At 29.9% G+C, this 57671-nt stretch carries 54 protein-coding genes and 6 tRNA genes (1 of these 60 running past the window's edge); 49 read left to right on the forward strand and 11 right to left on the reverse strand.

Going from position 1 to position 57671, the window contains the following annotated elements:
* Positions 1-37 precede the first annotated feature (37 nt).
* From G324_RS0106025 to G324_RS0106085, 13 genes are all read left to right on the forward strand, one after another.
* A tRNA-Ser gene (locus G324_RS0106025) sits at positions 38-128 on the forward strand.
* A gap of 2 nt (positions 129-130) precedes the next feature.
* Positions 131-206 (forward strand) — tRNA-Glu (locus G324_RS0106030).
* A gap of 472 nt (positions 207-678) precedes the next feature.
* Positions 679-1671, forward strand: a complete 993-nt coding sequence (locus G324_RS0106035) for a calcium/sodium antiporter (protein ID WP_025725490.1) — start codon at positions 679-681, stop codon at positions 1669-1671.
* A gap of 157 nt (positions 1672-1828) precedes the next feature.
* Positions 1829-2809 carry a tocopherol cyclase family protein gene (locus tag G324_RS0106040; RefSeq protein ID WP_025725491.1) on the forward strand — a complete coding sequence of 327 codons (981 nt, stop codon included), beginning with the start codon at positions 1829-1831 and terminating at the stop codon, positions 2807-2809.
* Positions 2810-2894: 85 nt separating this feature from the next.
* Positions 2895-3665, forward strand: coding sequence for an alpha/beta hydrolase (locus G324_RS07425; protein ID WP_025725492.1), 771 nt, complete (start codon positions 2895-2897; stop codon positions 3663-3665).
* 125 nt (positions 3666-3790) lie between these two features.
* A complete protein-coding gene (gene ribA, locus G324_RS0106050) occupies positions 3791-4984 on the forward strand; it encodes a GTP cyclohydrolase II (RefSeq protein ID WP_035357600.1) in 1194 nt (397 codons plus the stop codon).
* 164 nt (positions 4985-5148) lie between these two features.
* On the forward strand, positions 5149-6858 hold the full coding sequence (locus G324_RS0106055) for an InlB B-repeat-containing protein (protein WP_025725494.1): 1710 nt from the start codon (positions 5149-5151) through the stop codon (positions 6856-6858).
* Between the two features lie 219 nt (positions 6859-7077).
* Positions 7078-7746: an MIP/aquaporin family protein gene (locus G324_RS0106060; protein WP_025725495.1), complete on the forward strand. Its 669-nt coding sequence runs from the start codon at positions 7078-7080 to the stop codon at positions 7744-7746.
* The gene (locus G324_RS07430) at positions 7730-8044 is read left to right on the forward strand and encodes an ArsR/SmtB family transcription factor (protein WP_025725496.1); all 315 of its coding nucleotides are present in this window, start codon (positions 7730-7732) and stop codon (positions 8042-8044) included. The genes G324_RS0106060 and G324_RS07430 overlap by 17 nt, the downstream gene beginning before the upstream one ends.
* Positions 8045-8060: 16 nt before the next feature.
* Positions 8061-9707, forward strand: a complete 1647-nt coding sequence (locus tag G324_RS0106070) for an FAD-dependent oxidoreductase (RefSeq protein ID WP_025725497.1) — start codon at positions 8061-8063, stop codon at positions 9705-9707.
* 160 nt (positions 9708-9867) lie between these two features.
* Positions 9868-10218, forward strand: a complete 351-nt coding sequence (locus G324_RS0106075; RefSeq protein WP_025725498.1) for an ArsR/SmtB family transcription factor — start codon at positions 9868-9870, stop codon at positions 10216-10218.
* A gap of 19 nt (positions 10219-10237) precedes the next feature.
* Positions 10238-11257, forward strand: coding sequence for a permease (locus tag G324_RS0106080; protein ID WP_025725499.1), 1020 nt, complete (start codon positions 10238-10240; stop codon positions 11255-11257).
* A 15-nt stretch (positions 11258-11272) separates the two neighbouring features.
* Positions 11273-11512, forward strand: coding sequence for a thioredoxin family protein (locus G324_RS0106085; RefSeq protein WP_025725500.1), 240 nt, complete (start codon positions 11273-11275; stop codon positions 11510-11512).
* A 47-nt stretch (positions 11513-11559) separates the two neighbouring features.
* On the opposite strand, the gene G324_RS0106090 is transcribed toward G324_RS0106085, so the two are convergent.
* From G324_RS0106090 to G324_RS0106100, 3 genes are all read right to left on the reverse strand, one after another.
* Complete coding sequence (locus tag G324_RS0106090; RefSeq protein ID WP_035357603.1) at positions 11560-12159, reverse strand: uracil-DNA glycosylase family protein; 600 nt, start codon at positions 12157-12159, stop codon at positions 11560-11562.
* 6 nt (positions 12160-12165) lie between these two features.
* A complete protein-coding gene (locus G324_RS0106095; protein WP_025725502.1) occupies positions 12166-13017 on the reverse strand; it encodes a hypothetical protein in 852 nt (283 codons plus the stop codon).
* 66 nt (positions 13018-13083) lie between these two features.
* A complete protein-coding gene (locus G324_RS0106100; RefSeq protein WP_025725503.1) occupies positions 13084-13980 on the reverse strand; it encodes a DUF1361 domain-containing protein in 897 nt (298 codons plus the stop codon).
* Between the two features lie 168 nt (positions 13981-14148).
* Here G324_RS0106100 and G324_RS0106105 point away from each other — a divergent pair, with 168 nt between their 5' ends.
* From G324_RS0106105 to G324_RS0106145, 9 genes are all read left to right on the forward strand, one after another.
* On the forward strand, positions 14149-15624 hold the full coding sequence (locus tag G324_RS0106105; RefSeq protein ID WP_162146957.1) for an aminotransferase class I/II-fold pyridoxal phosphate-dependent enzyme: 1476 nt from the start codon (positions 14149-14151) through the stop codon (positions 15622-15624).
* Entirely contained in the window at positions 15621-16493 is an 873-nt protein-coding gene (gene speB / locus G324_RS0106110) for an agmatinase (protein WP_025725505.1), read from the forward strand. Before G324_RS0106105 ends, speB begins: the two co-directional genes overlap by 4 nt.
* A 166-nt stretch (positions 16494-16659) precedes the next feature.
* The gene (locus G324_RS07760; protein WP_162146958.1) at positions 16660-16983 is read left to right on the forward strand and encodes a type II toxin-antitoxin system RelB/DinJ family antitoxin; all 324 of its coding nucleotides are present in this window, start codon (positions 16660-16662) and stop codon (positions 16981-16983) included.
* Positions 16980-17579 (forward strand): Fic/DOC family protein, encoded by a 600-nt coding sequence (locus G324_RS07765; RefSeq protein ID WP_025725507.1) that lies wholly within the window; start codon positions 16980-16982, stop codon positions 17577-17579. The genes G324_RS07760 and G324_RS07765 overlap by 4 nt, the downstream gene beginning before the upstream one ends.
* 143 nt (positions 17580-17722) lie before the next feature.
* Entirely contained in the window at positions 17723-18808 is a 1086-nt protein-coding gene (gene pdhA / locus G324_RS0106125) for a pyruvate dehydrogenase (acetyl-transferring) E1 component subunit alpha (protein ID WP_025725508.1), read from the forward strand.
* Between the two features lies 1 nt (position 18809).
* Positions 18810-19793, forward strand: coding sequence for an alpha-ketoacid dehydrogenase subunit beta (locus G324_RS0106130; protein WP_025725509.1), 984 nt, complete (start codon positions 18810-18812; stop codon positions 19791-19793).
* A 15-nt stretch (positions 19794-19808) separates the two neighbouring features.
* Complete coding sequence (locus tag G324_RS07445) at positions 19809-21437, forward strand: 2-oxo acid dehydrogenase subunit E2 (protein WP_025725510.1); 1629 nt, start codon at positions 19809-19811, stop codon at positions 21435-21437.
* 15 nt (positions 21438-21452) lie between these two features.
* Positions 21453-22829, forward strand: coding sequence for a dihydrolipoyl dehydrogenase (gene lpdA / locus G324_RS0106140; RefSeq protein WP_025725511.1), 1377 nt, complete (start codon positions 21453-21455; stop codon positions 22827-22829).
* Positions 22830-22946: 117 nt separating this feature from the next.
* Positions 22947-23582, forward strand: coding sequence for a DUF6198 family protein (locus G324_RS0106145; RefSeq protein WP_162146959.1), 636 nt, complete (start codon positions 22947-22949; stop codon positions 23580-23582).
* 6 nt (positions 23583-23588) lie between these two features.
* Here G324_RS0106145 and lplA read toward each other — a convergent pair whose 3' ends face one another.
* Positions 23589-24503, reverse strand: a complete 915-nt coding sequence (lplA, locus tag G324_RS0106150; RefSeq protein WP_025725513.1) for a lipoate--protein ligase — start codon at positions 24501-24503, stop codon at positions 23589-23591.
* Positions 24504-24576: 73 nt separating this feature from the next.
* On the opposite strand from lplA, the gene G324_RS0106155 reads away from it, so the two are divergent.
* The 18 genes from G324_RS0106155 to G324_RS0106245 all read left to right on the forward strand — a co-directional run bounded on the left by G324_RS0106155 (position 24577) and on the right by G324_RS0106245 (position 42347).
* Positions 24577-25485: a diacylglycerol/lipid kinase family protein gene (locus tag G324_RS0106155; protein WP_025725514.1), complete on the forward strand. Its 909-nt coding sequence runs from the start codon at positions 24577-24579 to the stop codon at positions 25483-25485.
* Positions 25486-25504: 19 nt separating this feature from the next.
* Positions 25505-26407 (forward strand): ABC transporter ATP-binding protein, encoded by a 903-nt coding sequence (locus G324_RS0106160; RefSeq protein WP_025725515.1) that lies wholly within the window; start codon positions 25505-25507, stop codon positions 26405-26407.
* Positions 26400-27299 carry an ABC transporter permease gene (locus G324_RS0106165; RefSeq protein ID WP_025725516.1) on the forward strand — a complete coding sequence of 300 codons (900 nt, stop codon included), beginning with the start codon at positions 26400-26402 and terminating at the stop codon, positions 27297-27299. Before G324_RS0106160 ends, G324_RS0106165 begins: the two co-directional genes overlap by 8 nt.
* A gap of 101 nt (positions 27300-27400) precedes the next feature.
* Positions 27401-28345, forward strand: coding sequence for a substrate-binding domain-containing protein (locus G324_RS0106170; RefSeq protein ID WP_025725517.1), 945 nt, complete (start codon positions 27401-27403; stop codon positions 28343-28345).
* Between the two features lie 40 nt (positions 28346-28385).
* Positions 28386-29366 (forward strand): phosphate ABC transporter permease subunit PstC, encoded by a 981-nt coding sequence (gene pstC / locus G324_RS0106175; RefSeq protein ID WP_025725518.1) that lies wholly within the window; start codon positions 28386-28388, stop codon positions 29364-29366.
* Positions 29356-30609 carry a phosphate ABC transporter permease PstA gene (gene pstA / locus G324_RS0106180; RefSeq protein ID WP_025725519.1) on the forward strand — a complete coding sequence of 418 codons (1254 nt, stop codon included), beginning with the start codon at positions 29356-29358 and terminating at the stop codon, positions 30607-30609. The genes pstC and pstA overlap by 11 nt, the downstream gene beginning before the upstream one ends.
* A gap of 11 nt (positions 30610-30620) precedes the next feature.
* Positions 30621-31376 (forward strand): phosphate ABC transporter ATP-binding protein PstB, encoded by a 756-nt coding sequence (gene pstB, locus G324_RS0106185; protein WP_025725520.1) that lies wholly within the window; start codon positions 30621-30623, stop codon positions 31374-31376.
* A gap of 20 nt (positions 31377-31396) precedes the next feature.
* On the forward strand, positions 31397-32062 hold the full coding sequence (gene phoU / locus G324_RS0106190) for a phosphate signaling complex protein PhoU (RefSeq protein ID WP_025725521.1): 666 nt from the start codon (positions 31397-31399) through the stop codon (positions 32060-32062).
* A 12-nt stretch (positions 32063-32074) separates the two neighbouring features.
* Positions 32075-32725, forward strand: a complete 651-nt coding sequence (locus tag G324_RS0106195) for a response regulator transcription factor (RefSeq protein WP_035357605.1) — start codon at positions 32075-32077, stop codon at positions 32723-32725.
* Between the two features lie 17 nt (positions 32726-32742).
* Positions 32743-33990 carry a sensor histidine kinase gene (locus tag G324_RS0106200; RefSeq protein ID WP_025725523.1) on the forward strand — a complete coding sequence of 416 codons (1248 nt, stop codon included), beginning with the start codon at positions 32743-32745 and terminating at the stop codon, positions 33988-33990.
* Positions 33991-34014: 24 nt separating this feature from the next.
* Positions 34015-34614, forward strand: a complete 600-nt coding sequence (locus tag G324_RS07450; RefSeq protein ID WP_025725524.1) for a DUF975 family protein — start codon at positions 34015-34017, stop codon at positions 34612-34614.
* Between the two features lie 582 nt (positions 34615-35196).
* Positions 35197-37485, forward strand: a complete 2289-nt coding sequence (locus tag G324_RS0106210) for an anaerobic ribonucleoside triphosphate reductase (RefSeq protein WP_025725525.1) — start codon at positions 35197-35199, stop codon at positions 37483-37485.
* Positions 37463-37981: a 4Fe-4S single cluster domain-containing protein gene (locus G324_RS0106215; RefSeq protein ID WP_025725526.1), complete on the forward strand. Its 519-nt coding sequence runs from the start codon at positions 37463-37465 to the stop codon at positions 37979-37981. The genes G324_RS0106210 and G324_RS0106215 overlap by 23 nt, the downstream gene beginning before the upstream one ends.
* Positions 37982-37996: 15 nt before the next feature.
* Entirely contained in the window at positions 37997-38368 is a 372-nt protein-coding gene (gene nrdI, locus G324_RS08115; protein ID WP_025725527.1) for a class Ib ribonucleoside-diphosphate reductase assembly flavoprotein NrdI, read from the forward strand.
* Between the two features lie 4 nt (positions 38369-38372).
* Entirely contained in the window at positions 38373-40475 is a 2103-nt protein-coding gene (gene nrdE / locus G324_RS07455; protein WP_035357607.1) for a class 1b ribonucleoside-diphosphate reductase subunit alpha, read from the forward strand.
* A 10-nt stretch (positions 40476-40485) separates the two neighbouring features.
* A complete protein-coding gene (gene nrdF, locus G324_RS0106235; protein ID WP_162146960.1) occupies positions 40486-41598 on the forward strand; it encodes a class 1b ribonucleoside-diphosphate reductase subunit beta in 1113 nt (370 codons plus the stop codon).
* On the forward strand, positions 41595-41855 hold the full coding sequence (locus G324_RS0106240; RefSeq protein ID WP_025725529.1) for a glutaredoxin family protein: 261 nt from the start codon (positions 41595-41597) through the stop codon (positions 41853-41855). Before nrdF ends, G324_RS0106240 begins: the two co-directional genes overlap by 4 nt.
* A gap of 123 nt (positions 41856-41978) precedes the next feature.
* On the forward strand, positions 41979-42347 hold the full coding sequence (locus G324_RS0106245; protein ID WP_025725530.1) for an iron chaperone: 369 nt from the start codon (positions 41979-41981) through the stop codon (positions 42345-42347).
* Positions 42348-42388: 41 nt separating this feature from the next.
* Here G324_RS0106245 and G324_RS0106250 read toward each other — a convergent pair whose 3' ends face one another.
* From G324_RS0106250 to G324_RS0106275, 6 genes are all read right to left on the reverse strand, one after another.
* Entirely contained in the window at positions 42389-43528 is a 1140-nt protein-coding gene (locus G324_RS0106250) for an ABC transporter substrate-binding protein (protein ID WP_025725531.1), read from the reverse strand.
* Positions 43525-44379, reverse strand: coding sequence for an ABC transporter permease (locus G324_RS0106255; RefSeq protein WP_162146961.1), 855 nt, complete (start codon positions 44377-44379; stop codon positions 43525-43527). Before G324_RS0106255 ends, G324_RS0106250 begins: the two co-directional genes overlap by 4 nt.
* Entirely contained in the window at positions 44376-45215 is an 840-nt protein-coding gene (locus G324_RS0106260; protein ID WP_162146962.1) for an ABC transporter permease, read from the reverse strand. Before G324_RS0106260 ends, G324_RS0106255 begins: the two co-directional genes overlap by 4 nt.
* Positions 45199-46320, reverse strand: coding sequence for an ABC transporter ATP-binding protein (locus tag G324_RS0106265; RefSeq protein ID WP_025725534.1), 1122 nt, complete (start codon positions 46318-46320; stop codon positions 45199-45201). Before G324_RS0106265 ends, G324_RS0106260 begins: the two co-directional genes overlap by 17 nt.
* A 377-nt stretch (positions 46321-46697) precedes the next feature.
* Positions 46698-46772, reverse strand: a tRNA-Trp gene (locus G324_RS0106270).
* Positions 46773-46833: 61 nt separating this feature from the next.
* Complete coding sequence (locus G324_RS0106275) at positions 46834-47913, reverse strand: hypothetical protein (protein ID WP_025725535.1); 1080 nt, start codon at positions 47911-47913, stop codon at positions 46834-46836.
* Positions 47914-48044: 131 nt separating this feature from the next.
* On the opposite strand from G324_RS0106275, the gene G324_RS0106280 reads away from it, so the two are divergent.
* The 7 genes from G324_RS0106280 to G324_RS08055 all read left to right on the forward strand — a co-directional run bounded on the left by G324_RS0106280 (position 48045) and on the right by G324_RS08055 (position 54786).
* A tRNA-His gene (locus G324_RS0106280) sits at positions 48045-48120 on the forward strand.
* 23 nt (positions 48121-48143) lie between these two features.
* Positions 48144-48218, forward strand: a tRNA-Gln gene (locus tag G324_RS0106285).
* Positions 48219-48245: 27 nt separating this feature from the next.
* Positions 48246-48330 (forward strand) — tRNA-Leu (locus G324_RS0106290).
* Positions 48331-48615: 285 nt separating this feature from the next.
* Complete coding sequence (locus tag G324_RS0106295; protein ID WP_025725536.1) at positions 48616-48813, forward strand: helix-turn-helix transcriptional regulator; 198 nt, start codon at positions 48616-48618, stop codon at positions 48811-48813.
* Positions 48813-51917: a type I restriction endonuclease gene (locus tag G324_RS0106300; RefSeq protein WP_025725537.1), complete on the forward strand. Its 3105-nt coding sequence runs from the start codon at positions 48813-48815 to the stop codon at positions 51915-51917. The genes G324_RS0106295 and G324_RS0106300 overlap by 1 nt, the downstream gene beginning before the upstream one ends.
* Positions 51918-51929: 12 nt before the next feature.
* Positions 51930-53591 carry an N-6 DNA methylase gene (locus tag G324_RS0106305; RefSeq protein ID WP_025725538.1) on the forward strand — a complete coding sequence of 554 codons (1662 nt, stop codon included), beginning with the start codon at positions 51930-51932 and terminating at the stop codon, positions 53589-53591.
* The gene (locus tag G324_RS08055) at positions 53581-54786 is read left to right on the forward strand and encodes a restriction endonuclease subunit S (RefSeq protein ID WP_025725539.1); all 1206 of its coding nucleotides are present in this window, start codon (positions 53581-53583) and stop codon (positions 54784-54786) included. Before G324_RS0106305 ends, G324_RS08055 begins: the two co-directional genes overlap by 11 nt.
* A 459-nt stretch (positions 54787-55245) precedes the next feature.
* On the opposite strand, the gene G324_RS08060 is transcribed toward G324_RS08055, so the two are convergent.
* Positions 55246-55425 (reverse strand): hypothetical protein, encoded by a 180-nt coding sequence (locus tag G324_RS08060; protein WP_162146963.1) that lies wholly within the window; start codon positions 55423-55425, stop codon positions 55246-55248.
* A 435-nt stretch (positions 55426-55860) separates the two neighbouring features.
* Here G324_RS08060 and G324_RS0106315 point away from each other — a divergent pair, with 435 nt between their 5' ends.
* Together G324_RS0106315 and G324_RS07900 are read left to right on the forward strand one after the other, a co-directional pair.
* Positions 55861-56361, forward strand: a complete 501-nt coding sequence (locus tag G324_RS0106315; RefSeq protein ID WP_025725540.1) for a hypothetical protein — start codon at positions 55861-55863, stop codon at positions 56359-56361.
* 349 nt (positions 56362-56710) lie between these two features.
* Positions 56711-57671: the 5' portion of a DNA cytosine methyltransferase gene (locus G324_RS07900; protein WP_025725541.1), read on the forward strand. Its footprint extends 818 nt past the window's final position; 961 of the gene's 1779 nt are visible here — the first part of the coding sequence; it begins with the start codon at positions 56711-56713; the stop codon falls past the right edge of the window.

The following is a 57671-nucleotide window of genomic DNA, read 5'->3' on the forward strand; positions in this document are numbered from 1 at the left end:
AATATAATAAGGCATGATTTTATATCATGCCTATGATGGAGCGATACTCAAGAGGCCGAAGAGGGCGCACTGCTAACGCGTTAGACGGTTAACCCCGTGCGAGGGTTCAAATCCCTCTCGCTCCGCCATTGGCCCGTTGGAGAAACGGTTAACTCGCATGCCTTTCACGCATGCATTCACGGGTTCGAATTCCGTACGGGTTACCAACAAGTAATCAATTAACCTACCATATTTTGTGGTAGGTTTTTTAGTCTTTGGTGAAAAAAATTAAAAGGGTTTATAAGATATTCAAAAAGTCCTCGAAACTGGAACTTATGTAATTGATTTCATGTGGTATGATAAGGAATCAAAATAAATTGAGATTTAGTGAAAATATTTTGTTATATAGAAAACGTAAATTCAGCATCTGTTTTAAGTTATCTCTTGTGCCTAATTTAGAGGCGTCAATTCAAATAGAAGAAATTTTACATACAATTCATTAAAGTATATTTTATATACTTGTTTAAACCATTACGCTTGATTTCATAAATGAGGCATGTTAAAATGCTTCTCGAATGTAAAAGTATCTTTTAAAAAACTTAGAGTTTATCCATTTTATTTAGATAACTATTTGTTAGAACTTCTACAAAAAAGAAGATAAAAAAGTCTGTTAAGGTCTTTTTATGAAGGGAACATCTCATGGATTACGTCATAAACATTGGTTTACTTATCATAGGATTCATATTTTTAGTTAAAGGTGCAGATTTCTTTGTTGCATCATCTTCATCCATTGCAAGAAAGTTTAGAGTATCACCTTTAGTGATTGGTTTAACATTAGTTGCTTTTGGTACGTCTCTACCGGAACTTGCAGTAAGTTTTATTGCATCACTCACTGTTGCACCAGGTGCAACAGCAGATATTGCAATGGGTAATGTCATAGGGTCAAGTATTGTTAATATCACACTTATTTTAGGATTAACAGCATTGGTAAGACCAGTTAAAGTATCTAATACCATGTATAGAAAAGAGTTTCCTTATTTATTATTTTCCACTGCATTAATTTTGGTGTTAGCACTGTTTTTCCAAAGTGATACAAGAATTGTTTGGTATGAAGCACTTATATTACTTATATCCTTTATTGTTTACATCTATATCATGATAAAATCTGGTAAGAGTGAAAATGAAGATACTGAGTTTAAAATACTTAATATGAAAAAGTCTGTTTTGCTACTTATTGTTGGTCTAGCGGGTGTTACTTTGGGTGGTTATATGGTGACAGAGGGCGCAAGTAATTTAGCAACAACCGTATTAGTTGGACTATTTGGTATGTCTACAACAAAAGCAATCACACTAGTTGGTTTATCAGTTGTTGCTGTAGGTACTTCACTACCTGAGATGGTAACATCAGTAGTTGCCGCTAAAAAAGGTGAAAATGAAATTGCATTTGGTAACCTTGTGGGATCTAATATCTTTAATATCTTATTCATTTTAGGTTTATCTGGTTTATTTACACCACTTGGTATCAATGGTGATGTTGTAATCGATACATTCATTATGTTAGGTATTACAATCATTGCAGTGGTATTTGCAATCACAAAAGATATGGTATCTAAAAAAGAAGGATTTATCTTAGTATTAATCTATACAGCTTATGTAACTTACATCGTTTTACGTGCACTAGCTATCGTGTAAATAATAATTAATATGTTTTAACCCCATCTTGATGAGCTTATTTATTTTTATAATAGCTATTTAAATCATTACATGAATATATTAGAGTTTCATTCATAAAATAATTTAAATATAAGTTAAAATAAGACAAACATAAATAATAAAAAGGACACCATCAATGAAGAATGTATTTAAAGATGATAGATTTCAAGGTTTTAAGAATATAAACAAATATTTTGAAGGTTGGTATTTTAAAGTTGTTTCAAAAAATCAGAAACAATCTTTAGCACTTATACCCGGTATATCTAAAGCATTAGACGATGCGCATGCCTTTATCCAAGTATTTGTATATAGTAATGATAAAGTTAAACAAGAAATAAGTAATCATTACTTTAGATTTGATATCAATGATTTTTATGCATCTAAAAATACTTTTTCTATAAAAATAAAAGATAATTATTTTTCATTGGAAGGTGTTAGTGTTAATCTAATATCTGATGATGTAATACTTAAAGGATCTTATAAAATAAGTAATCCGGTTACACTACCTAAATCACTTTATCAACCCTCCATTATGGGACCATTTGCATATTTGCCTAAAATGGAGTGTTATCATGGCATTTTATCAATGAATCATGATGTAAGTGGTGTAATTACCTATAATCATTTAATTCTTGATTTTAATGATTGTAAAGGTTATGTTGAAAAAGATTATGGCAGATCATTTCCAAGCCAATATGTTTGGATACAGGCCAATCATTTTGATGATTCCAACACTTCATTTTTTCTATCGGTTGCAACTATTCCATATTTAAAATTACAATTTGATGGCTTTATTGTAAATTTATATCACAATAGAAAACATTATAGATTTGCAACTTATAATTTATCTAAAATAAAGTTTGAAAAGATTAAAGAAAAAGAAGTGACATATCAATTTAAGAAGGGTAAATATATATTAGATGTTAAAGCAACCATTAATGAGTTTGGAACACTAGCCGCCCCAAAATTTGGTAAAATGGATCATAAAATTAAAGAAGGACTATCAGGTAATGTTATTATTAAGCTATCTAAGGGAGAAAATATTATTTTTCATGGTAAGTCTCTTAATGCTGGTATAGAAATTATGAAAAAAAAGACTCTATCAAACATCCTATAAAACAAAGCACTTTATAGGATGTTTTTATGATATGAAAAAATTGAAGTATAATAGATGTAACAATATAAATAATGAGGGTTACAAAATGATTAAATTACAACTAGCTACAGATAATTATGTAGAACTATATTTCATGGATGATAAAAAAAGACCATTTGTATTAATTGCTCCAGGAGGTGGTTATAACCATACATCACCAAGAGAAGCACTACCAATTGTTGAGGCATTTCATGAAAATGGGTTTCATGCAGGTATTATTTATTATAGACAAACACATCTTAAACATCCAGATACTACAGATGAGCTTGCTCAATTTGTAGATTTAATTAAAAGTAATTTAGAATATCCAATATTAAAAGATCAATTCGTTTTATGTGGGTTTTCATCGGGTGGGCATTATATGGCAAGTTTAGGTGTGATGCACCAAAACTATAAAATAAATGCAAAACCAGATGCTTTAGTTTTAGCATATCCTGTAATTACTGGAAAAGAGAATTTTGCACATGAAGGATCTATTACGAGGTTATATAGCACAATCAATGATGATACAAGAAAAGATTTTTCTTTAGAGTTAAAAGTTACAGAAAAAATGCCGCCAACATTTTTATTTCATACAGTAGACGACCAGTCAGTTAAGGTAGAAAATAGTTTATTTCTATTTAATGCCTTAAGAAAATATAATTGTACAGTTGATGCGCACTTTTATCATAGTGGACAGCACGGTCTTTCTTTAGGAACAAAAGCTGTTTTGCGTGATGAGTTTAAGTCAAACCCTGAAGGCTATGAAAAACTACATAGCCATAATCAAACATGGTTTAAATTAGCAATTTCTTTTTTTAATAAGATCTTTGAGTAAAAAATATAATGTGTTAAAATGATTTTAAGTAATCAAAGTGTCATAATCCCTAATTTAGTTAATTAGGTGTAAGATATATTTAATCTTTTTAAAAATTTACTTTAAGATAAGGAGTTGGTTTTATTATGGAATTTAACACAATCATAGAAACTTTAGAGGCAATCAAACATGGTAGTCCAGTCATTGTCGTTGATGATCATGATTTAGATAATACAGGAAGTATTATATATGCAGCTAATAAGGTTACATTAGAAAGTATAAAATTTATTAAACAACACTGTGATAAGTTTATTTATTTTACTGGAGATAAACTTGCATTTTCTAAAACCAATTTAAGTCCAGTTTATGAACCATATGGTTCTGATGCTGTATTAAAAAATATGACTGTAACAACAAACATTAAAAAAGCTAGTGAACCCGATACAATATATGAAACAATTAACAGTATACTGAAACAAGATGAAACCAAGACCTTTTATCCAGACGGTGTTATATATCCTGTAATTTCTAGATTAGGTGGCGTATTAAAACGTGTTGGGCATAAAGAGGCAATTGTTGATCTTGTAAAGTTAGCTAAACTTGGTGAATTTGGAGTTTTATCTTTATTAGTTGATAAAGATAAAAACCCAATGAGATTAAATGAAATCATTGAATTTTCAAAACAACATCATATAAAAATTATAAGTGTGTCTTCCTTAATTGAGTATAGAAGAAACAATGAAAGTTTAATTAAAAAAGCTGCTGAAGCTAAATTACCTACTAAATTTGGTGACTTTAAAATGGTTGGCTTTGAAAATGCAATTAATGGCGAACATCATGTTGCATTAGTAAAAGGTGATATTAAACCTGGTGAAGAAATCTTAGTGCGTGTACACTCAGAATGCTTAACAGGTGATGCATTTGGCTCATTAAAGTGTGATTGTGGTGAACAACTCCAAGAAGCCTTAAAAAAGATTGAAAAAGCTGGTAAAGGCGTACTTCTTTATATGCGTCAAGAAGGTCGCGGTATTGGATTAATTAATAAAATTAAAGCATACCACCTACAAGATTTAGGTATGGATACAGTAGAAGCAAATATTGCATTAGGTTTTGAAGAAGACCTAAGGGATTATGGTATTGGTGCACTAATATTAAAAGATTTAGGAATATCTAAGATGAGACTTATTACAAATAATCCATTAAAAATATCAGGGCTATCTGGCTACGGATTAGAAGTAACATCACGTGAACCGATTATGCTAAATCATAATGAAAAAAATTTAGAATATTTAAAAACAAAACAAAAAAAGATGGGACATCTTCTAAAGTTTAAAGAATAATTATTTAATAATATAGGTATACATTAGGTCTTTTTTAAAGTGAGAGTAAAAATAAACACTCATTAATAGAAAGACCTTTTATTTATAAAATAATGTATGGCTTTAAAAGTATAATTATAAATGTTATAATGGCACTACATAAAAATCTATAAGGAGTTATAACTATGCATAAAAAAATAAAAAAAAGTATCTTTTTTATTTTTATGATGACAATGATGCTTTTTTTGTATGCGTGTGACAATGAATTAAAAAATGAAGATTTACTAGAATATAAAGTAAATTTTCTAACTGAAGGTGGTAGTGATATAAATTCTTTAACATTTAATGCAGGAGATGAAATAATACTACCTAATCCACCAACAAAATTAGGACATGAATTTATAGGGTGGGGACAAGTACCTAAATTAATGCCTAAACATGATATATATTTATATGCTTCATGGAAAGTATTGACATATGAAATAATTATTGACACAGATGGTGGTAATATAATTGATAATATATTAGTAGACTATAATAGTGTAATTGATCTTAATATAATCCCTCAAAAATTAGGATATGAATTTTTAGGTTGGGATCAAGAAATACCTAATAAAATGCCTGCTAATAATTTAAATATTAAAGCATTATGGGGTGATATCACCTATACAATAATATTTGATACAGATGGTGGAAGTATTATTGAAGATTTAACTTATCATAAAGATGCTGATATTATTAAACCACAAGATCCAATTAAACCAGGATATAAATTTATAGGTTGGGATCAACAAATACCTCATAAAATGCCTGGAAATGATTTAAATATTAAAGCACTTTGGCAATTAATTGAAAATCAAACAGAAACAATTTATACAGAAAATTTTGAAGGACTACAAGCACTTAAAGACAATGGTGAAAACTTTAGTTCTTATGAAGATTTTTTCTATCATGGTACTAATGAAGTTGTTTGGGATGTAACTAATGGACGTATCGATATAGGTATGAAATTGGGTGGTAACGCCATTACAATCGGCGGATATGGTAATGAAATTACCCAAGCTGGAATGGGTAGAATATATGTACCATTACTAAGTGATGGGATTAAATATTTATCATTTGATGCAAGGCTACCATTTTCTCCAAAATCAACATATCCTCAAGTAAATGGCAATGATAAAGCAATTAATGTAAAAATAAAAGTATTTATTAATAATGAATTAATTACTACACTACAGTTTAAAGATGATACAGAAGCAAATAAAGGAAAAACATTTATTTTAGAAAACTTAAATATAGAGGGAGATTTTTCTTTATCAATAGAAATTAGTTCGGGTCATAGACTAACACTTGATAATATTACATGGCAAACCAATAAGTATCCAAATCAAGAAGAAATAATTGAACCAATTAAACTGGATTTTGAAAGTGACAGGTTTGATTATGATACAGACGAAGTCTTTCAATTATACGGAAATATTGAATATATTGTAAAAGAAGTTCATACTTTAATAATGCATCAACAAAAGGAATTAAATTATATGAATTCTGATGTTAATGGAAATGTTGTAGCAAGATTTAGAGGAAATAAAACGGATTATCCAAGTACACCAACTGCATATATTTATAATGTTGATCCTTTTGATTATGTAGGTAAATTAGTGTTTGATGCAAGATTATTCGGATCAGAAACTTTCTTTAATTATGATAGTAAAATTAATATTTACTATAAAACAAATAATTTAGACGATTGGACACTTGTTGAAACAAACTTTAACCTAAAAACTGAGTTTAATACTTTTGAAACAGAAATTAATAAAGAAAATTTACATATTAAAATTGAAGTAGTCAATGGTACTGTGAATATTGATAATATCATATATCATCAATTATAAAGTGAAATAAGAACTTACATACTTTCGGCAGCCACTTTTAAGCTAGATGCGGTAAATAATATAAAATTAGATAGCCATATACCTTTATTCTAAAGGTGTGTGGCTTTTTTACAAATACTTTACATGAAAATTATGCAAACTTCATTAGAATTATTTCGAAGAATGATAATATATCGATAGTTATCTATATTATTAATATTTATTTTAAAGGACTATTATATGAAAACATTTGAAACATATATATATGAGATGATTGGCACATTTTTACTAGTTTTTTTCGGTATTTTATCTGCAGTTTATTCAAATGAGAATATATATATTGTTGCTTTAACATTTGGTTTTGTTGTATTTATCACAATTTTACTAATAGGTGATAAAACAGGTGCACATATTAATCCTGCAGTTACAATTAATTTTTATTTAAGGAAAAAAATATCGTTTAGGACATCTGTTTTCTATATTGCATTTCAATTATTAGGAAGTTTATTTGCATCATTATTACTCTTTGTTATTTTAAAAGATAAAAATACATTAGGAGCAAATAAGGTTATAATTTTTGATAATTCACTTTGGGGCATCATATTATTTGGAATAATTGTTGAAGCATTCCTTGTTTGTATATTAATTTGGACTATTCATTTAATCTCACTTAAGAGTCTATATTTTAAGGCTATTAGTATCGGAATAACTATTACTATATTGATTCTAATAGGATTTTATTTAACTGGAGCATCCTTAAATCCGGCACGTTCAATATTTCCTGCAATTATTGAAAAAGGAAATGCACTTAATCATTTATCTATTTATATTATTGGTCCAATTTTAGGTGCGATGATAAGTGCATTTATTATTCGTAAAAAAGAGGTTAAAAATGAAAGAAAATATTAATAAAATCGCAAACTTTTATAAAGTGTTATCTGATCCAGTAAGAGTTGAAATACTAAAAACTTTAGCACATGGCCCCTTATGTGTATGTCAATTACTAGAGTATTTTACAATTACTCAACCCACTTTAAGCTATCACTTAAAACTAATGGAAAAACAAAACATATTAAAGTCTAAAAAAGAAGGTACATGGGTATATTATGAAATGAATCATGAAATGATAGAAGTGGTATTTAATGATTTTAAAGATTTAATTTATAAGAAAGAAAATCAATTGATAACAACCGCATGTACAAATTAAAAAAGGAGAAAAAACAATGAAATTAGTTGTAATAGGTGCTGTTGCAGCAGGAACTTCAGCTGCTGCAAAGGCTAGAAGAAATGATGAGGATGCAAATATTGTAATCTATGAAAAGGATTTTGATATATCTTATTCTGGTTGTGGTATGCCTTATTTTTTAGGCGGCATGATAGATGATGCGAATCTACTAACACCTAGAGATCCAAAATATTTTAAAGATAAATATAATATTGATATATATGTAGGACATGAAGTTTTAGAAGTTTATACAAAAGATAAGACACTAAAGGTAAAAAACTTAAATACAGGAGATGAATTTTTAGATACTTACGATAAACTTATTTTTGCAACCGGTGCATCAGCATTTTTACCTAAAATTGAAGGTAATAATTTACCGCATGTATTCTCATTAAGAAATATAAAAAATATGCACCAAATACATAACTACATTCAATCAAACAATGTTAAAAGTGTATCTGTTGTTGGTAGTGGATTTATTGGATTAGAGCTTACTGAAAATTTCCGTGAAATTGGATTAGATGTTGTAGTTATTGAAAAAAATAGTCAAGTATCACCAGGATTAGATAGTGATATGGCATCGCACGTAGAAAAAGAATTATTAAAAAATGGTGTGCGTGTTTTAAAAAACTCTGAAGTTACAAAAATAAATGAAAATGAAATCATTGTAAATAATCATTCAAAAATAGAATCTCAAATGGTCATACTAGCAACTGGTGTTAAACCTAATGTCAATCTAGCTTTAAAAGCTGGCGTAAAAACAGGTGATTTAGGTGGTATATTGGTTGATGAAAAAATGCAGACAAATTTAGATGATATTTATGCTTGTGGAGATTGTATTGAACATTACCATCTATTATTAAATAAAAATGTTTACAGACCTCTTGGTTCAACTGCTAATAAAACCGGAAGAATTGCAGGACATAATGCCTCAGGTGGAAACATGACCTTTAAAGGTGTATTAGGTACCTCTATTTATAAAATATTTGATTTAAGTGTTGCACAAACCGGTCTTACTGAAAAAGATGCTATAAATGAAAAATATGATTTCATAGTAAGTCACAATATAAAACCAAATAAACCAGAATACTTTGGTGGCAAAGAAATGGTTATTAAGGCGATTGCAGATAAAAATACAGGTCGTATTTTAGGTGCACAAATTATTGGCTATGAAGGTGTAGATAAGAGAATTGATGTTTTTGTAACAGCAATTACATTAGGGGCAACAGCAGAAAACCTAGTCGATCTAGATTTAGCTTATGCACCGCCTTTTGCTACAACTAAAGATCCTGTAATGTATACCGGTATGATATTAACCAATGCACTTAAACACGAAAGAAAACAATTAACACCATCTGAAGTATTAAAAATAATTGAATCAAATAATAACTATACAATCATAGATACAAGAGTACCTAAACAATATGAAGCAGGACATATTAAAAATGCAATTAATATTCCACACCAAGAATTAAGAGATAAACTTCATACTCTAGATAAAGAAAGCATCATTATTACATACTGTAACAAAGGTGTTACAGGTAATGCAACTCAAAATATATTAATTAATCATAATTTTAAGAATGTTTATAGTATTGCAGGTGGATATAAAACATTTAAAAATTTTATCGAAAATAAGAAATAAAATTTAATTTTAGACCTAATATGATACTTTAATAAAAGTAATGTTAGGTCTTTTATATTTCAAAAAAAATATTTTAAGAAAACACATTGACAGCTATCGATATGAGATATATAATTAACATATTGATAGTTGTCGATATGTTAAAAATTAAGGAGTTAATATGGACTTATCTTATGCTGATTTTGTACCAATGATTAAAGCAATTTCTGATGAAACCAGATTAAAAATTTTAGATATGTTATCATGTGGCCAGATGTGCGCATGTGATCTTTTAGAGTTTGTTCATATATCTCAATCAACATTAAGTTATCACATGAAGATACTAACAGATGCACAATTAGTTGTTGCAAAAAAAGAAGGTTCTTGGGTAAAGTATGCATTAAATCAAGATAGTCATAAAAAATTAATAATATTTTTTCTTAAGCTAACTCAAGATAAAGATGATTGTGTATGTAAAGATCTAAATTCTAATTTAAAGAGTTTATTATCTGCTGATAATAAACAAAATTAGTTAATTTTTAGGAGTAAATATGAATATTATTAAATCAATAATTGAATATATATCAAATCAAGTATTAGGTATGAGATGGTTAAATGACCTTATTGGTAATCTAATAGATATGATGTTTGGAACTGATTTTGCTAACGGAAGATGGGGTTTATCGATTCAGTTTTTTATCTATGACTTTATTAAGATAGGAATTTTATTATGTGTAATGATTTTTATCATTTCATATATTCAAAGCTATTTTCCACCCGAAAGAACAAAAAGAATTCTCGGACGATTTAAAGGAATTGGTGCAAATATAATTGGAGCACTACTAGGTACTGTAACTCCATTTTGTAGTTGTTCATCTATACCGATTTTTATTGGGTTTACTCGAGCAGGGTTATCAAGTGGTGTGACTTTTTCATTTTTAATTTCAAGCCCACTTGTTGATTTAGGTGCTTTAGTACTAATTACTAGTGTATTTGGGTTTGATATTGCTTTAGCATATGTGGTTGCTGGATTAGTTATTGCAGTTATAGGTGGCACAATTATAGAAAAAACAGGTATTGGAAATCATATTCAAGATTTTGTTTATAATGGTGAAAACATAGATACTGAATCTCCAACACTCACAACTAAGGAGCGTATGATCTATGCAAAAGAAGAAACTTTATCAACATATAAAAAGGTGTTTTGGTATATTGTTATTGGTGTGGGAATTGGAAGTATCATACATAACTGGATACCTGAAACATGGATTCAAGCAGTATTAGGTCAAGATAATCCGTTTTCTGTACTGATTGCAACCTTAGTTGGGGCGCCATTTTATGCAGATATTTTTGGAACATTACCTATTGCTGAAGCATTATTCTTAAAAGGTGTAGGTTTAGGTACGATTATGGCTTTTATGATGGCGGTAACTACACTATCCATACCATCGTTAATTATGTTAAATAGAGTGGTTAAGAAAAAATTATTAGTTACATTTATAATGGTTGTCATGATAGGTATTATCGTAATAGGATATGGATTTAACTTCTTACAAATAAAATTAAATTAAAAGGAGAAAATGAATATGAAAATACAAGCATTAGGTGGTTGTTGCAAAAAATCAACAGCAAATTATGAAAATGCAGTAGAGGCTGCAAAGATTTGTGGAATTACTGAAGTAGTAGAACAGGTCTCTGATATGAATGAGATTATGAAGCATGGTGTATTAAGTACACCGGGTTTAGTTATTAATGGAAAAGTTGTATCTTCAGGTAGAGTATTAAAAACTGAGCAAATTGTAGAATTCATCAAAAATAATTTATAAATCTAAATTTAAAAAAACTAGAGTATATGTGTATTCATACACCTACTCTAGTTTTTTTCATTTAATATTTTATGAACATATGATTTGAGTTCTAATAAAACTTCTTGTTCAAACCATGGATTTTTAATAAACCATCTTAAGTTTAGTGGCGATGGATGTGGTAATACAAAGAATTTAGGAAGAAATAATTGGTAATTTTTAATATTTTCTGTTAAGTTTTTCTTACTTAAATTACCTAAATAATATTTTTGAGCATAATTTCCAATAAGAATAATTAGTTTTACATTCTTTAATTCATTTAAAATTTTTGGATGCCATTTTTGTGCAAATCCTTTTCTAGGAGGCAGGTCACCAGTTTTTCCTTTACCAGGATAATAAAAGTCCATGGGTAGTTGAGCAAAGTTTGATGTATCATAAAAGTTAGATTCATCTACACCCAACCAAGATCTTAATCGGTTTCCACTTTTATCTTGCCAGGCAACATTTTTATTTTGGGTCTTTAATCCAGGTGCTTGTCCTACAATAATAATCTTAGACTTACTACTTACTTGATATAAAGGTAACCAACCCATGTTTGTATAATCTTTTTGTTCAGGGTCATTTATGATATCTAATCTAATTTCTTTAAGCTTATCTTTAGACTTCATAATTATCTACACCGTTTTATCTACAAATGGCATGCCCTTTAATATGAAGTTTGCTGAGTTGATTTTATAAGTATTTGTTAAATCGCCTTCAATTTGAAGTGGGTTAGTAAAATAAAGTTCACTCATACCATTAATACCTACACCTAATAAACTGGTAATTGTCATATCCATTTTAATCTTAGAAAATACGTTTATTAGATGTGGGTCAAAAAAACTACTTTCCTTTCTTACAATTAAGTTTATGATGACATTATTTCTTTTTGTTTGTTCATTAAATAATAAAAATGCACGAGCATAAGCATGATTTGTTGGTGGAACAAAGAAGTATCTTCTATTTTCACGTTCAAAGTATATTTGTTTAAATGTAATTTTTGAAATCATTTTACCTTCAATGACACGGTAAGGTATTTTAAATGAGAAAAAATTATAGTTTTCAATATTACTAGAAACATGATTAATATCAATACCTTCTTCAACCATGTGAAAAATATAGTCCTTTTTTTGTACATAACGCTCAATATATCTTTCAGATTCATTATAAATTAACATACGATCCATAAACTCTATAATCGAATAGTTTGATGCTGTAAACTGCATTTCTCTAAATAGTTCGGCACGCTTATTAACATCATCATTTATTTGGCTAACTGTTGTATTATGCTGTAGAATAAGTAAGCTAAAAAAAGTACTTGAAACAAATGCACCGAAAGCTATAATGATTGCTGCAATACGTATACCGATTACATCAATTGTAGATGCTAAAAATTCGTCAAAAACAAGGGCAAGCATTGAAAATATAAATACGAGTACACTAGCCGTTATAACAATCTTAAATATTAATCTTTGTTTGTTTTTCATTGAAGATGACCCCCTAGTAAATGATATTATACGCTAAATAAATAAAATTGATATCTCAAATAATTTTTAAAATGATAATTTAAATTTATCATTATTAAATAGTACATATAAAACGTTATGAATGATTAAAAAGCCTAAAATAAATATCCATGTAAATGCCTTTGATAAAACATTTAAATGATTGAATATATTTAAGAAGTTCCATGAATTAAGTCTTATAAAACGACCCAAATAAATACCAAAACTAGATAATAAAAATATGCTTTCAATAATTATTAATTTTAAATGTTTGGATTTGATATTAAATGTATTTAATATATTTTGAAAAGATTTGATACCTAAAATACCACCATATAAACTCAGTATAGAAATAGAAAATAATACAACCCAAGACTCTATATCATATATATATGTATTTAAAGACAAATCACTGGGATTTGAAAAGAATAAATAATTTTGTAGGTGGATAAAATCTGTAAATATATAAAATGTATTTGGTAAGAATAATAACCACACTAACAATAATAAGTACTTTAATATTTTGAATCTTAAAACAAATTTTGTGGTAGTTATTTTTGATATAAAATATGCAAAATAAGCTAATAAAATATTAAAATTTAAAAATAAGAGTAATCCATTAGAAAATTTAATTGCTAACATTATAAGTATATAATTTAATAAAATAGTTATAAATAAAAACTTAAAATCAACTAAAAATGAGATAAAATCATTTATTACTTTTAATTTATTTTTGCTAAATATGAAAAATCCTAAACTGATTAAGGATATTATTAAACTAGAGTAAATTAGACTAATGAATAGTGTTGTAACAATAGTTATTATTAAAGTACTCGTGGATAAATAATTTCCAAATATTAAATTTAAAAATATAATACCTAAAAAAATAAAGATAGTGAAACTGATTACAAATATTGTAATTGAGTTTTTAAGATAATGTTTCATTAATTTGTCCTTATATGTTTGGTATAAGTAATTATAACATTAACCATTACAAATTTTATATTATAATAAATTATTAATGTATTTTAACATTAGTAACTACACGTATGAATGTAAAATATTATGGTATGATAATCATATAAAATCAATAGATAAAAGGAGCGTGAATCAGTGGCAAAATTAGATCAGAAAAAAACACCCTTTTTTGACAAAATTAAAGCATATGGAAAATCAGGAACAACACCTTTAGATGTTCCAGGACATAAATTAGGTTCTATTCATAATGAATTTAGAGAGTATTTAGGTACGAATGCATTTTTACTGGATGCAAATGCACCAAGAGGCTTAGATAATTTATCTAAACCAAAAGGTGTTATAAAAGAGGCACAAGCCTTAGCTGCAGATGCTTTTGGTGCAGACCATGCATATTTTTTATTAAATGGTACCTCACAAGGTATTATGGCAATGATTATGGCATCTGTTCGAGCAAAGGAAAAAATCATTATTCCAAGAAATGTGCATAAGTCAGCAATTAATGGACTAATTCTATCAGGTGCAATGCCAATTTTTATGAAACCTTATATTGATACCGAATTAGGGATAGCCAATGGCATTGATATTGATGAACTAAAAGAAACCATTGAAGAACATCCGGATGCTAAAGCGATATTTGTAATTAACCCAACATATTTTGGAGTGGCATCTAACCTAAAAGAAATTGTAAAAATAGCCCATGAACATAATATGTTAGTACTATGTGATGAGGCACATGGTTCACATTTTATTTTTAATGATAAGTTACCCATGTCTGCAATGGAAGCAGGTGCTGATATGGCTGCAGGTAGTATTCATAAAACAATTGGTTCTTTAACACAGTCATCAATACTACTTACCAAAGGAAACTTAGTTGAACCATCTAGAGTTCAATCTACACTTAATGTATTACAAACTACATCACCTTCATCTTTATTTATGGCATCACTGGATACAGCTAGAAGTTTTATGGCAACAAAAGGAAGTAAACTTTTAGATAACCTAATTCAAATGGCTGATGAAGCTCGTAAAGAGATTAATCAAATTGATGGATTTAAAGCGATTACTAAATCAGACATTATAAATCAAAAAGGTTTTGACTATGATGAAACAAAAATAATGGTTAAAGTATCTGATATAGGAATTACTGGATTTGAAGCATATAATTTATTAAGCATGGAATCTAATATTCAAATGGAATTAGCTGAAACACATTTAGTACTAGCAGTATTATCAATTGGTACAACAAAAAAAGATTTAGATAATTTTGTTAGTGGATTGAAAAAATTAAAAGACTATCAAAAGGATATAAAAATTAAACATAAAATTAGATTTACATATCCAGATAGTTATACAAGGCCTCGTGAGGCCTATCATGCACCTAAAAAGTATGTTCGATTGGAAGATGCTTTAAATGAGGTAGCAGCAGAAAATATTATGGTATATCCACCAGGTATCCCACTAGTCATACCTGGTGAAATTATTAACCAAGAAATTCTAGATGATTTAGAATTTTACATGGAACAAGGATCAACCATACTCTCTGATACAGAGGATGGTTATATAAAAGTTGTCGATAAAGACCTATGGTATAAATATGAGGGAGATTTATGAAGTTAAATAAAGTTGATTTATCGTTTCAATCCTGCCAATCTGAATATGATGAGGCAGATGTTGTAATATTTTCTGTACCAATGGATGCTACCACATCCTTTAGACCAGGTACAAGATTTGCAGGAAATGCAATAAGAGTAGATTCGATAGGTGTTGAATGGTATTCACCTTACCGTGATGCCGATTTAAAAGATTATAAAACGGTAGATACAGGAGACTTAGATTTACCAATAGGACATGTAGAAGATGCACTAGACGTTGTCTATAATGCTACTAAAACAATCATCAATGATAATAAACTACCTATGATGATTGGTGGAGAGCATTTGGTAACTTATCCAGTACTTAAAGCGCTTCATGAAAAATATAGTGATCTACATGTAATACATTTAGACGCGCATACAGATTTAAGAGAAGAGTTTTTTGGTAGAGCACTTTCACATGCTACATTTATGAGGCAAGCACATAAATTCATAGGAGACCACAAAATATTTCAATTTGGTATAAGAAGTGGTGATAAACATGAATTTGAGTGGGCAAAAAAACATATATTTCAAAGAAAATTTGATTTTGATGGTCTAGATGAAATTGTTGATCAAATTAAGGATAAACCAGTTTATATTACAATAGATTTAGATGTATTAGATCCTGCAGTATTCCCAGGTACTGGAACACCAGAACCGGGTGGTATGCAATATAAGGATTTATTGTGGGCATTTGATCAATTTGAAAAGTTAAATAATATTGTTGGTGCTGATATTGTTGAACTTTCCCCATACTTAGATCCAAGTGGCGCATCAAATGCTGTAGCAGCAAAATCACTCAGAGAATTAATCTTAATTCTTCATAAAAATAAATCAAAAAGATAAAACTAAACTTGTAGTTTCTAGATGAAATTACAAGTTTTTCTTTATTTTTCCCATAAAAAACCAAAATTAAATGAAACAAAAGTATGAACTTTTATTCATAAAATAAAATGATAAAAATATATTGAATAAAGTAACACAAATGTGTTACAATAAGGTTGGTGATGAAATGAAAAAAACAGAATACATCAACGTAAGAATTGATGAAGATACTAAAACTAAGGCAGAAGAAATCTTAAAAAACTTTAATCTAAGAATATCTGATGCCATAAATATATTTTTAAGACAGGTTGTAATTGAAGAAGGTATTCCTTTTGAAGTAAAACTTCCTCAGTATGAAAGAGCGTATAAAGAACTTGAAAAGGCTATTTCTTATAATGCTTTTGGTGGTGGTATACCAAGTGAATATGCAAATAATATATTGAAATTATATGCCAAAGACATCATAGATTTTGAGACGGCTGTCTTTGCATTAAATAGGAAAATACGATGAATGATCTATATTTTTATCCAGGTACGAATACCCATGTAAACATTATGGGCATACAAGATAAAGCATTATTAAAAACTTATACAGCCAATCAATTTGGCTTAGCAATGCTAAAAATACAGAAAAATCCACCACTTATAAATAGTGCATTTGATTTTTTAACAGTGCATAAAATGCTTTTTGATAATGTATTTTATTGGGCTGGAAAAATTAGAACAGTTAATATGACAACATCTGAATTTATACTAGCTGATGGTATGGTTCAATTTGCAGATTTTGATTCTATAGAAGAAGAACTCAATCAAGTTGATTTAAAGTATAAAGATTATCCATGGAGATTTGTAACAAAGTCAGAATTTATTTCTCATCTAGCAGAATTCATTGTAGATTTATGGTTGATTCATCCACTAAGAGAAGGTAATACAAGAACCCTTATTGTATTTATGGATCTATTTGTTAGAAAGTTTGGATACCATATTGACTTAGAAGGATTTAACTTGGCTAGTAATGATCTACGTAATGCATTTGTTTGGGGAGCTATAGGAGAATTTTTAAATATTAAAACTATTTTTAATAGAATAGTTGTTAAAAATTCCTAAATATAAGTTTCAAAACATTATAAATGTGTGCAAATTACACATAAATGGTTAACACCGTAAGTTTTAAAAAGCCTTTTTAATGTTAAAAGGTTTTTTTTGTTATATAATCATCTTGTAAAATAACTTTTTATTAGGAGGAAATTATGATCGCAAAGAAATATGATGCTTCAAAAGACAAGCAATTTCAAATACTAGATCAACACGGTAAAGTGGTTAATGAAAAACAAGAACCAAAGTTACCAAAAGAGACATTGTTAAAAATGTATAAGACTGCAGTTTTAGGTCGTAACGCAGATATTAAAGCTTTACAATATCAAAGACAAGGTCGTATGTTAACTTATGCACCAAACATGGGGCAAGAAGCTGCACAAATCGGTATGGCAGCAGCTATGGAACCACAAGATTGGAACTCTCCAATGTATAGAGAGTTAAACACATTACTATATCGTGGAGATAAATTAGAAAATGTGTTCTTATACTGGTATGGTAATGAAAGAGGATCAATCAAACCAGAAGGTGTAAAAATTCTACCTACAAACATTATTATTGGTTCACAATCAAACATTGCAGCAGGTCTTGCAATGGCATCAAAAATTAGAAAAACAAATGAAGTAACAGTATTTACTATTGGTGATGGTGGTACAGCACACGGTGAATTCTATGAAGGTTTAAACTTCGCAGCATCATTTAAAGCACCGGTTGTTGCAGTTATCCAAAATAACCAATGGGCGATTTCAACTCCAGTTAGAAAAGCATCTAACTCTGAAACTTTAGCTCAAAAAGGTGTAGCATTCGGTATTCCTTATGTTCAAGTAGATGGAAACGATATGTTAGCGATGTATGTTGCTACTAAAGAAGCTATGGACCGTGCAAGAAAAGGTGAAGGCCCAACATTAATTGAAGCATTCACTTACCGTATGGGACCACATACTACATCTGATGACCCATCAATTTATAGAACTAAAGAAGAAGAAAATGAATGGGCTAAAAAAGATCCAATCCAAAGATTCAAAACTTATTTAATTAATAAAGGATATTGGACTGAAGAAGAAGATCAAAAATTAGAAGAAGATGTATTAGCAGAAATTAATGATACATTCAAGAAAGTTGAAAGTTATGGAGCGAATGTAGAGTTAATTGAAATTTTCGAACATACATATGCTGAAATGACACCTCAACTAAAAGAACAATATGAAGAACATAAAAAATATCTGGAAGGAGTAAAGTAATATGGCAATCATCACACTATTAGAAGCTATTAACCAAGCTATTGACCAAGCAATGGAAAAAGATGAATCAATCGTTGTATTTGGTGAAGATGCTGGTTTTGAAGGTGGGGTATTCCGTGTAACTGCTGGCCTTCAAAAGAAATACGGTGAAACCCGTGTATTTGATACACCAATTGCTGAATCAGCAATCGTTGGTTCTGCAGTAGGTATGGCAATCAATGGTTTAAAACCAATTGCTGAAATCCAATTTGACGGATTTATTTTCCCAGGATATACAGATTTAGTAACACACGCTGCACGTATGCGTAATAGAAGCCGTGGACAATTTACTGTTCCAATGGTATTACGTTTACCACACGGTGGTGGTATTCGTGCACTTGAGCACCACTCAGAAGCACTTGAAGTATTATTTGGTTCAATTCCAGGATTAAAAGTAGTTACACCTTCTACACCATATGATGCAAAAGGTTTATTACTAGCAGCTATTAATGATCCAGACCCAGTAGTATTCTTAGAACCAAAGAGAATTTATAGAGCAGGTAAACAAGAAGTTCCTGCTGAAATGTATGAAATTCCAATTGGAAAAGCTAAAGTTGCAAAACAAGGAACTGACATGACTGTTGTTGCTTGGGGATCAATTGTACGTGAAGTTGAAAAAGCTGTTAAGCTTGTTGAAGCTGAAGGTATTTCTGTTGAAATTATCGACTTAAGAACTATTTCTCCAATTGATGAAGAAACAATCTTAAATTCAGTTAAGAAAACAGGTAAATTTATGGTAGTTACTGAAGCTGTTAAATCATATGGTCCAGCAGCTGAATTAATCTCTTTAGTAAATGAAAAAGCATTCTTCTCATTAGAAGCTGCTCCAGTTCGTTTTACAGGATTTGATATTACAGTACCTCTAGCAAGAGGCGAACATTATCATTTCCCTCAACCAGAAAAAATTGCGGCTTATATTAGAAAATTAGCTAAAGCAAGACCATAAGGAGGTACGACATTTATGTATGAATTTAAATTCGCAGACATTGGCGAAGGTATCCATGAAGGTACCGTCTTACAATGGAATTTTAAAGTAGGCGATAAAGTTAAAGAAGGTGAAACTTTAGTAGTTGTTGAAACTGATAAAGTAAACGCTGAATTACCGTCACCAGTTGATGGTGTAATCGTATCACTTGGTGCTAAAGAAGGTGAAGAAATTCATGTTGGACAAGTTATTGTTACAATCGATGATGGATCTGGTACACCGGTTGCTCCTAAAGCAGCTGAAGCGCCAGCACAAGCACCTGCTCAAGCTGCTCCAGTAGCACAAGCACAAGCGCAACAAGGCGAAGTATATGATTTTAAATTTGCTGACATCGGTGAAGGTATCCATGAAGGAACAGTTTTAAGCTGGAACTTCAAAGTTGGTGACAAGGTTAAAGAAGGTGAAACTTTAGTAGTTGTTGAAACTGATAAAGTAAACGCTGAATTACCATCACCAGTTGATGGCACAATCCTAAAATTAGGAAAAGCTGAAGGTGAAGTTATCCATGTTGGTGAAACTGTTGTATTAATTGGACAAAATGGTGCAACATTAGCATCATTAAACCAAGCACCAGCACAAGCTCCAGTAAGCGAACCTAAAAAGGGTGCAGGAGTTGTTGGTGAAATCGAAGTATCTGATGAAATCATCGGTGGTTCTGAAGAAGTTGCAGTTGTACAATCTACAGGTAAAGTATTAGCATCTCCAGTTGCTAGAAAATTAGCTAGCGATATGGGTCTTGATATTGCAACTGTAAAAGGTACTGGTGAACAAGGCAGAGTCTTAAAAGATGATGTTGCAAATGCTAAAGCACCTGCTCAAGCACCAGCTCAACAACAAGCACCAGAAAAAGCACAAACTGCAGCTCCAGTTGCACAAACAAGTTTTGCTGCTGCAGGTAAACCTCAAGGTGATGTTGAAGTAGTTAAAATCACTAGATTACGTAAAGCAGTTTCAAATGCTATGACACGTTCTAAATCTATTATCCCTGAAACAGTTTTAATGGATGAAATTAATGTGGATGCACTTGTTAACTTCAGAAATGAAGCTAAAGTTATTGCTGAATCTAAAGGTATTAAATTAACATATATGGCTTTAATTGCTAAAGCTGTATTAATTGCATTAAAAGAATTCCCTATCTTCAATGCATCATTTAACCATGATACAGATGAAGTATATATGAAAAAATTCATTAACCTAGGTATGGCAGTTGACACACCAGACGGTTTAATTGTTCCAAATATTAAAAATGCTGATAGATTAAGTGTATTTGAACTAGCTACACAAATCCGTACATTAGCAGATGATACAATTGCTAGAAAGATTTCAATGGACCAACAAACAGGTGGTACATTTACAATCACTAACTTTGGATCTGCAGGTATCGCATTTGGTACACCAGTAATCAACTACCCTGAATTAGCAATTTTAGGAATTGGTAAAATTGATAAGAAACCTTGGGTTGTTGGAAATGAAATTAAAATTGCAAGCACATTACCACTATCACTAGCTGTTGACCACAGAATCATTGATGGTGCTGATGGCGGAAGATTCTTAATGAGAGTTAAGGAATTATTAAGTAACCCAACCTTACTATTGTTAAGCTAAGAAAGGAGTTTCCACATGTCAAAAGAATATGAAATCATTGTTGTAGGTGGAGGTCCTGGTGGCTATGTAGCCGCGATTAAAGCCGCACAATATGGTGCTAAAGTCGCTTTAGTAGAAAAAGAAGTTGTTGGTGGTATTTGTTTAAACCATGGTTGTATTCCAACTAAAACATTTTTAAAATCAGCTAAAGTATTTAACACAGTAAATAAATCAAATGATTTTGGTGTGACCACATCTGGCCAAATCGGATTTGATTGGTCAAAAATAGTAAGTAGAAAAGATGGCGTTGTTAAGCAATTAACAGGTGGAATCGGCTTCTTACTAAAGAAAAATGGTGTTGATGTTTATAACGGTTTTGGAGAAGTTAAATCTGCAAATGAAGTTGTTGTAAACGGTGAATCATTAAAAACTAAAAATGTCATTATTGCAACCGGATCATCTGCAATTGTTCCACCAATTCCTGGTGTAAAAGAAGCATATGAAAAAGGTATAGTAGTTACAAGCCGTGAGTTATTAAATGTTAAAACTTTCCCTAAATCCATTGTTATTGTAGGTGGTGGTGTTATTGGGGTTGAGTTTGCAACAGTATTTAATTCATTTGGTTCAAAAGTAACAATTATTGAAATGATGGATGGTATCTTACCAACAATGGATGATGATATCCGCACAGCTTATGCTAAAACATTAAAACGTGATGGTATTAACATTCTAACTAAAGCAGAAGTTAAATCAGTAAATGATCATAAAGTTACTTACAATTTAGATGGCAAAGATACAACAATTGAAGCAGATCTTATCTTAATGTCTGTTGGTACACGCGCAAACTCTAAAGGTTTAGAACATTTAGGTTTAGAAATGGACCGTGCAAACATTAAAACAAATGATTACTTACAAACTAATGTTCCAGGCATTTATGCTATTGGTGACGTAAACGGTAAATTCATGTTGGCACACGTTGCTGAACATGAAGGTATCACTGCAGTTCAACATATCCTTAAAAAAGGACATGCAAAAATGAATTACGATCAAATTCCTTCAGCAATTTATGGATTCCCTGAAATTGCAGCAATCGGTCTAACTGAAAAAGAAGCAAAACAAAGAGGTTTAGACTACAAAGTATCTAAAGTACCTATTGCAGCAATTGGTAAAGCAGTTGCTGATGGTGAAAAAGAAGGATTTGTAAAACTTATTGTAGATAATAAATACCTAGAAGTTATTGGTGCACATATTTATGCATACAATGCAACTGAATTAATATCTGAGTATAGTGTTGCTATGGCATCAGAAGCTACAGCACATGAAATTGCACATGCAATTCATCCACATCCTACATTATCAGAATTAACTAAAGAAGCAGCACATGGTGCAATAGATAAGGCTATCCACATCTAATCATTCATAATAATCATTAAAAAAAATTAATAAAGTATTGATGTTTCAATTTATGATTTATTTAGTATAATAGAAAGTTAGACTGAATATTAGAAAGTATTAGAGGTTATTTAAAAGATGAAATTATTTAAAAGAATTATGTTACATGTCTTTGGATTTGCAATTATGACATTTGCAGTTTCACTGATTGTAAAAACAGAACAAGGAGCTTTTCCATATGATGCAATTAGTTATTATTTGTCAAAAATAATAGATCATGAATTTGTTACAATTGGCGTTGCATCTATATTCTTTGGACTGACTTGGGTATTAGTTAACTTTATAATTATTAAAAAAGCATATGTGTTTTGGTCATTAATTATTGTATTTGGATTTGGTTCATTAATGGATATATGGTTTGCAAATGTTTTAGTACATTACAATCCTCAAAACCATGAAATATGGTTTAATGCATTATTAGCATTTACAGGACTTATCTTAGTAGGATTTAGTTTATCTATTATTATTAGAAATAAGAGTTTACCACTTGCACCATCTGAAGTATTCTTAGTATATTTAACAGGATATACAAAAAAGACCTGGTTATCCAAGGTCTTAATAGAGACTGTTATGATTGGACTTGCATTACTTTTAGCTGTTATTGCTAAAGATTTTGTCCAAATTGGTTGGTTTACGATAGTATCAGCATTTCTACTAGGTATAATTATTTCATTATTTGAAAAAGTTGTAAAACCAATTATTAGTGATTACTGAAAGGTTTTAAAAAAGCATTTGATAAAGTTCAGGTGCTTTTTTCTTTAAAAAACTTAAATCAGTTGGGAAATATCTTTCACCAACAAGGCTTGAGGATAAATTAAGAGCAAGACTACCATTATGCACAATAAGTGCCTCTTCAATATTTCCATATGCTATAGTGAGTTTGACAGAATAATTTTCAGACTCTTTTTTTATAATAGATCTAGGTGATTGACCATAGTTCCATTGGAATTGTAAGTATTTTTCTTCTTTTAAATTTTCAATTTTCTTAATATCTTTAGGACTTAAAGTAATGACATCATTACTATTAACCATAAAAGATAAGAGGTAAGATTTTATATCACTTATACTCATGTTTGTATAATCTTTTAGATTTGTCACAGTCGAACGATTAGATTTAACACCAATACTTTCAATCTCACTAGATTTGCTTTTTAAAGCCATTTTCAGATTATCTAAATTACTATCAAATAATAATGTTCCGTGATGTAAAAGTTTATCCTTAAATAAGTATTGAGCATTACCACTTACTTTAAGGTTTTCTATTTTTAAATCTGACTTACCTACAAGTTCAATTGGAATATTTAACTCTTCCAAGGCTTGTCTAATTTTTTTAGTCATCAAATCATAGTTATTAATATTGCCTTTTGAATGTGTCATAAATGTAAAATTTAAATTACCTAAATCATGGAAGACAGTACCACCACCAGAGTTTCTTCTTACCACAGGTATATGATTTTTTACAACATAATCTAAATTAACTTCTTCAAAAACATTTTGATTTCTACCTACTATGATGGAATAATCATTTTGCCATAGTAAAAAGATGTCTTCATCTTTAAATATATTTTTAAATATATATTCTTCCCAAGCTAAATTAAAGAAGGGATCTGTTGAATGATTATAAATAGTTTTCATATATAAATACTCCTAAATTAATCTTAACATATTCTATAAATAAAATGATAAAATAAGGAAAAGGGATGAATCCATGAAAATATTATTAATATATAACTTATCATCTGGTAATGGAAAGATTATGCAAAGTTTGAGTAAAATCAAATCCTTTTTTGATATAAATAATTTTTTATATGATATATATGATATTAGAGCTAAGGATGAAGTATCAAAAGATATGATGCTACTATCAAAGTACTATGATACGTTTGTTATTGCAGGAGGAGATGGAACGATTCATTCTGTAATTAACGGTATTATGGCAGTTCCAATGGATGAACGCCCTAAATTACTATTTTTACCCTTTGGTACAACAAATGATTTTGCTAACATGTTAGGTATTGGTAAAGATATAGATTTTAACTTAGCACTTTTAAAAACGAATCACTATAGAAAAAGTGATGTCTATGCTCTTAATAATGAGTTTTTTGTATATGCAGCAGCTGTGGGTAAATTTTCAAATGTAAGTTATAGAATTAATAGACGCAAACTAAGAAAATTTGGTCCTATAGGATACTTATTAAATGCGCGTAATGATATATTTAAAAAGTATAATATGAATATAGAAGTAGAAACAAACGCCTTCAAAATTAACAAAAAAACGTTCTTAATTTTAATTGCATCAGGAAGTAGATTAGGGGGATTTAATATATCAAAGTTTTCTAAAAACCCCAAACTTAATGATGGAAAAATAGATGTAAGAATATTTACAAGAACACATTTCTTTTCTTGGATAAAACTAATCATATTCTACTTACTAAAGGGGAAGAAGTTCTATAGAGATATACATATTAACACCAACTATATACATATAAAATTAGATGGTAATTATATATGGAATGTAGATGGTGAAAAAGGACCGATAGGCGATATTAAAGTTTATACACTTCAAAAACAAATTGAGGTGTATGTACATCCAAACTATATAGATAAAATGTTTTAATAAAGGGGAAAAAGAAGTAATGGATAAAATATTAGAAGTAAACGAGTTATATAAAAAGTTTGATAATGTTGTTGCAGTTAATAACATATCTTTTTATGTAAAAAGAGGGGAACTATACGCATTTTTAGGTCAAAATGGTGCAGGTAAATCTACCACTATACGTATGATTATAACTTTACTTGAAAAAGGATCTGGTACAGTAAAGTTAAATAATAAAACAGATGAGGATTATATTAGAAAACATATTGGTGTAGTATTCCAAGAAAATGTACTAGATGATTTATTAACTGTTAAGGAAAATTTACTTAACAGAGGTTCTTTATATATAAACTCTAAACAAGATATTATAAAGCGCTATGAAGAGTTAAAAGTAAAACTAGGTTTAGAAGCAATTGAAAATCAACGATTTAAAACTTTATCCGGTGGTCAAAAAAGAAGAGTTGAAATAGCAAGAGCTTTATTTTCTAATCCTGAATTATTAATTTTAGATGAACCAACCACAGGGCTAGACCCTGAAACACGCCAAATTATTTGGCGTGTCATTGAAGATTTAAGAAAAAAAGATGGTATCACTGTATTTTTAACAACACACTATATGGAAGAGGCTGCAAATGCCGATCATATTGTTGTTATCCATAAAGGTAATATCGTTGTACATGGTTCACCATCACAGTTAAAGGATAAATATTCAAAAGATTATTTTAAAGTCGTTCCTAAAAATAAAGAAGTATTAATTGAATATTTAGTTCATTATGATAGAAAATTTGAACTGATATCAGACCAGTACTACATAGAAATAAAAAATACAGAGGATACATTAGATTTAATTAGTGATATTAAGGATAATATATTAACATTTGAAGTTATAAAGGGTACATTAGATGATGTCTTTATTAATGTTGTGGGTGAACAAAATGTATAGTTTAATGTCTATGGTTTCAAGAAATATAAAAACATATTTAAGGGATAAAACAGCTGTATTCTTTTCGTTTTTATCAGTAATCATCTTATTAGGGTTATATATGTTATTTTTAGCAAATAACTTAAAACCTACAGGGATGGATCAAATACTAACGGATAACCAAATAACTTTTATGGTATATTCACAATTAATACCAGGGCTACTTATTATTAATAGTGTTTCAATTCCTTTAGGTAATCTAGGAACAATGATTAATGATTTTGAATATCGTCAAATTGATGGATTTTTAGTAACACCTATTAAAAGATATAAAGTTATTTTATCTTATTATTTATCTTCATTTATTATTACAGTCTTTATATCATTATTAATGTTATCGGTTGCATTTTTATTAATGGGCGTAGCAACAGGTATTTACGTTGAACTTCCAATTTACTTTAAAAGTTTTTTATTAATTGTATTTTATTCATTTATATCAACAGCAATCATGGTTTTTATTACAACCTTTATAAGATCAGTTAATGCTTTTGGTGCTGTTGCAGGTGTTTTTGGAACTGTGGTTGGTTTTGGTTCTGGTATTTATATGCCCCTTTTCATTCTTCCTGATTTTATGACTAAGTTTGCAAGTATGCTTCCATTTACACATATGAATATCTTATTAAAACAAACCGTCTTACCACAAGCCTTTAAATTAATTGATCCTGCAAAGTTTAGTTCTATTGAAAACTATAATGAAACAATGGTTTCATTAAAGGAAGCATACGGCTTTAATTCTATAGGTGTGTTAGGTTTAGATATACCTATGTTTATCATAATGATTTTGTGTGGAGTCTTATCTTTAATATTATTGGCACTTTCAACACATCTAATGAATAAAAGGATTAAAAATTAACTTTACAAAATATTTACTTGCCTATTACAAATTATGGTTATTATAAAAAAAATTAAAGCATATAATGTATGTATAAAATTTTCAAACCATAAGGAGAAAATATGAAAAAAATATTATCAGTTTTAACAGTATTTATACTAGCAGCTTTATTAGTAGCATGTGGACCATCAGATAATACATTTAATAGTGATGCAAACATTAAAGTTTACACACGTGATACCACATCAGGTACAAGAGATGCATTCTTTACAGGTATTAATTTTAAAGATGCAGTGTCATCTAATGAAAAATTAGTTACAGGATTTGTTGAAGTTGATGGTAATGGTACCATGAGATCAGGTGTTGCAGGTGATGAATTTGGTATTGGTTATGTATCATTAAACTCACTAAATGATACAGTTAAACCACTTAAGTTTAATAACATCGTTGCAACAGAGGCAAATGTAAATAATAATACGTATGAATTGAAACGTCCATTTATGTTTGTTACTAGATATGCTTTATCTGAAACTGATCCGGTAGATGATACAGAAGCATTAGTTAGAGCATTCGTAGCATTTTCATCAACTCAAGAAGGTAAAGCCGCGATTCAAGGTAAAGGCGGAATTCTTGAAGTATTAGCATCAGATAAAAGTTGGGATGAGATTAAAGCAAATCATCCGGTAACTGCTAAAAATAATTCAAGCATCACAATTCGTTTTGGTGGATCTACATCAGTTGAAAGTGTTGCTAAAGCATTAACAGCAGCATTTACACCACTAGCAGGAAACTTTGTTGCTGTGCATGAACACACAGGTTCAGGTGATGCTGTTAAACGTACTTGGGGATCTGAAAAAGATGCAGCAAATAGTTTACATGTAGGATTTGCATCTAGAGATTTCAACCAAGGTGAAAAAGACTTATTTGGTAATGCAAGTAATGGCAGATTAAACTGGGATGCGGTTGTACCAGTTGTACATCCATCAAACCCTATCGAAAATATTACAGCAGAATTATTAACAAGTATCTATAATGGTACATTTAAAAAATGGTCTGAGGTAAAATAATCAGATAAATAAATCTTTCAATTAAAGCAAGAGGTATTGTATGCAAATCAATCGAAAAAAGAATATAGTGAGTCGAAAGAAAGTAACGGAATATATTGTAAAATTTCTCTTACTGCTTGCGACACTTATATCAGCATCAGCCATCATTTTAATTGTATATCAACTAGCGGACCGTGGCATACGGCCGCTTTTTAGCGCTTATACAATTGAAAGTTATGATGGTAGTTTATATGAAAATGTTAGATTAAATATTAGGTACTTTTTTACAGGTACAGAATATATTGGTTATATTAAAGATTTTGGTAATGGCAAAATGGAAGCAGCTTATGGTATTGGCTACTTAATTATTAACACGATCTTTAATGTGACACTAAGTTTATTACTTGCTGCACCAATCAGTATTTTAACTGCAGTATTTATTGTAAAACTTTCTCCTTCTAAAATCGGACAAACTCTACAAATAGTAGTAGAAATGTTGGCAGCTGTACCATCTGTTGTTATTGGTATGTTTGGTCAAGGATTAATCTCACAAGCAATTAAAGTTGTAACACCAATTACTGGTAACTTCTCACTACTTAATACGATTATTGTATTAACAATTATGATTGTTCCAACAATTACAACAATGGCTATTACAGCACTAAGAGCGATTCCAAGAAATATTGAAGAAGGTTCGCTTGCACTTGGTGCAACACCGACACAGACGATATTTAAGGTTGTTTTACCTGCTGCAAAAAGTGGGATTTTTGCAGGGATAATTCTTGCTATTGGTCGTGCACTTGGTGAAGCATCAGCTGTATCACTTGTTGCAGGTGGATCTGGTTCTGGTCCAAACTTTGATCTGTTTGGTAGAACTAATACACTATCTTCAAGAATACTATTAGGATTTAAAGAAGTATCTGAAGGTGCGATGGATTTTGAAATTCGTTTTACTATGGGACTTGTATTAATTGCAATCATATTATTCTTTAACATCGTTTTAAATATGATAAAGAAGAAGGTGGCAAACTATGAACTCTAGTCAAAAAATAAAGGATTATGCTATCCGTATCATTACATATGTCACATCATTTATATCTGTATTTGTTTTAGGAGCGATTCTAATCTTTGTTTTAGTTCAAGGGGCACCACTTCTTAATTTAGATATTATAATGGGAGATAACTATAATACTTATAAGCCTGGTATGAAACTAGAATATGTTCCTATAGAAAGTAGTTTTACATATGATACTAAACAGGGTGAGTATTTTAGCACTAGATATGGTGTAGCAGTAAAAGATGATAAAACATTAGAAGGTAATCCGATTATTCGATTTACATATGTTGATCCTAATTCTCCTATGAGAAGAGGTCATACAATAGGTGATAGTACAGAAAAAATAGTTAGTATTGAAGTAGGCGATGTTGTTATGTCTGGAATACTTTTTTGGGGAGATAATTATTTAGACATTAATGGTGATATTAACCCTAATGCAGCATCGATTCCTTACCAAGTAACAGAAGGTGCCGAAAGTTTTGTTGAAAAACTAGATAGAACGCTTTATGTTGCAAGTATTGCACCTGTAATATTAGGTGGTGGAATTAGAGGTTCTATTGTTACAACACTTTACTTAATTTTATTAACGTTATTAATCGCATTACCTGTTGGTGTTGCAACAGCACTCTATATTCATGAACTTGCACCTCAAAATAAATTTACAGACCTTTTAAGATCATTAATTGATATGTTAACAGGTGTACCAAGTATTATTTACGGATTAATGGGAGCAGCTTTCTTTATTCCACTTGCTCAAAGGATGTTTAGTGGACAAATCATTAGTGGTAGTTTAATTTCTGGAGCGATGACTTTATCAGTAATTGTATTACCGGTTATTATTCGTTCAACAGAATCAGCACTAGATGTTGTACCTAAAGATTATAAGTTAGCTTCATTAGCACTTGGTGCGAATGAAACTCAAACAATCTTTAAAGTGATGTTACCAAATGCACTACCTGGTATATTATCAGCATCACTGCTAGCTATTGGCCGTATTATGGGTGAATCAGCAGCGCTTATATTTGCAATAGGTACAGTAATTATGGATGATATTTCAATATTTGGACAAGGTACATCACTAGCTGTGCATATTTGGTCAACAATGTCGAGTGAAAATCCTAACTTTGCACTTGCATCAACAATTTCAATTGTTTTACTAGCAGTAGTTTTAACACTTAATTTACTAATCAAATTTATTACACATAAATTTGTAAAAAGATATAGATAAGGAGCAAATATATGTCTGTAGCATTCTCAGTTAAAAATTTAAATTTCTATTATAATGATAGACATGCATTAAAAGATGTAACCATGGATATAAATCGTGCAGAAATTACAGCATTCATCGGACCTTCAGGATGTGGTAAATCTACATTTTTACGTACATTAAATCGTATGAACGATTTAATATTGGGTACACGCGTGGATGGTAATATAGAATTTGATGGTCTAAATATCTATGATAAAAAATTTGATGTCATTGATTTAAGAAGTAAAGTAGGAATGGTATTTCAAAAACCAAATCCATTTCCTATGAGTATTTATGATAACATTGCATATGGACCACGTGCACATGGTATTAAAGATAAAAAGACACTAGACTTTATAGTTGAAGACTCACTAAAAAAGGCAGCACTTTGGGATGAGGTATCAGATAATCTAAAAAAGAGTGCACTAGCATTATCCGGTGGACAACAACAAAGATTATGTATTGCTAGAACACTTGCTTTAAAACCGGAAGTTATTTTAATGGATGAACCAACATCAGCACTTGACCCGATTGCAACTCTAAAAATTGAAGAATTGGTTTTAGAACTTAAAAAAGAGTATACTATTATTATAGTTACTCATAATATGCAACAAGCAGCAAGAATCTCAGATAAAACTGCATTCTTTTATTTGGGCGAATTAATTGAGTTTGGAAATACTGAAAAACTATTTACGAATCCTTTAAAAAAGCAAACAGAGGATTATATAACCGGAAAATTTGGTTAAGATGAAAGGGAAGGTATAATATGTCTGCATTACGTGCATCACTATTAAAAGCAATTGAAGAATTAAAATCTGAAGTTGTTACAATGGCAGATCTTGTCTTAAACAACATCAATGAAGCATTCTTAGCATTTAAAACAAATAACCTCATAAAAGCTGAAGCCTTAATGAAAGCTGATGATGTGGTTGACCAATATGAAGAAGATATATCAAAATCTGCACTCCGTGTCATGTGGAAAGAGCAACCCTATGCCCAAGACTTAAGAGTTGTAACAGGGATATTAAAACTTGTAACAGACTTAGAGCGTATTGGAGATCATGCTGCCGATATTGCTGAACAAACAATCCATATTGGAGATTTAAAAAACCAAAGATTATTACCAATTACAACCATGATGAGTGAAGCTGCTTATCAAATGGTTCTAAACGCTATTAATGCGTTTGTGAAACAAAATTTAGAACTTGCTAAAAAAGTTATTTCTGATGATGATGTTGTTGACCAATTATTTAATGATGTTATGAAATCAGTAACAGATCAAATTAAAAATGAAACCATTGATTCACAATACGCCGTATCAGTTATTATGGTTGCTAAATACATGGAACGTGTTGCGGACCATGCAGTAAACTTAGCTGAATGGACAATATTTATGATTACTGGGGAACATAAATCTACCCCATTATTCTAAAAGGAGTATTAAATGTTAATATATTTTTTAGAAGATGACATGCAAATTTCATATATCATTGAAAAAACAATTACAAACGCTGGTTATCAACAAAAAGGCTTTTTAAATGCTAAAGATTTTCTTGAAGCATTAAGAAAAAAAACACCAGATCTTGTTTTATTAGATGTGATGTTACCTGATATGTCGGGTTTAGATGTTATAAAGAGTGTAAGAGAGTTTTATAAAGATTTACCAATTATTATGCTTAGTGCATTAGGTAGCGAAATGGATAAGGTTAAAGCACTAGACTTAGGTGCAGATGATTATATGACTAAACCATTTGGTATTTTAGAATTAACATCTAGAATCAATGCACAGTTAAGACGTTATAATTCTAAAATAGAACTAGTAAAAGGTAATTTAGTCATTAATAAAGAAACATATAAATGTTTTATTAATGAAAAAGAAGTAAGCCTTACAACCAAAGAATTTGAAATACTTTATCTTTTAATGAAAAACGATGAAAAAGTTGTAACAAAAGAAACACTATTTAATGAAGTATGGCAAATGGACGTTTCTATAGAAACTAGAACATTAGACATGCACATTAAATCATTAAGAGAAAAAATAAAAGATGCAAACTTTGAAATTAAAACAGTTCGTGGTGTAGGCTATAGTCTATAAAGTCAAAGAGGGTAATGATGAACTTAAATCAAAAGATATTTATAAGGTTAGGCACATATGTAGGAGTTATCTTAACATTATTTTTTATTGTGTACCAAATCAAATATCCCAACATTGAAAACTTATATATCTACCTTATCTTTTTAGCCATTGGTGCAGGTTTAGTTTTAGCTTTATTCTTAGAATATAAAGAGTATTTTTCAAGATATGATATTAATCAAAAAGTCGTTGATAGCGACTTTTTGGTTAAAGAGCTTGATAGAGTGAATCAAGAACTAAAAGATAAAGATAATCAATTACTCATGATGTCTAGTTTTGCAGGTCAAGGTATTATTCTTATAAATAACCATAAAGAAATTATGTATGCCAATGAACTTGCTAGAAAAAGATTATCTTTATTAGATACACAAAGTAAGTCCTATATTAACCAAATTAGACACACGAAAATAAAAGATCAAATTAATCGTACATTTATGGATGTAGTACCTTATAAAGATACACATATGATTCAAAATAAAAACCTAGAAATAAAAACGATACCTACAGAACAAAGTAAAGATCAATTTATATTAGTTATCATTGATGATTTAACAGAAAAACTACAACTTCAAACAATAAAGAAAGATTTCTTTAGTTATGCAGGGCATGAATTAAAAACACCCATTACGATCTTAAGAGGTTATGCTGAACTTATTCATCAAGAAATTATTACAGGAAAAGAAGCCACAGAAATATCTGCTAAAATGATTGATTTAGCAGATTATATGAAAGGCTTTGTTGATGATATGTTAATGTTAAGCCGTTTAGAAACATTTACTGATGGACCACTAGAAACATTAAAATTAAAAGATATAATATTAAATACGATTGAATACTTTAATAATGCTATAAAAGAAAAACAAATAAAACTAGAACTTGATTTAGATGATATTTTATTTGAAGCAGATCCTATGGATATGCAAAAACTATTTAAAAACATGTTAGAAAATGCAATTAAATACAATAAAGAAAATGGTTTAATCAATATATCTATTAAAAAAGTATTAAACCAAATTGTTTTTACAATATCAGATACAGGTTTAGGTATACCATTTAGTGAACAAGACCGTATCTTTGAAAGATTTTATAGAGTAAATGATAAACGTAAAACACCAGGTACTGGACTAGGTCTTGCAATCGTAAAACATATTGTTAATAAGTATCATGGACATATTAGCGTTGAATCTGTTGAAAATGAGTATACTAAATTTATAATTGTTATATAATTAAAATAAAAGGGGTAAAAACAAATGCTTTTTAAAGATATAAAATTAGAAGCAAAAAATGCTTTAGTAGGCAATCGCCTAATGTTTTTATTGGCGATTTTAGTCGCAGGGGTCATTAGTTCAGTTATACCAGGTCTACAAATTCTTATAGGACCAGTAGTTATGGCAGGGTTATTCTTCATAGGTAAGAAGTTACTTAGTGATAAAAAAGTAGATTTTGAATTAATGTTTACTTTCTTTAAAGATTTAAATCATGCAATCAAATTAGTTGCTGTGCAACTATTAGTAATGCTAATTGTATTAGGTGGATTTTTATTATTAATTATTCCAGGCTATATTTTCCTATTTAGATATTCTCAAGCACTATTTATTATGAGTGAAAATAAAGATATGGATATTATGGATGCGTTAAAAGAAAGTCGTCGTATGATGAAAGGTTATAAATGGAATTACTTTTTCTTTAGTCTTTCATTTATTGGACATATCTTACTAGGAATCATTACATTTGGTATATATTTATTATATGCTTTACCATACATCAACTTATCTATGTATAATTACTACCTACATTTAAAAGTAGAACACGGTATTAAAGATCAAAAACCAAATTTATTAGAAGAATAAATATAAACAATATATCTTAGGATAGAACTTAAAATCAAGTTCTATCCTTTTTTTGTTTAGTAGGGTTGTTAGTCTTATAAATTATAATTATTACCTATAAAAATAATATTACAAATAAATTGAATCAAATAAAAATATATGACTTATTTTGTTAATTATAAAAATAAGACTCTTAATTATAGAACATATATAAATAATATAGGATTAATTTTAAAATATGAATGAAAACAAAAGGAAGTAATATTTATAAATAAATTATAAATAAAATGTGTAAATGGCTTTAAAATCAAGTGAACTAATTATCAATAAATTTATAAAATTATAATGTAAGAAAAATTGATTTTCATACATTTACACATACACATTTAAACTCAAAAATCAACATGAAATTTCTATGAAAAATCGTGTAAGCATTTACACATTTCTTAGAGTTGCAAATCGCTTGAGCTTTATATAAAATGTTAATACTCAATCATCAGACTATATGCCTTTAAAGTTATTTTAGATTTTTTTCTTAATGGCGTACTATGCTTTGATGGTGATTAGTGATTCTAAACAATATGTGAAAGAGGGATAATTACCATGATAGAAAAGATCAAAAAAAGAGATGGAAGAATCGTAAGATTTAATCCAGAAAAGATTAGTGATGCGGTTACTAAGGCATTCATGGCGGTAAATAAGGATGCAAAACTAGCAGATAATGTAACTACAGGTGTATTAAAAAATGTAGATTCTAAGTTTAAAAGTCGCATTCCAACGGTTGAAGACATTCAAGATGAAGTTGAACGCACATTAATTGAACTTAAGTATGCAGATGTTGCAAAAGCTTATATTATTTATAGAGAAGAACGTAATAAAGTTCGTGATAAAAATACAAGACTGATGCATACATATCATGACATTGCATTTTCAAAATCTACTGAAAGTGATTTGAAAAGAGAAAATGCAAACGTCAATGGTGATACACCAATGGGTGCAATGCTTAAATACGGTAGTGAAGGTGCCAAAGAGTTTAATAGAATGTTTGTTTTAAACCCTAAACACTCTAAAGCACATGATGAAGGATTAATTCACATTCACGATCTTGATTTCTTAACACTAACTCTTACATGTTGTCAAATTGATTTAACTAAGTTATTTGAAGGTGGTTTTCAAACAGGTCACGGTAGCCTAAGAGAACCTCAAGATATCAAAACATATGCAGCATTAGCATGTATTGCTATCCAGTCTAATCAAAATGACCAACACGGTGGACAATCGGTTGCTAAATTTGATTATGATATGGCAGTGGGTGTTAAAAAAACATATGTTAGACACTTTAGAAATAATCTTCAAAAAGTGTTAGATGTTTATGGAATCCAATTAAACGCAAAAGAATTATTAGAAGAAATAAAAAACAAACATGGTGTCACACCACAACTTAAAAATGAAGAAATTAAAGCCATTCTTCTATCTTACATCAGTGATGTAAGCTTAAAAGATAAAGTCTTTAATTTTGCTCAAAAAGAAGCCGAAAAAGAAACAGTTAGAGATACTTACCAGGCAATGGAAAGTTTAGTGCATAATCTAAATACAATGCACTCTCGTGCGGGTGCTCAAGTACCATTTTCATCTATAAATTATGGTACAGATACATCCCATGAAGGTAGGTTAGTTATTAAATCTATACTAGAAGCAACCATTGCAGGTTTAGGTAGTGGAGAAACACCAATTTTCCCTATTCAAATCTTTAAGGTAAAAGAAGGTATAAACTTTAATGAAACTGACCCTAACTATGATTTATTCAAACTTGCTATGGTTACATCAGCGAAAAGATTATTCCCTAACTTTTCATTCTTAGATGCACCTTTTAATAAATCATTTTATAAAGAAGGTAACCCAAATACAGAAATAGCTTATATGGGATGTAGAACAAGGGTCATGTCAAATGTATATGATCCTACAAGTGAAATTGTAACTGGTAGAGGTAATTTAAGTTTTACATCTATTAATCTACCAAGACTTGCACTTACAAGTAAAAATGAACAAGAATTCTTTAAATCATTAGATGATGCATTAGAACTTGTAATAGAACAATTACTTGAAAGATTTGATATACAAAAAAATCTATATGTTTATAACTTCCCATTCTTAATGGGTCAAGGTGTTTGGATAGATAGTGACAAACTAAATCCAAATGACACAATTGAAAATGTAATCAAGCATGGTTCTCTTGCAGTAGGATTTATAGGACTTGCAGAAACACTTAAAGTATTAACTGGAAAACACCATGGAGAAGATGAGAAATCTCAAGAATTAGGATTAAAAATTGTTTCTTATATGAGAAACAAAATGGATCAAAAAGCAGATAAATATAAATTAAACTTCTCGCTTATTGCAACACCGGCTGAAGGATTATCTGGACGTTTTGTAGCAATGGACCGTAAAAAGTTTGGTTCCATTGAGGGTGTAACTGATCATGAGTTTTATACAAACTCATTCCATGTTCCAGTATATTATCCAACAGAAGCATTTCATAAAATAGATGTTGAAGCACCATATCATGCATTAACCAATGGTGGTCATATATCTTATATAGAACTAGATGGAGATCCAGCTAAAAATATACCAGCCTTTGAATCAATCATTAAATACATGGCTAAAAAAGGTATTGGATACGGTTCTATTAATCACCCAGTAGATTTTGATCCAGTATGTAAATACGTTGGAATTATTAATAATGAATGTCCAAAATGTGGACGTAAAGAAACAGCAGAACAACCATTTGATAGAATCAGAAGAATTACAGGATATTTAGTTGGTACATTAGATAGATTTAATAATGCTAAAAAGAAGGAAGTTGAAGAACGTGTCAAACACTTCCACTCTTAAACTAAGAGTTAATGACTTTATTAGTGATTCTATTGTTGATGGATTTGGATTAAGATTTGTAGTCTTTACACAAGGATGCAACTTAAGATGTCCTGGATGTCATAATCCATCAACACATGATTTGAATGGTGGTTACTTAATTGAACTTGATGAAGTTAGAAAAAAATGGAAGAAAAATCCACTACTACACGGTTTAACCATTAGTGGTGGAGAACCCTTCCTACAACCAGAAGCCGTATTAGAACTCATTAAAATGGCACATGAAGATGGTTTAAATGTAAATATATATAGTGGTAGTACATATGAGGTATTAAGTAAGAAGGATTGTCCATATACAAAAAAAATATTAAAAGAAGCAGATATATTAATTGATGGACCATATATAGAATACTTAAAAAACTTTAATTTATTATGGCGTGGTAGTTCAAACCAGCGCATCATCGACTTAAAGAAAACAAATCAACATCAGGAGCTTGTAATCATTCCTGATTCATAAGGGAGTTACTTGTAAATGACAATTATCTATGATAGTTTAACGGGCCAAACTAAAAGGTTTGCCCAAAATCTTGGCTTTCCTGCCATTCACGTTAAGCTTTATGAAGGCACACCTGAAGGTGAACTATTTTTAGTTACCAGAAGTATTAATTTTGGTAAAATTCCACAAACAACCAAAGACTTTTTAGATCAATATAAAGATAAAGTTATTGGTGTTGCAGTCTCAGGAAATAAAAACTGGGGCGAAAACTATGGAAAAGCTGGAGATAGTATTGAAGCTTACTACAACATTCCGTTAATTTTAAAATTTGAAGGTTCTGGATTCAAATCTGATAGACAAAGGGTCATGGACTGGCTCATAAAACAAGAAGAAGGAAAAAAGGTATAAGTGAATGGATCAAAAAAGAGATATTATTCCTGAATGGATAATCTTAAATAATCAAATTACTGATGAAAATGGTGATTTGAAAGATATAACAAAAGATAAAGCTGCAGCTAAAAGTTACTTTTTAAATGAAGTCAACAAACGCACTCAGTTTTTCCACTCATTAGAAGAAAAGTTAGAGTTTTTAGTTGAAAATGACTATTACGAAAAAGAATTTTTAGAAAAATATACAATGGAGCAAATACATACAATTTATGATATTGCTTATGCAGCAAAATTTAGATTCCCAACCTACATGGGAGCATTTAAGTTCTATAATGATTATGCACTAAAAGATCGCAGTGGCAAAAACTTTTTAGAACGCTATGAAGATAGATTAGCTGTGAATGCTCTATATCATGCAGATGGTGATTTTGAAATGGCGAAAAGATTAATAAGATCTTTAATTAGCCAAGACTTTACACCAGCAACACCAACACTCCTTAATACTGGTAAAAGTAAACGTGGTGAGTTTGTTTCATGTTTCTTATTAGAAGCCGGAGATTCTTTAAATGACATTTCAAGAATCTCAGAATTTAGTATGCAACTATCTAAAGTTGGTGGTGGGGTTAGTATTAATCTTACAAACTTGCGTGCTAAAGGTGAAACGATCAAAGGAATACCTAACGTTTCTAAAGGTGTTGTAGGGGTAGTAAAACTACTTGATAACAACTTTAGATACGCTGACCAAATGGGTCAAAGAACTGGTGCTGGAGCGGTTTACCTAAATATATTCCACTCTGACATTGAAGATTTTTTATCCACTAAAAAATTAAATGCAGATGATGATATTCGTGCTAAAACACTATCAATGGGTGTTGTAATTCCTGATAAATTTATGGAACTTGCAAGAGATAATAAAGATATGTGGTTATTCTATCCACATACAGTATTTGAAGAATATGGCATGAATTTTGCAGATATTTCTATTGATATGGATAAATGGTATGATATTTTAGCTGATAATCCAAAGGTAAGAAAGCGTAAAGTAAATCCTAGAAAATTACTTGATATGATTGCTCAACTTCAAGGAGAATCAGGATATCCTTACATTATGTTTTCAGATAATGTCAATAAAGCAAACCCACTAGATTTACCTGTAAAATTTTCAAACCTATGTACAGAAATCCTTCAACCAACAATCACCTCACAATACGGTGATTATGGTGCAAATAATGACCAAATTGGTATGGATATTTCATGTAACTTAGCAAGTGGTCATATGGGAAATATGATGAAACATAACACTATTAAAGAAACAGTTTTTGCTGCAATGGATATTATGAACTCTGTATCAGTTAAAACAGATATTAAACACGTACCAGCAGTAAGTAAAGCTAACCGCCTAAACCGTTCGGTTGGATTTGGTATTATGGGTCATCATGGTTATATTGCTGAAAACTATATTATGTTTGGTAGTGATGAAAACCTAGACTTAATTGATGTATTCTTTAATATTGTGAATTATTATTCTTTAGTTCATTCTATGGAAAAAGCTAAAGAAACTGGTGAAAAATTCTATAGATTTGAAAAATCAAAATATGCAGATGGTTCTTATTTTGATGGACGTGGACAAATACTACCTAAAACTGAAAAGGTTCAAGAACTATTTAAAAACATTTATATTCCAACAGATAATGACTGGTTAGAATTAAAAGAAAATGTTATGACTTATGGTTTATATAATTCTCACCGATTAGCTGTTGCACCAAATGGTTCAATTGGTTATGTCATGTCAGCAACCCCTTCTTTAACACCAATTAAACAACTTGTTGAAGAAAGAACATATGGTAATTCAAAAACATATTACCCAATGCCTGCACTTGATAAAGCATCATTCATGTATGAGACAGCTTACCGTATGGATACATATAGAACAATTGATGTAATTGCAACCGCTCAAAAACATGTGGATCAAGGTATTTCATTTGAACTTTGTATTACATCAGATATTACAACAAGAGAACTACAAAAATATTATTTATATGCACACTACCAAGGAATTAAAACACTATATTACACAAGAACTCAAAAACTAAAGATTGAAGAATGTGAATCCTGTGCAGTCTAAGGAGAATAAAATGGCTAAAAAGAAAGTAGAACAAAATAAAAAAATATTAGAACCGATTAAAAAAGTATTATATGAAGGTGCTAACTGGAATCAACTAGAAGATGATTATACACAACAATTCTATGAACAAAATTTGAGTCAATTTTGGCGTCCTGAAGACATTTCGCTACAACCCGACTTAAATGTATGGAGCATATTACCGGAAAATATTCAACAAGCCTATGCTAAAAATTTATTAGTCCTAACGTTTTTAGATACACACCAAGGTGATATTGGAATGCCTGTAGTATCTAGATCATTAGATGATCACTTTCACCAAAGAAAAGCTGTATTAAACTTTATGGGTGCTATGGAAAATGCGGTACACGCAAAAAGTTATTCAAATATCTTTATGACTTATATGTCTAACCAAGAAATTGATGAGTTATTTATTTGGGGTGAAAAACATAAAAACCTACAGAAAATTATGCAGCTAATTGTAGGTTATTATAAAGAGCTTGATAGATTTAACTACATCAAACAATTTATGTCAGATAATAAAGATTATGACCAAACAGCATTTGATGTTGCACAGTTTAAAGCTATGGTTGCCTCTGTTTATTTAGAAACATGGTTATTTTATTCAGGTTTTTACTATCCACTATTTTTCTATGGTCAAGGAAAGCTTATGCAAGCAGGAGAAATCATTAACTTAATTTTAAGAGATGAATCCATTCATGGCTTATATGTAGGACGTCTTGCTCAAGAAGTATTTGAAACATTTTCAAATGAACTTCAAGAAGAATTAACCACTTGGGTACATGAGTTTTTATTAGAACTATATCATGAACAAAATGAACTGGTAGAATCTATATATGATGCAGTTGATTTAACACATGATGTTAAAATCTTTGTAAGATATAATGCCAATAAAGCATTAATGAATTTAGGCTTTGATCCATACTTTGAACCGGAGGATGTCAATCCTGTGGTATTAAATGGATTAAATACAGAAACTAAAACAATGGATAACTTTTCAATGAAAGGTAATGGCTACCAAAAAATGAAAAGTGAAATGCTTAAAGATACAGATTTTATATTTGAAAAAAAGAAAATTATTTCATTTGAAGGTGATAAAAAATGAGTGTAATCTTATTAACTAAAAATGATTGTACACAATGTGCACAATTAAAAATGTTTCTAAAGTTTGGATTAAATAATAAATATGAATCAGATATTAAAATTATTAATAAAGAAGACAATCAAGAAGAATTTGATAAGCTTACAGCAGAATATGGTATCTTAACATTACCTGCAATGATTGCAGGTGGTGAGGCTTTAATTCGTACACAGCCATCACCTGTATTAACTTTTTTAGAAAAACACGTCGGTAAAAAATAAAGTATTATACGATAAAACCCAACAAATTCGTTGGGTTTTATTGATATATATGCCAATTACTTGCAAAAAATTAAATTAATAAATATAATAACATAAATAATTTTTAAAAGTGGAGGTTATTTTATGGATACATTTAAACCCTATTTAGACAGCATAAAAGATGATGAAATCAGATCACGCATGATCAATCTTTTAGAATGGGTACAAAATAAGTATCCAATGTTAGGAAAAAAAATAGCATGGAACCAACCACACTTTACGCACCATGATACATTTATTATTGCATTTACACATGCCAAATCACATGTATCTATAATCCCTGAATATAAAGTCATTGATTTATTTAAAGATGAAATTAGAAAAAATAATTACCTGCATACAAACTTTATCTACAAAGTAAAATGGAATCAAGAAATGAATTATGATCTACTGAGTAAAATTATTGAATATAATATGCATGATAAATCAGATTATAATTCCTACTGGCGTTAATAAAAACCACTCAAACCAAAAATTGGTTTGAGTGGTTTTCTTTAAGATGTTTTTACATCATTTAGCATTAAAATTAATTGAGCCATGACTTGATTTGAAAAGCTTGCATAAGGTGTACCTTTAAAGGTTTCGCTATCTGGATAATAATCTAAATATGCACGAGACCAATTGGTTAACCAAGGATCATTTCCTTCATATGTAGTAATTTCTAAGTAAGTATTATATAAAGGTGTAGAGTATCCTACAACAGATGCATTTTCATAAGCATTTTCAGGATCTAAGAAGAAGTTGATAAACTTATGTGCTAAATCAGTATGTCTTGATTTTTTTGGAATAACAATACCATCTACAAATGCCATTGTATTTTCAGGAATATAAATATCATATGTTTTTTCATCGTAGTTTAGACCATTATCTAAATCCACATAAAGCATATCAAGGAAATCTCCAGTCCAAACAAATGCTAAGTCTAGGTTATTGGCTTGGATATCCTTTTTTAATGCATCATCAGCAAATACAGAAAAATTTGCACGAATTAAAGCTTCTTTTGCTAAATTAAGATGTGTTTTATTAAAGCCTTCAGGCGTTGTATTTGGTAGTGCATTTGGATCTAAACCTAAGTAAAGTAGACTTGCTGCATATGCATATTGTGCAACATCATACATCCCCACACGGTTTGTAGGTCTTAAGCTTGGTTCAAAATATGCACTCCAACCATGTGTTTCTAAAGCCTCTTTTAAACCTGTAATACGGTTGTTATACATCAGGCCAAATGTACCCCAAAAATAAGGGACAAAGTAGTCTTTGCTACCAAGTGTCATTGTAGCCATTAAACCTTCTAATCCGGTCATATATGGATTGTTTTCGGGGTCATAATTAGGAAGCAGGTCATAATTTAGTTTTTGTATTAAATCTTCCCTAATTAATTTTTCAATCATATAATCTCCAGGAAAGACTATGTCATATGCAGTTGTACCGGATTTGATTTTAGAATAAAATAATTCGTTACTATCTGCAATAGATATTGAGACCTCAACATTATAGGTTTCTTCAAATAATAAAACTAAATCCTCATTAATATACTCACCCCAATTTAAAATTAATAGTTTTTGGTTATACCCACAACCATTTAGGATGAATATAGAAAGAAGTAGTGAACTTAAAATAAATATTTTCTTCATTTCTTTTTACCTTTTTTAATAAAGACTTGGTAAACCGTTAATAAGATTAATGTAGTTAAAGTAAGGAGTGTTGAAAAAGCATATACTGAAGGTGTTAAACTCTTTCTACCGATACTACCATAAATCCAAATAGATAAATTATCAAATCCATTACCAGTCGTATAATAACTAATTACAAAGTCATCAATACTCATTGTAAGTGCAAGAAGCATTCCTGAGAATATACCCGCTAAGATTGCAGGTACAATGACCTTAATGAGTGCCTTATAAGGTTTGATGCCTAAATCTAGTGCAGCATCCATAAGATTTGGATCCATTTCCTTTAATTTAGGTAAAACACTTAAGACAACATAAGGCATGGTAAAGAATAGGTGAGCCAGTATTAATGTAAATGGTCCAAAGATATATGGAAATACTGGTAATAGTAGTGAAAAGATTAACATTAATGAAATACCAGATACAATATCTGCATTCAGTATAGGAATATTATTTAATAAAACAACTTGAGCACGTTTCTTTTTAGATAGTGCATGAATTCCAATAGCCATTAATGTACCAAAAATTGTTGCCAAAAGGGTTGCGATAAAACTTGTTAATAAGGTATTTAATATCGCGTTTTTAAGACTTCTGTTAGCAAACATATTAAAGTACCAATCAAGTGTAAATGATTCAAATTGATTGATATTAGAGCTTGAGTTCACAGATTGAAGTAGTAAGATAACAATTGGAATATAAAGGGATGCAACAATAATACTTACAAATACTTTTCTTAATATGAGTAATACTTTTTTTAATTTTCTTGTATCTTTGTATCCGTATTCTTCTAAAGTTGCTAGAGGGTATTTTGTCATAATAGAGTTTCTCCTTCTTTATCAACTTTAGAAACAAAGAAAATAGCAGCAAAGATGACAAGTAATATCATTATTGATAATAATGAACCTAAATTATAATCCATGTATCTGAAGGATTGTTCTATCACATTACCTAATAATAAAATATTACCAGATCCTAAAATCTCAGGAATTGCAAACCCACTCATTGCAGGTAAGAATACTAAAATAGAACCTGTTGCAACTCCTTTAAGTGATAATGGAAAAATAACTTTAATAAATTTTTTAAAATCAGTTAATCCTAAATCAAGTGCAGCTTCTTCAAGTGCATAATCTATTTTTTCTAATGCTGTATAAATAGGTAGAATCATAAATGGTAAATAAGTTAATACTAAACCAACTAATACTGCAACCCCCGTACCTTTAAATACAGGAAATGTTACAGAAGTGTTTAGCATTTTAGATAAGATATCTGTAATAATATTATGTTCATTCATTAAGTTACCTAAAGATTCAGTTCTAAGTAGTAGATTAGACCACATAGGTAGTATAAAGATTGCAAGTACTAAAAATTTATTTTTAATTTTTGAACGAAAGACACTATATGCAACCATATAACCTAATACCATAGATATAAGGGTAGCAAGGGTTGCATATAGTATAGAGTTAAAAAATGCAATTTGAATGGAAGATTCAAAAAATGATTGATAAAAGCCATTGTTAAATTGGTAGTTATCTAAACTTAAACCTTCTGTAACTGATACGGATAAAAATAGCATAACTAGCATTGGAATTAATGCTAAGATACCTAACCATACAATATATGGTATAGAAAGTTTACTAAATGGTTTCTTCATTATCTGATACCTTCATTAAGTGAATTTCATAAGGATCAATTTTTAAACCAATTTTGTCACCTACTTGGTAGTTTTCGTAAGTGTTGACCATAAGTTTATAGTCTCCTACTAATACATCTAATTCGTTATGTACACCTTTAAAGATAGAAGATGTGACTGTGCCAATTAGTTTTGCTTGATCAAGTGAAACAACATCAAAGTCTTCAGGACGAATGACAACATCAACTGGTTCATTATCATTAAATGGATAATTTTCACATTTAAAATCAACATTTAAAAATGCTACATTACCATTATTCTTATAAACACCTGAAATAATATTAGATTCACCTATAAATGTTGCAACATATCGGTTCACTGGTTCGTTATAAACTTTTTTAGGTGTATCTAGTTGTTGAATCACACCTTCTTTCATTACAACAATACGATCAGACATAGTCATTGCCTCTTCTTGATCGTGTGTAACGAAGATAAATGTAATACCAAGCTTTTTTTGCATCTCTTTAAGTTCGTATTGCATGTTTTGACGCAGTTTTAAGTCAAGTGCTGCTAAAGGTTCATCAAGTAGTAAAATTTGTGGTTTATTAATGAGGGCACGTGCAAGTGCAACTCTTTGTTGTTGACCACCACTCATTTGAGTGATTTTTCTATTTTCAAAGCCTTTTAATTTAACTAAATTTAAAGCTTCAATAACAGCTTTATTGATACCTGATTTGATTAACTCATTTTGTTCTTTTTTACTTAAATTTGAATCAACATTAAAGAATTTAAGTAAATACTTTTTATTTCTGTTTTTTAAACCAAATGCCACATTATCAAACACATTTAAATGTGGAAATAATGCATATTTTTGAAATACTGTATTAATTGGTCTTGCATAAGGTGGTAAATAATTAAAGATCTTACCGTTAATGATAATTTCTCCACTATCTGGTTTTTCAAAGCCACCAATCATACGTAGGGTTGTTGTTTTACCACAACCAGATGGTCCAAGGAGTGTTAGAAATTCATTTTCATATATTTTTAAACTTAAGTCTTTTACGATTAAGTCATTTTCAAATTGTTTGACAACGTGGGATAATTCTATAAGCACGTTACTGTTCAAATCAGGAATCCTCCGATAATTTTATTTTATATTTCGATAAATAATTATATATCTTTTTTTAAAAATGTATACATAAAAAGTAAATAAAATTTCAACAAAAATTTTTGTGTAAAAATGACGTAAAAAAAATGGTGACTTATCCACGTTATAAAGCAGTTATGGGGTTTATAAAAATATTTATTTTTTAATTATAATTTTAAATAAAAAAAGGCTTTTAATTCTATATTTTAAATTTGAGTTTATTTATAAAATTTTTATGGATAAATGTATATGTTTTAATTTAAATAATTAAAGATAAAAATTTCATAAAAAAAAGTCTTCAAACTATAAAAAGTCTTCAAACTATAATTAGTATTGAAAACTATTTTATATTTTTATGGCGAGGGCAGCAGGATTCGAACCCACACTAAAGGTTTTGGAGACCTGTGTGCTACCGTTGACACCATGCCCCCGTTCACGCAATAGATAGTATAACATAACTTAATTAACAATTCAATAAAGAAAAGAGCGATTTTATTTATCGCTCTTTGGTTCTGTATCACTAAATATTTGTTGATTTGACTTTAATGGTCTATGTGTTGGCATGATTTGTGGTTGTTGTGGTGTGTTATCATTATTACCACCATCTTTTTTGTTTCTGATTGCTTTCATAACACGTTTATGGAAGAACCAGAAATAAGGGATGATAACGATTAGTAGTGCATAGATACCATAAACTATAAAGTAGAAGTAAGTAAATTGACTAAAGTCTGCTGGATGGTATGTTAATACTAAGTTATAAGGGTTGTTTTCTTGTGTTGGTGTCATACCATCTAATAATTTAGAAAAGTTATAACTTTCTGGTGTAATGTTTAATGTTTCATCAAGTACCATTGGACTACCTTGATAAGTTTCTGTACCATCAGTGATTCTATAAATAAATGCTGGTTCTGTTTCTTGATCAAAGTGTGCATATAGATCAACTGCTAGAATGTGGTATTCATTTGTACCTTCTAGTGTTTTTTGAGCATCTGTGTAAAAATGTGGGTTAAATAGATAAGTTGTTAAAGGTACTCTTTGGTTTGAAATAAAACCGTCTGGAGAGGTGTAGATATTTAGGTATGGAGCATTGACTTCATTACCTTCTGTATCTTTACCATTTAATACAACTTTTGTTTTTTCTGGGTCATTGACATTGTATGCTGTTACTTCAATACTATAGTATAAAGCATCTTCTGAGTATGATTCTAATACTATATAGAAACCATCATAATATATATCTACGTTTGGATCTTTAATTAAACTAATAAATGGGTAAATACCTAGTTTTACTTGGTATTTAGCATCAATTTCTGTGTTATTTGTTGTATCATAGTATAATTGATCAGTAGAAGTTTTAATTTGGTCTTTAGAATAATATGTTTCAAGTGCTGCATTATAACGATCTAATCCTTCGAATGTTGTGTATGATTCATTATTCTTCATTGCATCGATTATGTGAGTACTTGCATACTCACTACGCATCATTCCTGTAACCCCCATTAAAGTAACTTCAACAAATCCTAATATGAGTAAAACAAATATAAAATAAAATATTCTTCCTATCCATTTCATCTGGCAAATACATCCTTTCATGATATATAATAACAAATAAAATATGAAACTTTACAAAAAACGTATTTTTACCGTATTTTAAACTTTACAAAACAAAAAATGTTGGTATAATAATACTTGCGCAAAGTATGGCGGTTGTGGCGAAGTGGTTAACGCATCGGCTTGTGGCGCCGACACTCGGGGGTTCAATTCCCCTCGGCCGCCCCATCTTGCGAAAATAAATAAAATGTAGGCCCATAGCCAAGCGGTAAGGCAACGGACTTTGACTCCGTCACTCGTAGGTTCAAATCCTGCTGGGCCTGCCATTTTTATAAAGAAAGTCCACTATCCATGCGGGTGTGGCGAAATTGGCAGACGCACTAGACTTAGGATCTAGCGCTTTACGGCATGCAGGTTCAAGTCCTGTCACCCGCACCAAGTTGATTTGAAATGGGTTGATACAATTTGTATCAGACCTTTTTTTATTTTGTAGGCAGAAAGGGAAAAAATACCTAACCGCCAGTTTTATATTGAACTATAGAGTCCTGTAATAGTCTAGATTTAGACTATCTATAGGTTTCTTTTTATTTTGTTAGTCAACTATTTAACGATTACCTTACTTTTTAACGATTTGAGAAATAAGATATTCCGTAATAAATAGACAATTTGACAAAAAAGTGCTATAATTTTGAATATATAGTTACATTTATAATGGAGGTAATTATGGATTACCAACGATTAGTGAAAAAATTAAGGAAAAAGTTAATATTGTCACAACAGGAACTAGCTGAGTTATTAGAGGTTTCTTTTTCATCAATTAATAGATGGGAGACTAGAAAACACGAGCCAACCATTAAAGTTAAAAGAAAAATAGTTGAGCTTTGTAAAGAAAATAATATTGATTTGGAGGGGAAAGAATAATGTTACATTTTAATGAAGATACAAGAGTAAAATTACCTGCAACCATTCAATTTTTAAGATTAGGTTATGAATATCAATCACTTAAAGGGGCTAGGATTGACTTTGAAACTAAGATCTTTATTGATAGATTTAAAACAAGTTTAGAAAGAATCAACAAGAGAGAAATATCTAACGATGAGTTGTTTGCTCTTTTAGCTGAAATTAACACTTTAATTAAGAATAATGATTTAGGTAAAGAGTTTTATAAGAGGTTGCTTTCTTCTGAATATCAAATCAAATTATTAGATTTCGAGGACTTCAGTAACAATGATTTTGCTGTTGTTAATGAACTACCTTTTAGTATTAAAGAAGGAACAGAAGAAGGCTCATTTAGACCAGATATTAATATTTTAATCAACGGTATGCCGTTAGCATTTTTGGAAGTTAAACATCCTAATAATAGTGGTGGTATTCAAGTTGAGTTTGAAAGAATGATTAATAAGAGATTGAAGAATGATGACTATAAAAAGTACTTCAATTTACTTCAACTTATCTCTTTTTCAAATAATATGGAATATGAAGATGCTGATGATGACATTGCTGATGAAGTTAAAGCAGGATCTTTTTATACGACTCCAAATGGACAAAGCACAACATTCTCTTTCTTTAGAGAAGATATAAAAGAATACCATTCCAAATACAAACTCAAAGAAATCGATGAAGCAACAGTAAAATTTGTGGTAAAAGACGGTGGTTATAATCCAGATGAAACAGATACACCGGAATTTAACACTAACCTTTCGGACCTTACTCCATGCAACAGATTTATAACTTCTCTGTTTGATAAAGAGAGATTACTCTATATGCTTCGTTATGGAGTCATGTTTTTGACTGAAATTAAGAAGGTTCACAATGCTTCAACTAACACTAATGAGGAAATTCCAATTAAGCAAAAGCATATTATGAGATATCCTCAGTTCTTTGCCACAAGAGCTATTATTAAGCGATTTGGAGAAGAAGATAAAAATGGTATTATTTGGCACACGCAAGGTTCAGGTAAAACAGCACTGTCAGCATATTCACTTAAAGTTATTACAGATTACTTTGCCAAAAAGAATGTTAACACTAGATTTTTCTTTGTTGTCGATAGACTTGATTTGATGACTCAAGCAACTACAGAGTTTACTAATAGAGGATTTACTGTAACTAGCGTTTCAAGTAAGACGGAATTTGCAAAAGAACTAAAGAAACCACTGGACGAAGATAATGATGGCATTGGTACAATTTGTGTAGTTAATATCCATAAATTAATGGAAGAATCAAAGATGCCAGTCATCGAGAATGTATATAATGTAAAAGTTCAAAGAATCTTCTTTGTCGATGAAGCTCACAGATCCTATAATATTCATGGAGAATTTTTTAAGAACTTAATGACTTGTGATTCCAATGGTATTTATATTGCCATGACAGGAACACCTTTATTAACTAAGAAAGAACGTTCTAATCTAAAATTTGGTGATTACATTCATAAGTATTTCTACGATAAGTCTATCGCAGATGGATATACATTAAGAATTAAAAAGGAACAAATCGACACAGCGGCAAAGGCTGAAATTAAAGAAAATCTTGATATTGAAAACCAAAACCTTGATAGCAAAGATGTTTATGAATCTGATGACTATATAGAAGGTGTTTCTAAGTATATTGAAAGAGACTTCAGACAATTTAGACTTGTTAATACTGACAATACTATCGGTGGAATGATTGTATGTCGTTCTAATGATCAAGCAAGAAAAATCAATGAATGGATTAAGAATCACAGTAAACTCACAAGTGGACTAGTAATGTCTGATAGCGAAAATAATGCGAATCAAAATGTACTAAACAAACAACATCAAATAAACTTCAGAGAAAGTGGTTTTCCTGATATTTTAGTTGTTCACTATATGCTTACAACTGGTTATGATGTTAAACGATTAAAGAAAATGTACCTATTAAGAGGTCCTCATGCACAAAGTTTACTTCAAACAATCTCTCGTGTTAATAGACCTTATAAGAGTCCAACAGGAAAAGTTTATCAATATGGATATATCGTAGACTTTGTTGATATAGAGAAAGAATATACAAATACTCTTGATGCTTATATTAAAGAACTTGAGGCTGACATAAATGAAGATGGAGATGATGAAGTTTCATTATCTGGTCTTGTAGTCGATAAAGAAGATATAAAGAGAAAACTCGATAAACTCCAAACTGAATTGAAACAATTTATACCAACTGATAATATTGAAATGTTCGTAAAGATGATGCAGTACTTCAACAAGGAAGCTTTAATAAAAATTAGAAAGCTTTTAACTGGAGTAAAAGACTGCTCTGTTGAATTCAAACTATCAAGAGCGGTAGAATATTCAAAACTTATTGATGATGATAAAGTTAATAAATACTTAAAAGCAGTTAATGACAGAATATCATTTATCAATTTATCAAGCAAGGTTATTGATACACTCGACATTATGAATAATGAAGAAGTAATCAAAGTGGTTTATGAGTTCATTAAGACAAGAATTACGATTCTCGAGTTAGGTAAATTCATGCTAAAAGAAGCTGACTTCGATAAAGTTAAAGATGTGCTTACTGAACTACAAAGAGAAGTTCAAAAGAATAAAAACAAGAAAGATATGAAGGTACAAAAACTTGAAGAATTACTTAAGAAGATATTTGATAAACTTCAAGTGTTTGACTATGCCACAATTGATGAATTGTCAGATGAGTTAAGAACAGCTCTTGAAGAAGCAAAAAGAATAAACGAAGAGAATGATAGACTATCTCAAGCTTATGGTGGTAGTTTTGCATTTGTTAAGACTTTAAGTGATGCTGTAATTGAAACTACTATTGATAGATCTGATATTGAAGCATTCCTCAAGATTATTTACGATAATATCAAAGATACTATATATGATGATGCTTTAATAATACAAGGCAAAAAAGGATTTATTGATGCTACAAAAGTAAAAATAACTGTAATATTAATTAAAGAAAAATTATTCAAAAAAGTTAAAGATTCCTATGACGATCTTCTAGAAATGTTATATGTGAACTTACTTCTTTATAAAGAGAGCATTTAGGGGGGGACAAATATGCCAAATTATGTAGAATTAGAAAAAAATATAAAATCTATTATTGATGACTTACAAGGGTTATGTTCAACTAATGGATTATCCAATACTGCTTATGAAGAAGTAGTAGTTACTTCCGTTTTTCTTTATAAGTTTTTAAATGATAAGTTCATGGCCAATCTAAGAAAGTTCTGTAAAGATACAGGATTAGACTATCAAGCTGTGATAAAAAATGAAGATGATATGCTTGATGCTTTTTATGCTGCTTATCCACAAGATGTAGCATTCAAATACGAAGATACAATTGATTATTTAGTACAGCACATTAAAGATGATAATTTCTATAATCAATTGGATAAGACATTAGTCAGAATTTCTAATTACAAGGAAAACCAATCTTTTAGTGTTGAAACAGCTGGTGGTGAAAAGAAACCACTATTCACTGAGATTTGTGATAAGGTTGAAGTTTCAAAAAGAAATGCATTTGCGAGAAATGTATTTTCATATATCACCAGAGATAGATTTGATTTTGGTGAAACAATTGAAGGAAACTATGACTTCTTCAGTACAATTTTTGAATATTTGATTCAAAACTATAATGTAGCTAGTGGAACATATGCTGAGTACTTCACTCCACAAGCATTATCAAGTGCTATTGCTAAAATATTAGTGCATATGTCACCAGTCGAAGATAAGATTTATGAAATTTACGATCCATCAGCGGGTTCTGGTTCCTTAGTCCTTCATTTAGCAAATGAACTTGGAGATGGGAAGTTTGGTAATAAAGCTAGAGTTTTCACACAAGACATATCACAAAAATCATCAAGATTCTTAAGAATAAATATGCTCCTAAATGGATTGAAAGAATCACTTGAAAACATTATTGAGGGTGACACATTAGAAACTCCTGCTCACTACAAAATTAAAGGTGATGACACTTCAGGATTAAAGAAGTTTGACTTCATAACATCTAATCCTCCTTTTAAAACAGACTTCTCATCCACTAGAGATAAAATTGAAACTAAGTGGGAGAAAACTACTAGATTCTTTGCAGGAGTACCTAAAATTCCTAATTCTAAGAAAGAATCTATGGCTATTTATCTCTGTTTTATTCAACACATCTTATACTCACTAAAGGATGGTGGTAAAGCTGCAATTGTTGTTCCTACTGGCTTTATTACAGCTCAAACAGGTATTGAAAAAACGATTAGACAAAATATTATTGATAACAAGTGGCTACGTGGAGTTATTTCTATGCCTTCTAATATTTTTGCTAATACAGGGACAAATGTATCAGTATTATTTATTGATAAATCTAACAGGAATGATGAAGTATTATTAATGGATGCATCTAAACTTGGTGAAAAAGTTAAAGTAGGAAAGAATCAAAAAACAGTATTATCAAAAGTAGAATTGGAAAGAATAATTAATAGTTTTGTCGAACATAAAGTTGAAGAAGATTTTTCTATATCAGTAACGTATAAGCAAATCAAAGACAAAAATTATTCATTTAGTGCTGGACAATATTTTGATGTTAAAATTGAGTATATTGAATTATCTGCAGAATTATTTGAAGAGAAAATGAAATCATATAAATCTAATCTTACAGCATTATTTTCTGAAGGTAAAACTTTAGAGGAAGAGATCAAGAATAAACTTAGGGATTTGAACTATGAAGACTAAATTAATCGAATATAAACTATCTGACTTATATGAGATGAGTTCTGGGATTAGTACTAAACCCGAACAAGCAGGACATGGTTATCCATTTTTTTCTTTTAGTACAATCTTTAATAATGCAGTTCTCCCTGAAGAAATAACTGATTTTATGGATACATCAGATAAAGAAAGAGAAACTTATTCAGTTAGAAAAGGAGATATTTTAATAACGAGAACAAGTGAAACAATTGATGAGTTAGCTATGAGTAGTGTTGCTTTAAAAGACTATCCAAATGCAACGTTCAGCGGATTTGCAAAAAGACTAAGACCAATCAAAAATAATATAACGTACCCAAAATTCATGGCCTATTTCATGAGGTCAGAATATTTTAGAAAAATTATTAATTGTAAGGCAACAATGACCTTAAGAGCAAGTTTTAATGAAGAGATTTTTTCGTATATAAAAATAATGATTCCAGATTATAATGATCAAGTTAAAATAGGCGATTTATTTTATACTATTGAAAAGAAAATCAGAAATAACAATAAGATTTACACAGAGTTAGAGTCATTTACAAAAACATTATATGATTATTGGTTTCTTCAATTTGAATTTCCTAATGATAATGATAAACCTTATAAATCCTTAGGAGGGAGAATGGTTTGGAATGAAGAACTTAAAAGAGAAATCCCCGAAGGATGGACAGAATCAACCTTATCCGAAATATCAAATATGTATCAGCCGAATACATTTGATGCAAAATTATTAGAAGATGATGGGAAATATAGAGTTTATGGTGCTGGAGGATACATGGGACAATATCATGATTTTAACCATAAAGAATCAGAAATATTTATATCCTGTAGGGGGAGTTGTGGTAATATTTATAGATCAATGCCATTTTCATTAATTACAGGGAATGCTATGATTGTGCATCCTAATAACATCTATTTATTTGAATACCTATATTTGACATTACAAAGAATTGGAGTGAAAAATTGCATTACTGGTTCTGTTCAACCACAAATTACAAGAACTTCTTTAAATGATTGGAAATTAGTAGTTCCTAGTGAAAAAGTTGTTAGACATTTCAAAAGTATTGTAGAGCCGATATTTAAAAAGCAAGAAACTATTATAGAGGAGAATAGCAAACTAAATTCGCTGAGAGATTTTCTATTACCTATGCTGATGAATGGTCAAATATCATTTAATAAATAAAAGAAAAAGCGACTTAGCTCAATTACGAGTTAGGTCGCTATTTTTATTCCTCAATAAATAATTCCGGAATATTAATATATATTTCAGGTGTTTCATTTTTTGTACTCTCATCAGAACAGTTAAGAAGAAGTTTTTTTCTTAGCACAAATGGTACCAGTTCAGAAAGTACTATGTAGACCTCGATTAATTAAAGGTGCGTAAAACTAGTCAAGGGTGCGTGATTTACCATCAAGGGTGCCTAAATTTTGCTAGGGGTGCGCTGTTGTATCGTTAATGGTTGACTAACCCATAGAAATCATGAATCGATAAGTAAAAACCACCAAATATCACATAAAAATGCCCTATTAAGGGCATTTTTTTAATAATATAAGTCTATCAAGAGAGCTTGGCAGCTTTTGAGATAGACTTTTTCTTTGCAAAAAATTGAGATTAAAATTTATGGTAACACGGAGTTGAACTTCAAATGTAAATGGAGTAAGAAACTCTAGTTAATTTATAACCTGGTTTTAATAAAACACTTGAATCAACAATCTTTAAATTAAAATCATCATTATCAATAATATTTAATTTTAATGTGTAGTTATCAATTGTATTCATATTCACGTTACTAAATACATGTTTTACATTTTCAATATCCATGTCAACGTGAAAGTTCTTAATTAGTTTTGTAAGATTAGAAACTTTCTTTTTAGCAGATAACAATTTTGTTTTATAAGTAAGAACATCAATTTTATTATCGTTATTATCTTGTAGTACTAAATCAGATTTAGAAATATGATCATTTAGATAAGTACCTATTTCGTTAAGAATTAGTTACTGAGATTCTTTAATTTTACTTACTGCATCCATAAGCAGTAACATAAGATTTTTAACCCTAATCATCATTCGATTTTTCTAGGCTTTGTTATAACAAAATAGTGTTGGTATTTCATACATTCTTTTTGGTATCAGTTCAAAGAAACAAAGAAGATACGTACAGAATGTAATAAAAATGTAGTGTGAAATGAAAATATTCCTTTGAAATGTGTGATGTCATGTAGTATAATCGCTTTAACAAAACAGGGAGATTTTAAGATGAGTCATGACAATCATAACTTCAAAGAAAAGTTAATCATTTCAGCAACTAACTTCGCAAGAGAAAAAACAAATGTAGATCCAGGACTATGGGTATTTATAAACAATGGAAATATCTTTAAATCAATTAATCATTCTGGACTTTTTGAAAAAGATACCTTTGTTATTAGATATAACCGTGATTGGATAAATATTGCCAGTGAAGAACAAATCATTAAGACTGCATTTCATGAAACATTCCACGCAGTTCAACAACAAGCCCTCGTTGGAAGAAGACTAGGACTCAAGTCAGATATCTTTACTGAAGATGAATTAGACACATTAGAACACGAATTTAAAGATGAAAACTATGATGATTCAGTTGATACCTGGCATACCCACTTAAGTGAACTACAAGCAGAAACCTTTGCAGCATATTTATTTGAACGTTATAAGAAAGATTTAGAAAAACACGAAGAACTAGTCACAAAGTATTATAAAAGGTTTATAAACGAAGAATAGCATGATTAACGGCTTTACCTTTAAAAACGGCTTTGAATACTTGAATACATATATGTAAATCTTCATCATCAGGCTATCATAAAAGGGTATTTTATGATACAATTTATAATATCAATAATGTACGTTTATGAAATCTTAAATGAGTAAATAGATACCCTTTTTAACTAGTTAAAGGATTGGGGAAATAGTGGAAATTTTTGGAAGTTTTACTTTTAATAATATTTGTAAACGTTTTTAATCGCTACAATCAAAAATATAAATTAATGTTCTATTTATCTTGATAATACGAGTGTAAATGATATAATATGAGGGAGTGGTAATTCATCCCTCAAGAATAGGAGAATGAAAAGTGGAATTTAAAATCCTTGATTTATTCTGTGGTGCTGGCGGTTTCTCGTATGGACTAGATAAGAATAAAAATTTTAAAACTGTATTAGGGTTAGATTATGATACAAATGCAATTAATACTTTTAATAAAAATATTGAAGGAGCAGTTGGAATAGTAGGAGATATAACAGACGAAAAGGTTAAAAAACATATAGTTGAGAAATCCAAGAAATTGGGAGTAAACATGATCATTGGAGGACCACCTTGTCAAGGATTCAGTCTGAAAGGAAAACAACTTGGACTCGATGATCCAAGAAACTTCCTATTTTTAGAATATATAAAGATTGTTTCTGAAATAAAACCTGAAGTTTTTATTATTGAAAATGTTAGAAATTTACTAAATGCATCTGATGGCTACTTTTTAAATCAAATTAAGGAAAAATTTACGAAGATAGGTTACATTTTAAATACAGGATTTATTAATGCAAAAGACTTTGGTGTTCCCCAAAATAGGGAAAGAGCTATAATTATTGGATCATTAAGTAGAAGTGTTCCATTGCCTACAGGTAAGTCTAATGAAATCATTACTGTCAGAGATGCGATATCTGATTTATGGTACTTAAATTCTGGGGAAGGATTAGATGCTTCAGATTACATTAACAAGCCACAATCAGAATATCAAAGTATGCTTCGTGGAGAAAAGGTTTATAACCATAAAGCTACAAACCATAGTGATTTAGCACTTGAAAAACTAAAAATGGTACCACCAGAAGGAGATAAGTCATCAATACCGGTAGAACTACACGGTAAACAAAAATTTGCAACAACTTGGTCTAGATTAAAATGGGATGAAGTAAGCCCAACAATAGATACAAGATTTGATACTCCATCAAATGGGAGAAACTCGCATCCTGTGTTACATAGGGCGATAACTCCTAGAGAAGCAGCGAGAATACAAAGTTTTGACGATGATTTTATATTCA

The sequence above is a fragment of the Acholeplasma granularum ATCC 19168 genome (genome assembly GCF_000526235.1).
GTDB classification, from domain to species: Bacteria; Bacillota_I; Bacilli_A; order Acholeplasmatales; family Acholeplasmataceae; genus Acholeplasma; species Acholeplasma granularum.

What these genes read in the sequence shown, in the direction of transcription:
- G324_RS0106085 (WP_025725500.1), top strand. Translation starts at nt 11,273, where the DNA reads ATGAAAATACAAGCATTAGGTGGTTGTTGCAAAAAATCAACAGCAAAT.
- speB (WP_025725505.1), top strand. Translation starts at nt 15,621, where the DNA reads ATGAAGTTAAATAAAGTTGATTTATCGTTTCAATCCTGCCAATCTGAA.
- G324_RS0106315 (WP_025725540.1), top strand. Translation starts at nt 55,861, where the DNA reads ATGAGTCATGACAATCATAACTTCAAAGAAAAGTTAATCATTTCAGCA.
- pstA (WP_025725519.1), top strand. Translation starts at nt 29,356, where the DNA reads ATGAACTCTAGTCAAAAAATAAAGGATTATGCTATCCGTATCATTACA.
- G324_RS07425 (WP_025725492.1), top strand. Translation starts at nt 2,895, where the DNA reads ATGATTAAATTACAACTAGCTACAGATAATTATGTAGAACTATATTTC.
- G324_RS07765 (WP_025725507.1), top strand. Translation starts at nt 16,980, where the DNA reads ATGAATGATCTATATTTTTATCCAGGTACGAATACCCATGTAAACATT.
- G324_RS0106130 (WP_025725509.1), top strand. Translation starts at nt 18,810, where the DNA reads ATGGCAATCATCACACTATTAGAAGCTATTAACCAAGCTATTGACCAA.
- pstB (WP_025725520.1), top strand. Translation starts at nt 30,621, where the DNA reads ATGTCTGTAGCATTCTCAGTTAAAAATTTAAATTTCTATTATAATGAT.
- nrdI (WP_025725527.1), top strand. Translation starts at nt 37,997, where the DNA reads ATGACAATTATCTATGATAGTTTAACGGGCCAAACTAAAAGGTTTGCC.
- G324_RS0106055 (WP_025725494.1), top strand. Translation starts at nt 5,149, where the DNA reads ATGCATAAAAAAATAAAAAAAAGTATCTTTTTTATTTTTATGATGACA.
- G324_RS0106100 (WP_025725503.1), bottom strand. Translation starts at nt 13,980, where the DNA reads ATGAAACATTATCTTAAAAACTCAATTACAATATTTGTAATCAGTTTC.
- G324_RS0106275 (WP_025725535.1), bottom strand. Translation starts at nt 47,913, where the DNA reads ATGAAATGGATAGGAAGAATATTTTATTTTATATTTGTTTTACTCATA.
- G324_RS0106040 (WP_025725491.1), top strand. Translation starts at nt 1,829, where the DNA reads ATGAAGAATGTATTTAAAGATGATAGATTTCAAGGTTTTAAGAATATA.
- G324_RS0106240 (WP_025725529.1), top strand. Translation starts at nt 41,595, where the DNA reads ATGAGTGTAATCTTATTAACTAAAAATGATTGTACACAATGTGCACAA.
- G324_RS0106145 (WP_162146959.1), top strand. Translation starts at nt 22,947, where the DNA reads ATGAAATTATTTAAAAGAATTATGTTACATGTCTTTGGATTTGCAATT.
- G324_RS0106200 (WP_025725523.1), top strand. Translation starts at nt 32,743, where the DNA reads ATGAACTTAAATCAAAAGATATTTATAAGGTTAGGCACATATGTAGGA.
- phoU (WP_025725521.1), top strand. Translation starts at nt 31,397, where the DNA reads ATGTCTGCATTACGTGCATCACTATTAAAAGCAATTGAAGAATTAAAA.
- G324_RS0106170 (WP_025725517.1), top strand. Translation starts at nt 27,401, where the DNA reads ATGAAAAAAATATTATCAGTTTTAACAGTATTTATACTAGCAGCTTTA.
- G324_RS07760 (WP_162146958.1), top strand. Translation starts at nt 16,660, where the DNA reads ATGAAAAAAACAGAATACATCAACGTAAGAATTGATGAAGATACTAAA.
- nrdF (WP_162146960.1), top strand. Translation starts at nt 40,486, where the DNA reads ATGGCTAAAAAGAAAGTAGAACAAAATAAAAAAATATTAGAACCGATT.
- G324_RS0106295 (WP_025725536.1), top strand. Translation starts at nt 48,616, where the DNA reads ATGGATTACCAACGATTAGTGAAAAAATTAAGGAAAAAGTTAATATTG.
- ribA (WP_035357600.1), top strand. Translation starts at nt 3,791, where the DNA reads ATGGAATTTAACACAATCATAGAAACTTTAGAGGCAATCAAACATGGT.
- G324_RS0106245 (WP_025725530.1), top strand. Translation starts at nt 41,979, where the DNA reads ATGGATACATTTAAACCCTATTTAGACAGCATAAAAGATGATGAAATC.
- G324_RS0106250 (WP_025725531.1), bottom strand. Translation starts at nt 43,528, where the DNA reads ATGAAGAAAATATTTATTTTAAGTTCACTACTTCTTTCTATATTCATC.
- G324_RS07430 (WP_025725496.1), top strand. Translation starts at nt 7,730, where the DNA reads ATGAAAGAAAATATTAATAAAATCGCAAACTTTTATAAAGTGTTATCT.
- G324_RS08060 (WP_162146963.1), bottom strand. Translation starts at nt 55,425, where the DNA reads ATGGATATTGAAAATGTAAAACATGTATTTAGTAACGTGAATATGAAT.
- G324_RS07450 (WP_025725524.1), top strand. Translation starts at nt 34,015, where the DNA reads ATGCTTTTTAAAGATATAAAATTAGAAGCAAAAAATGCTTTAGTAGGC.
- G324_RS0106260 (WP_162146962.1), bottom strand. Translation starts at nt 45,215, where the DNA reads ATGAAGAAACCATTTAGTAAACTTTCTATACCATATATTGTATGGTTA.
- pstC (WP_025725518.1), top strand. Translation starts at nt 28,386, where the DNA reads ATGCAAATCAATCGAAAAAAGAATATAGTGAGTCGAAAGAAAGTAACG.
- G324_RS0106035 (WP_025725490.1), top strand. Translation starts at nt 679, where the DNA reads ATGGATTACGTCATAAACATTGGTTTACTTATCATAGGATTCATATTT.
- pdhA (WP_025725508.1), top strand. Translation starts at nt 17,723, where the DNA reads ATGATCGCAAAGAAATATGATGCTTCAAAAGACAAGCAATTTCAAATA.
- G324_RS08055 (WP_025725539.1), top strand. Translation starts at nt 53,581, where the DNA reads ATGAAGACTAAATTAATCGAATATAAACTATCTGACTTATATGAGATG.
- G324_RS0106160 (WP_025725515.1), top strand. Translation starts at nt 25,505, where the DNA reads ATGGATAAAATATTAGAAGTAAACGAGTTATATAAAAAGTTTGATAAT.
- G324_RS0106080 (WP_025725499.1), top strand. Translation starts at nt 10,238, where the DNA reads ATGAATATTATTAAATCAATAATTGAATATATATCAAATCAAGTATTA.
- G324_RS0106195 (WP_035357605.1), top strand. Translation starts at nt 32,075, where the DNA reads ATGTTAATATATTTTTTAGAAGATGACATGCAAATTTCATATATCATT.
- G324_RS0106165 (WP_025725516.1), top strand. Translation starts at nt 26,400, where the DNA reads ATGTATAGTTTAATGTCTATGGTTTCAAGAAATATAAAAACATATTTA.
- G324_RS0106075 (WP_025725498.1), top strand. Translation starts at nt 9,868, where the DNA reads ATGGACTTATCTTATGCTGATTTTGTACCAATGATTAAAGCAATTTCT.
- lplA (WP_025725513.1), bottom strand. Translation starts at nt 24,503, where the DNA reads ATGAAAACTATTTATAATCATTCAACAGATCCCTTCTTTAATTTAGCT.
- G324_RS0106060 (WP_025725495.1), top strand. Translation starts at nt 7,078, where the DNA reads ATGAAAACATTTGAAACATATATATATGAGATGATTGGCACATTTTTA.
- G324_RS0106095 (WP_025725502.1), bottom strand. Translation starts at nt 13,017, where the DNA reads ATGAAAAACAAACAAAGATTAATATTTAAGATTGTTATAACGGCTAGT.
- G324_RS0106210 (WP_025725525.1), top strand. Translation starts at nt 35,197, where the DNA reads ATGATAGAAAAGATCAAAAAAAGAGATGGAAGAATCGTAAGATTTAAT.
- G324_RS07445 (WP_025725510.1), top strand. Translation starts at nt 19,809, where the DNA reads ATGTATGAATTTAAATTCGCAGACATTGGCGAAGGTATCCATGAAGGT.
- G324_RS0106155 (WP_025725514.1), top strand. Translation starts at nt 24,577, where the DNA reads ATGAAAATATTATTAATATATAACTTATCATCTGGTAATGGAAAGATT.
- G324_RS0106070 (WP_025725497.1), top strand. Translation starts at nt 8,061, where the DNA reads ATGAAATTAGTTGTAATAGGTGCTGTTGCAGCAGGAACTTCAGCTGCT.
- lpdA (WP_025725511.1), top strand. Translation starts at nt 21,453, where the DNA reads ATGTCAAAAGAATATGAAATCATTGTTGTAGGTGGAGGTCCTGGTGGC.
- G324_RS0106300 (WP_025725537.1), top strand. Translation starts at nt 48,813, where the DNA reads ATGTTACATTTTAATGAAGATACAAGAGTAAAATTACCTGCAACCATT.
- G324_RS0106305 (WP_025725538.1), top strand. Translation starts at nt 51,930, where the DNA reads ATGCCAAATTATGTAGAATTAGAAAAAAATATAAAATCTATTATTGAT.
- G324_RS0106090 (WP_035357603.1), bottom strand. Translation starts at nt 12,159, where the DNA reads ATGAAGTCTAAAGATAAGCTTAAAGAAATTAGATTAGATATCATAAAT.
- nrdE (WP_035357607.1), top strand. Translation starts at nt 38,373, where the DNA reads ATGGATCAAAAAAGAGATATTATTCCTGAATGGATAATCTTAAATAAT.
- G324_RS0106255 (WP_162146961.1), bottom strand. Translation starts at nt 44,379, where the DNA reads ATGACAAAATACCCTCTAGCAACTTTAGAAGAATACGGATACAAAGAT.